Here is a 53,894-nt window from a genome sequence, read left to right as displayed (position 1 = left end):
TTTCAGTTTTGACTTGTTCAATGAGTGTATTCATTACTTACCTCCAAATATGGGATAACCCCAAGGTAAGTGTGGCTCAAATGGTCAGAATAGGATCTCCGCGTAGCGGCTTAGTTCAACAACTTTATCAGAGGACACTTTCCCTTTTTTAGCGCGAAAACGTCCTTATTTTATGAACTTATACTAATAGCAAATAGTGTAAGCTATTGCCAGCTATAAATATTATAGTTTCTGTAGCTTATATAAACATCTAAAAAAGAGGAAAGTGTCCTCTTATTCTTACTAAGTTAATGACGACTCACCTGAATGACCGCTATTCGCTCTGAGCTGCCTTTAACTTAAATCAAATCACCTTAACACCCTTTAATATATTTCATGTGCATTTTATAACCAAGAAGTGCTAGGTTAGTGGTAAATTAATTGAAGGGAATAATTATGAAATTAGAGTCATTAGCACTGCACCACGGTTACGAATCTGAGGCTACGACCAAATCGGCAGCCGTGCCTATTTATCACACTTCTTCTTATACATTTGATAACACGCAGCATGGCGCTGATTTATTCGATTTAAAAGTACCGGGAAATATTTACACCCGCATAATGAACCCAACCAATGCCGTACTTGAACAACGTATTGCTGCAATGGAAGGGGGTATTGGTGGGCTAGCCGTGGCCTCTGGGATGGCCGCTATTACGTATGCTATTCAATGCTTGTGCGAAGTAGGCACTAATATTGTGAGTACCAGCCAAGTATATGGTGGCACGTATAACTTATTTGCACATACCTTACCTAGGCAGGGTATTGAAGCACGCATGATAAAGGCCGATGACTTTACCGCGTTCGAGAATGCAATTGACGACAACACCCGCGCTGTTTTTTGTGAATCTATTGGTAATCCTGCAGGTAATATTGTTGATATTGAACGTTTAGCACGTATTGCACATAGCAAAGGTGTGCCGCTTATTGTTGATAATACCGTGGCTACGCCGTATTTATGCCGCCCATTTGAGCTAGGCGCCGATATAGTGGTTCACTCACTGACAAAGTATATAAACGGGCACGGTACTGCTATTGGCGGCATGATTGTCGACTCAGGAAAATTTGATTGGAAAGCGAATGCTACACGTTTTGCAATGATGAACGAGCCCGATCCGTCGTATCACAATGTGGTTTATACCGAAGCTTTTGCTGAAGCTGCATTTATCGGTCGCTGCAGAGTAGTGCCACTTAGAAATACCGGCGCAGCGCTTGCGCCTAAAAACGCATCTGACATTTTAATCGGCCTTGAAACCTTAGGCTTAAGAATGGATCGTCACTGCGAAAATGCACAGCAGTTAGCTGAATATTTAGAAAATCATCCAAAAGTACTTTGGGTTAATTACGCAGGATTAAAATCAAGCCCGTATAACGAAATGAGTCAAAAAATTACCAGTGGTAAAGCATCGGGTATTTTAAGCTTTGGTATTGAAGGTGGCCTAGAAGCAGGTACTCGTTTTATTGATGCGCTAAACATGATTTTACGCTTAGTTAATATTGGCGATGCCAAGTCGCTTGCGTGTCATCCTGCGTCAACTACACACCGCCAATTAAATGATGAAGAGCTTGCTAATGCGGGCGTAAGCCGCGATTTAATTCGTTTGTCGGTTGGTATTGAAAACATTGCAGACATAATTGCCGATGTAAGCCAAGCGCTCGATAAAGCATAGTTACCTCACTACCTTTCATAAAAAACTTTAAAGCATAAAAAGCGTTAGTTGAAAATAAACTATCGTTTTTTATGTTTTTCTAAAATCTATTAATAAGTATACCTCCTTATTTTATATACCTTTTTTATAAAACCTTCCTAAGGCTTTTATATTTTTACCGTTTGTTTTTTATTCACATGTCAATTTTGTATTGACACTAAGATTACTTACTACTACATTTGTAACAGTACCACTACAAGTGTAGTAATAGGAGCGACAATGAAACTTAGTGATTTTGAAATGGATATTATGCAGCTGCTCTGGCAGGAAGAACCCTGTACCGCGAGTCAACTACATAAGGTGCTTTTAGCTGATAAGCAAAAAGATAAAAAAGTAGCCTATACAACAGTTAAAACTATTGTAGATAGGTTAGAACACAAAGGAGCGATTGAGCGTTGTGGACATGAAGGGCGAGCTATTGTTTTTAGAACAATAGTTACTCAAGACACATTATCGGAGCAAGCTATGCCTAGTTTTATGCAACGATTTTTTAAAGGTAATTCTCGTAGTTTAATTGCCCACTTTATCAAAGAAGAAAAGCTAAATGATGAAGATATAGAATATTTACAAACGCTTTTAAAAAATAAGAAGTTAGATTAAAGGAGAGGGTAATGACGGATTATTTACTAACTTGCACACTTATTAGCTTATGTATTTTGCTTACAGTAAAAGGGCTTAAAAATGCCCCAGCACGATTAAACTTTTACATTTTAATGATTGCCTTGGCATGTTGGTTTGTCCCTTGGCAATATTTTTCCCAGTTATCCTTATTTGAAGGGGCAAATCGTTACACATTTAACGTGGCGCAATTGATTCCCGATGTTAAAGCATTAATACCAAATGCTGAACAAGTAGCAACTAAGGACGAATTACAAAGCGATATGGTTATATGGGACTTATTGCCATCACTTAGTAATGTTTTCATGGTTTTAGTTTTAGCTGGTTTTGGATTGTTTTTATTACGCGTGGGCTTATATGTAAAGCTTATAAAAAATTTATACATTAACTCAAAGCCAAGTCCTGAACTTAACCACATCAACAATCAGTATCCAATTAGACTAACAACCCATACAGAACCTGCTTTTGCTACCGGGTTAATAAAGCCTGTTATTTGGTTAGAGTCGACGATGACACACCGTAAAGAATTAGATTCAGTCATTCAACACGAGGTAACTCATTTACAACAAGGTGATATTTATTGGACGTGGCTTATTTGTTTTATAGAAAGCGTTTTTTGGTGGAATCCTATTTGCTTAAAGTTAACTCGTTTAGCAAAAGAGCAACTCGAACTTAGCTGTGATGAGTTGTGTATGCAAAAGCTAAAAGGTAAATACCAATTGGATTTAGCCAGTTTATTGCTACAAGAGCAAAGTGCTAAAAGCTCGCCTAACTTTTTTACCCCCCCACTTTTGAATATTGCTCATTCTAAGAGTTTTAATATTCAGAGGATCAAAATGTTAAACAAGGAAAAAACAATGAAAAGTAAATATTTGGTTATGGTTGCGGCGGCAATGTCTTTTAGTGCTTTAGCTGCAGCGCAAATTGTAGATGGTAGTTCAGATAACAAGCAGCCAAGTAATAATACGTCTCAGGCTCCTGTTAAAAGTGAAGAATATAAACAACAACTTGCACAGCTTCTAAAAAGTGCTACTGGGGCAAAAAGTGATAACCCTGAACCGTTAAGCCAAGCTGCGCAAGGCATTCAAGATTGGCACTTGAATAGAGACAAACTTACTGGTTTTGAAGAAGCTGAAATCAAACTACAAAGCTTTAGGCTGCTAAATCACGTTTACTCTAAACTTGAGCAATATGAAGACATATTGAGTGCTTACGAAAAATGGTACGAGCCGGGCAGTAACCCACCTTACTTTTTAAAAAACTCACTAGCAACGGCCTATATACAGCTAGGGCGTTATGAGCTTGCTGTTGCAGAGCTTGAAGATTTATCAAAACAGCTTGAAGGTAAGCTGCATGTTGGCTCTGCTGATAACTTAGCACTGGCATACATTTACCTTGATGATTACGATAAAGCGTTAAAAACCCTAGAGCAGGTTGATGCAAAAGACAATGTATACGGAAATATCCTTAAATATTATGTTTATGATAAACAAAATAACCGTAAAAAGATGGATGAGATCAAAAGTAAAATTCCAGAAGCATTTGCAGTTACCCCCGCGTTATTACCACAAAGCGGCATACCTGGTTCGCAATTGTTGAGATTGCTATAAGTTTTTAATTACGATGAGGCTCGGAGTATCTGAGCCTCTGTTTAATGTTATTGGTACAAATACAGATTTATTCATTAAAATAGGTCTAGGTTATTTAAATCTCTTGGGTAATCGCTTAGCGATAACCTAAATAAAAATGGCTAAAAGTAGTGATTTTTCACAATAGTTGGTATGTTACAAGTAACATTTTATTTAATTGTGTGTGATGAAAAAAAACAAACGTTCTTCTCTTCAAGATATTGCCGATGCGGTTGGTGTAACCAAAATGACGGTGAGTCGTTATTTACGTAATCCCGAAAAAGTATCAGAGTCTACTCGCACTAAAATTAGTGCAGCTATTGATACGCTAGGCTACATTGCAAATAAAGCCCCTGATTTACTCTCTAATGCTAAAAGCTACTCTATTGGTGTACTAGTTCCATCGTTAACGAATCACGTGTTTGCTCAAGTTATAAGAGGCATTGAAGATGTAACAGGGCCTGCAGGATATCAAACAATGTTGGCCCATTATGGTTACAACCCTGAAATTGAAGAAAAACGGGTTGAGTATTTATTGTCGTACCACGTTGATGGTTTAATTTTATCAGAAACCTCACACACAGACAGAACGCTAAAAATGATTGAAATGTCAGGCGTACCTGTGATTGAAATAATGGATACTCATCACTCTCCTATGCAGCAAGCGGTTGGTTTTGATAACGTTAAAGCCGCTTTTGATATGACGACAGCACTTTTAAATAAAGGCTATCGAAATATTGTTTATATAGGTGCAAGGCTCGATGTACGAACACGCCTAAAATTTCAAGGTTATTCAGATGCTATGTTAGCTAAAGGCTTTACGCCTAAAAGTGTGATGACTGATCAAGCTTCATCTTACAGTTTAGGCGCTGAACTTTTACAAAAAGCGCGTACTGACTACCCAAATACTGACTGTTTGTTTTGTACTAATGATGATTTAGCAATTGGGGCTATTTTTGAGTGCCAGCGGAACAACATTTTAGTGCCTAGCCAAATGGGGATTGTGGGTTTTCATGGTCATGATATTGGCCAAGCAATGGTGCCTCAATTAACAAGTGTGATCACCCCTCGTTATCAGATAGGTAATGTTGCGGGAAGAGAGTTGTTGAGCCGGATTAATTCCGATTTGGATGCTAGCATGAATTATAAGCAAGTAATTGATACTGGTTATATAGTTCATCTAGGTGAAAGTGTTTAAATACTCTAATTATATGAGCCTAATTACCTGAGCCTAAATAACAAAAGGCTCAGGTAATTTTTATATGTGTGATGATAACTCTACGCACTGTAAATTTACAAAAACAGAGAAATAATCATAGCGACAAGTGCGCCAACAGTACCAATAATGGTTTCCATTACTGTCCACGTTTTAAGAGTTTGCATTTCGCTCAAACCGAGATAGCGACTCGCTAACCAAAATCCTGAGTCGTTTACATGGGAGAGCACAATAGAGCCCCCACCAATAGCGATGGTAACAGCGGCAAGCTGCGCTCCATCAAGTCCTAAAGGCTGGAGCATTGGTATAATTAAACCACACGCTGTAAGCATAGCTACTGTCGCAGAGCCTTGAATGACCCGCACAGCGGCTGATAATACAAAAGCGAGTATTACAATCGGTAAGCCTGAACCAGCTAAGTAATTACCCAGTGCCGTACCGACTCCTGAATCAACTAATACTTGTTTAAATACCCCACCGGCACCAGTGACAAGAATAATAATTCCCGCAGGTTGTAAGGCACTACCACAAATTTCCATGATTCTAGCATTAGGGACACCGCGCCTTGCGCCGAGCAAATAAAATGCCATTAGGCAGGCAACTAAAATTGCAGTAAATGGATGACCTATAAAGGCTAACCAATTATATAAATCAGAGTCTTTTTCAACAAAGCGACTACCAATAGTATTTAAACTAATCATAATTAATGGCAAAGCAATCAAACCTAATGCTAATCCAAAACTAGGCGTCCCTTTACCAACTCTTTGGTTATCGTCGATTTGTTCGTGCTGTGGGAGTTCTACATGAATAGATTTAGAAATAATAGAGCCCCAAATTGGACCTCCTATAATCATTGCCGGTATGGCAGCAATAAGGCCAAATAAAATCATATAACCATAGTCAGCGCCTAATTGAGAGGCAACCAAAATCGGCCCTGGCGCAGGAATAAGAAACGCCTGACAAGACGCTATCCCAGCAAGTAGCCCAATACCAATTTTAACAACGCTGCCACCGCCTTTTCTTACCACTGCAAAAACAATACCGATTAAAAGTACAACGGCCACATCAAAAAAGAGGGGGAGGGCACAAATAAAGCCCGTAAAGGTAAGCGCCCAATTAGCGTTTTTTTCTCTAAAACGGTGTAAAAGTGTGTGGGCAATGCGATCCAGCGCGCCGGTTTCTTCCATTACTTTGCCAAACATGGCGCCTAAAGCGACCACCACCGCTACAAAGCCTAGTGTTCCAGCCATTCCCTTTTGAATTGTAGCGGCAATTATTTCAGGGCTCATTCCTGAGAATAATCCTGCAATCATAGAAACAAGGATTAAAGAGACGACAGCATGTAGTCGCACTTTCATTACTAAGAAAAGCAATAAAAATATGGAGCCTGCCGCGGTTAGTATTAATGATAAATCTGACATTTTTCCCTACTTATATTCAGTGTGAATTATGATGTTTAGTGTGTGTTTAACTTCACTTTCGCATTTGTTACGGGTAACATGTTACCCGTAACTCAATATAATATATACATTGAAAATAATTAATTATTAAATTAAGGCGAGGGTAAATACATGAGTAACACAAATGTAGGTCGTGTTTATATTGTAATGGGGGTTTCAAGCACAGGAAAGTCAAGTGTGGGTGATGCATTAGCAAAGCGCATTGGCGCTAAATTTATCGACGGAGACGACTTACATCCCAAGGCTAATATATTAAAAATGTCATCTGGGCAGCCTTTAAACGATGCTGATCGTGTGCCTTGGCTAGAAAGAATACGTGATGCTGCATTTAGCATTGAAAAGAAAAATGAAATTGCGGTAATAGTCTGCTCTGCATTAAAAAAGAAATACCGAGAACAAATATGTGATGGAAATATAGGCATTACCTTTTTACATCTTTTTGGTGATTTTGAACTGGTTAAAAGCCGTATGCAGGACAGAAAAGGGCATTTTATGCCTGTTGATTTACTCAAAAGCCAATTTGATGCGCTAGAAGTTCCAAAAGAAGATGAGCTCAATGTTATAAATATAGATATTAATAACTCATTCGAGCAAGTAGTCGAAAGCTGTATTAGCGCAACTAAAATGAATAGCCACAACAAGTAAAAAGTTTTTAGTTAACTGTTACTTTTAACATTTAGGGGCTTTATTTGTTATGAGTTAGCATCTGCTCGTGGTGTTTCTAAAATCGCTTTTTTTTCATCTTCAGATAATATTATCCAATCAAAAATTTCTTCGTTGGTACGCCCACACCCGGTGCAGTAACCGCTGCGCCTTTCACATATTCCTAAGCAATCGGTTTTAAATTTAGATGGTTTTTTGTTTTGATTTAATTGGCGCATTATTAAAGTCCTAACGGTGGTGCAATTTCAAAGCGAGTAGTGAACCCATTACCTTCTTGATTGGTAGAGAGTGTAATGACAGGTGTTTTAGTATCAAGTACAAATGTGCTGTAAATTGAACTTACTGTTTCTTTTTGGCTTTCAAACCAACCTGTTTTGGTTAAGCATTGGCGTAATTGCTTAGCCAGTTTTTGATGAGACTTTACGGTTTGCGTTTGTGTATTAACAGGTGTTAGGCATTGGTAGCTTGCTTGCTCTGACTTATTTAAAGTAACCGTACAGGTTGCTCCAATAATATGAGTATTAGTACGCCACTGATTAGTAAACTTGTTATTTACTTTATCTGTTTTGATTGAATTAAAACCAGACTCATAACCATTTATTAGGTTATTTATGGTGCTGCATTCATCGGGTGTTACTGTGGTTTTTACAGACTGATTCGTTGTAGTAGTGGTTGCTGTAGTTGTAGTCTGATTAGTTTTGCTGGTACAGCCCGCTAAAATAAACGCGATAACTAAAATAAATGCGACAATAGAAGGAGTAATATAGTTTTTCATAGTTCACAGTAACCGATTAATTTAGCCTCGCACTATATCACACGTGATTTACTTAACTAAAAGGGAAAATAAAAAGGCCCATATAAATATGAGCCTCTTTGTTAGTCACAACTAATGCTATTTATGGCGACCTTGCAAGCATTTAACTACATCTTCAAGGGCTAAGCCTTGGCGTTGTAGCAATACAGTCAGGTGATAAATTAAATCAGCAGACTCGTTTGTTAGCTCATCGTTATCGTGTTTCATAGCGGCAAGGGCAACTTCTACGCCTTCTTCACCTACTTTTTGACAACTACGGCTTAAGTCTTTTGCAAATAATGACGCTGTGTAGCTTTTTTCAGGATCGTCGTTTTTACGCGCAACAATCACATCTTCTAACTGTGCTAAAAAGCTTAAACTTGGTTTTGCATCATCACCAAAACAGCTTTGTGTACCTAAGTGGCACGTTGGGCCTTCTGGGTTGGCAAGGACTAAAATTGAATCGTAGTCACAATCGGTATGCACTGATACTACGTTTAAGTAGTTTTCTGATGACTCGCCTTTAGTCCATAAACGCGATTTTGAACGCGAGTAAAACGTCACTTTATTACTCTCAAGCGTAACGTTTAGTGCTTCGCTGTTCATAAAGCCTTGCATTAAAATAACACCCGAGCGTGCATCTTGAATAATAGCAGGGATCATTTCACTTTTAGCGAAATCGACTTGATCTTGGTTTTGTTGTGTTACTTGCATAATCTTGCTGCCACTTGGTTATCTGTTAAAAATTGTTTTAGTTCGCCAATGTTAATCACATTTTTATGAAAAACGCTGGCGGCTAATGCACCATCTACTTTGCTTTGTTTAAATACATCAACAAAATCTTGCATAGAGCCCGCACCGCCTGAGGCGATTAAAGGAATGTGACATAGCTCGCGAATTTTACTGAGTTGCTCGTTGTCGTAACCGTTACGAACGCCATCTTGGTTCATACAGTTTAATACGATTTCGCCTGCGCCTAAGTCTTGTACGCGTTTAACCCATTCTTGTGTTTTATAACGCGTACGGCTTGATGCATTAGGATCGCCAGTTAATTGGTAAACTAAATATTCACCAGTCGTTTCATCAAAAAAGCTGTCTATGCCAACAACAACACATTGCTTGCCAAACTCATCGTGTAATTCTTTAATAAGTTCAGGGCGCGCAATAGCAGGGCTGTTAATGCTTATTTTGTCAGCACCGCGCTCTAAAACACGCGCTGCATCAGCTACTGATTTAATACCGCCGGCTACACAAAATGGAATATCGATATTGCGTGCAATACTTTCTACCCAGTTTACATCAAGTAGGCGTTTTTCAACGCTTGCACTGATTTCGTAAAAAACCAGTTCATCGGCGCCAGCTTCGCTGTAGGCTTTAGCCATTGTCAAAATGTCGCCAACAACTTCATGACCTTTAAACTTAACGCCTTTAACTACTTGGCCGTCTTTAACGTCTAAACATGGGATTATGCGTTTTGATAACATGCCAATGCCTCCTCAACGCTAAATGCGCCATCAAGCAATGATTTACCTAAAATAACGCCGCCTACACCTAGCTCTTTAAGCTTTTTAATGTCGTCAAGTGAGCTTACGCCCCCTGAGGCTTGCACTTTAATTGTGCTGTTGTGGCGAGTTAGATCTTCGTAAAGCTCAAACGATGGACCCGTCATGGTGCCATCTTTACTGATGTCCGTGCATAAAAAGTCAATAACACCTAAGCCCACGTAAAAATCTACCAGCTCAAGTAAACCAAATTCAGATTCACTTAACCAACCGTGTGTAGCAGGTGCCCAGCCCGTGGCTGTTTTATTTACATCAAGGGCAATTACAAAGTGCTCTGCGCCAAATTGTTCAATCCAGGCTTTTACTTGTTCGCGTTTTTCTACTGCCATTGAACCAATAACAACTTGGTTTGCACCGGCTTTAAGCCAATCACTTACATCTTGTTCTGAGCGAATACCGCCGCCCACTTGATATGGTACGTTAAGTGCTTTGGTTGCAGCTTGAATATGTTTCCACTGCTTTTTACTTGGATCGCGTGCACCTTCTAAATCAACAAGGTGTAGTTTACCTGCGCCGCTGTCGGCGTATTCTTTTAAACGCGCGCCAAGTTCGAAAGGGTAAAACTGTGCTGTGTCGTATTTACCTTGATACAAGCGCACAATTTGATTTTGTAATACGTCTAATGCTGGAATAATCACAAATAATCTCTTTTTTGTTAGTTAATGGGCAGCTTATAACTGCCAATCAACAAAATTTTGTAATAAACGTGCGCCAACTTTTGCGCTGCGCTCTGGGTGAAATTGCATGCCTGCGTAATTGTCTTTAGCAACAATGGCTGAAAAGGTTTGACCATATTCGCCGCTCACTAGTGTGGCGTCGTTTACGGTGTGCGCAAAGCTGTGAACAAAATACACTTGCTCATCGAGCGTCAGCCCTTTAGTTAATGCATGCTCTTTATTAACGCTTAAGTTATTCCAACCCATATGCGGCGACGTTAAATTGCCTACATCAAGCGCTTTTACTTGCCCTGGTATTTTACCTAGGCACTGTACGTTACCTTCTTCGGTGCTTTCGCACAGTAACTGCATACCTAAACAAATACCCATAAGCGGGCGCTGGTATTCATTTATAGCTTGTTGCCAGCCGTTATCGACTAGGCGTTTCATAGCAACCGACGCATGACCTACACCTGGTAATATAGCGCGCTCAAAACCCGCTAATTGCTCTGGTGAAGTAATTACTGTTGGCGTTTGCCCTAAGCGTTCAAACGCAAAACGTACTGAATTTATATTGGCACAACCGGTATTAATTATGGCAATCATAAACATCCCTTAGAGCTGGCTGTTTGTTGGGTCGTATCTTGTGCTACTGCCATGCGAAGTGCACGTGAAAACGCTTTAAATAAGCCTTCTACTTGGTGATGGCAGTTCCCGTCGCTTACCGATAAAATAAGGCTAATGGCGGCGTTATCACTTAAGCTTTTGAAAAAGTGCTCAACCATTTGTACGTCTAAATCACCGGCTTTTTCGCGGCTAAAGTTAGCGTTTAATACAAATGATGCACGACCTGATAAATCAATTTGTGCTTCAGCTTTACATTCATCCATAGGAAGAGCAAAACCATAGCGTGCAATTTGTGATTTAGTGCCAAGCGCTTGTTTAAGTGCGACACCAAGAGCAATACCAATGTCTTCAACCAGGTGGTGCTCATCTATGTGTAAATCGCCTTTGGCTTTAATGTTTAAACCAATGTTTGCGTGCGTGCGAATTTGGTCAAGCATGTGATCAAAAAAGCCAAGACCGGTGTCTATGCTGCCATTTTTAGTTTGATCTAAGTTTATGGCTACATCAATTTGGGTTTCTTTAGTGTTTCGTGTGACACGACCTTCGCGGTTTGCGGTGGTCAATTTAGTCACTATCGCACTCCAATCGCCGTCGTATAAAATACCTTCACAACATAGATTTTGAGCAAGGCCAATATCAGTTTCGCGGTCGCCAATAACAAAAGAGCGTGCTAAATCTACTTTGCCTGAGCGCATAAGCTCGGTAAGTAATCCTGTTTTAGGTTTACGGCAATCGCAGTTTTGCTCGTTAAAGTGAGGGCAAATTAATACTTCGTCAAAGCTAATGCCTTGGCTTTGCATTATGTCCATCATTTTGTCTTGTGCTATGTCAAAATCAGCAGTAGGGAAGCTATCTGTGCCCAAACCATCTTGGTTAGATACCATAACTAAACGGTAACCTGCAGCTTGTAATTGTAACAACGCAGGAATAACACCAGGTAAAAATGCTAGCTTTTCAAGGCTATCTACCTGTTTGTCGGTAATTGGCTCTTCAATGATAGTGCCGTCGCGGTCGATAAATAAATAGGGGTTACTCATGATACTTCGTTTCCTGCTAAAGATGCTGTGGAAGCTGGCGTTTGTAAGCCATCTAACCAAATTTTTACTTGTTCAAGTTCTTGTTCACTGCCAATTGAAATTCGTAGCCAGTCGTCTTCACCGTATAGCGTAAAAGCGCGCATAACCAAACCTTGCTCAAGTGCAATTTTAAAGTAGTTTTTATCGGCTAATTTTAAAGTAACAAAGTTACCTTCACCAGTGAGAATTTTTAATGCAGCAGGGGATGCGTTTAGCCAATCCACTAACTTAGCTTTTAAGCTATTTAAAATAGTAACTTGGCGGCGCATTGATGTAATTGCATCAGGTGCAATTGCTTGCGCTGCAATACTTGCTACTACGCCCGATACCGGATACGGCGCAATGACTTTACGAATTGGCGCTAGTACGCTCGCTTGTGCAAGCGTAAAGCCCGTTCTGAGCCCCGCTAGCGCAAAGGCTTTAGAAAGCGTACGCAAAACCACTACATTACTAAACTCATTAATAAGCTTAGTCGCGCTTTGCTTTGGGCAAAACTCTATATAGGCTTCGTCAACAATAACCAGTGCCTTACCTGCAAGTGCTGTTGCAATCGCTTTTACTTTATCAAGTGGTGTTAGGCTGCCCGTTGGATTATTTGGGTTACAAATAAATACCAGTTTTGAGCTGCCAACAGCTGCAACTATTTCGTCAGCACTGCCACTTAATAATAATTCTTGGGTAAGCGCGTTAATACCAACGTTGTGTGTATCGGCGGTTACTTTGTACATACCGTAGGTTGGTAAAAATAGCGCAATACTATCTTTGGCTGGCTCACAGTATGTGCGCACTAAAAGCTCAATGCCTTCATCTGCGCCGCGCGTCATTAATACATTTTCGCTTTCAAGCTCTGTATAAGCGGCGTAACGGTCAATAACCAGTTGCGGTTGAGGATCAGGGTAGCGATTTAAATCTTCAATACTCAGTTCAAGGTTTTTAGCATACGGGCTTTCGTTAGCATTTAGCCACGTAGTACCGGTTAGCTTTTCACTTTTTGCAGAGCTGTATGCAGCAAGGGCTGCAATATTCTTAGGTAATAAGCTAGACGCTTGTGCGCTCTCATTGCTCATTTTTAATTGCCTCTAAACGAATTGAAACCGCATTAGCGTGGGCATCAAGGCCTTCTGCATCTGCAAGTGGTAAAATAGCTTTTGAAAGCTGTGTTAAACCACTTTTAGTAATTGTTTGCACTGTGTATGTACGAAAAAAATCAAGCAAGTTTAAGCTAGAATATGTTGCACTGTAACCATATGTTGGTAACACGTGGTTAGTACCTGATGCGTAATCGCCTGCAGATTCTGGCGTGTAGTCACCTACAAATACTGAGCCTGCATTTTTAACCTTATCTAGGTATGGTGTTGCATCGCCTAGTTGTAAAATTAAGTGCTCTGGCCCGTATTGCGCCGATACATCAAATGCTTGCTCAATTGAATCAACTAAAATAAGCGATGAATTAGCGAGCGCTTGCTCGGCTGTTTCTTTGCGACTCAAATTAGCCAACTGGCGTGTAAGTGCCTGCTGAGTTTGTTCTATTATACTTTCGCTGTTACATAATAAAATAACTTGCGAGTCTGCACCGTGCTCTGCTTGTGAGAGTAAATCGGCGGCTATAAATTCTGGGTTTGCACGTTCATCTGCAATAACAAGTACTTCAGACGGACCTGCTGGCATATCAATTGCCATACCTGGAATAGTTTGCGCAACGAGCTGTTTAGCCATTGTTACAAAGCTATTACCTGGGCCAAATATTTTGTTCACTTTAGGAACCGATTCGGTGCCATAAGCCATTGCTGCAATTGCGCCTGCGCCACCACTTTCTATCAAAGTAGTAATGCCACATAACTTAGCTGCATATAAAATAGCAGGGTTAATCGCTTTATCACCTTGTACTGGTGTAGCAAGTACAACGGTTTTTGCGCCGCTTAACTGCGCTAATACACCCTGCATAATAACCGACGATGGCAGTGGAGCACTGCCACCGGGTACATAAATACCGACTGCTTCGATGGCTTGATATTTCAGTTCACATACAACGCCTGGTTGGGTCGATAATTTAATATCTTTTGGCAATTGCGCTTCGTGAAAACGTTTAACGTTTGCATAAGCGGTATCAATTGCGTATTTAAGCTCTGCACTTAGTGCTTGCTCTGATGCGTTAATTTCATCAAGCGGAACACATAAGCGAGGGTTAGATCTATTATCAAACTCTTTAGCCATGCTAAGTAAGGCTTCATCGCCTTGCTCTTTTACGTTAGCTAAAATAGTTTTGCATATAGCTTCAACCTTGGCACTGGCAGAAACTGCAGGGCGCATTAGCGCCGCTGCTTGTACTTGTGAAGATTCCTCATTCCAACGAAGCATGGCACTTACTCCATCATTTTTTCAATTGGCATAACTAAAATAGAGTTAGCGCCTAAGGCTTTTAACTGCTCCATTGTTTCCCAAAATAATGTTTCGCTGCTTACCATGTGAAGTGCTACGTATTCATCGTTACCAGCAAGGGCAAGTAGAGTAGGTTGACCAGAACCTGGTAAAATTTCACAAATTTCATCAAGTTTGTTTTTTGGTGCGTGTAGCATGATGTATTTGCTTTCTTTAGCTTGTCTAACACCACGTAGGCGCGGCATAAGCTTATTGATTAGTGCTAGTTTGTCAGCATCTTGAAGATCTTTATTTTGAATTAAACACGCGTTTGATTCTAAAATTGTTTCGCCTTGAATCAAGCCGTTAGCTTCAAGTGTTGCGCCAGTAGATACTAAATCACAAATTGCATCAGATAAACCCGCACGCGGTGCTACTTCAACAGAACCCGTAAGCATTACTGTACTTGCGTTAATACCTTCGCGCTTTAACCACTGAGTTAAGATTTCTGGGTAGGTAGTCGCAATACGTTTGCCTTCAAACCAGCTCTTATCGCGAGCGCCAAGCTCTTGTGGCCATGCAAGTGCAAGACGACAGTAACCAAAGTCTAGTTTTGAAAGTTTGGTTACTTCACTTGGAACACCTTGTCGTTCACGTTCTGCTTGAACTTCTACAAGTACGTTTTCGCCAACTATGCCTAAGTCACATACACCGTCCATTACTAAACCCGGAATATCGTCATCGCGCACACGTAGTACGTCAATTGGCATATTAGTTGAGTGTGCAATTAAGCGTTGTTCACGAAGGTTAAGTTTAACACCTAACTGTTTAAGCAGATCTTGACAATCTTTAGATAGGCGGCCGCCTTTTTGGATGGCGATACGTAGACGATTACTGTTGTTCATTATTCATTTTCCTTTAATTTAAAAACTAAAAACCCCGAGGGGAACCTCAGGGCGAAAATGAATCAATGTTATTTGAATCGCCAGAGGTTCCTTTTAGGAATAACCTCTCAGCGAAAGACCTGACAGGTTATTCCGGTGAATGGTGGTGATGATGTACTGTTGTCAGGTTTAAGCGCATTTTTTATCCTATGTAACTGCTCGTTGATATAGTAACGTTCAGTTGTTATCTGTTTAAATAAATTTCGCATTCATAAAAACATAAACAGCTATATTATGGCAAGTTTTTTTTAGCTTAATTAAAGCATATGTTATAACTGTCGATAATATTAAGATAATAAGCGCAATTTTCGCCAATAATTGGTTGTTTATTACTCAAACCAAGTGGTTAATGAATAAAATGAAAAAATAAGGAAGTACTTATGGATATTATGATCCCTTATTTAGGAAGAATAACTAGGCTAGAAGTTGAGTCAAAAAGTGCTTTTCATATTGCGGGTGTGCAAAGTGGGGCTGCCGCTGAAAAAGTTGAATTAGAGAATAAAAAAAGGCGTGAGTTACAAAAAAAGAAAAAGCTCAATATGCTTGATGATCAAAATAATAAAAAAAAGTCTAACCTAGATGATGACGAAAACACCCATTTAGATACATGGGCTTGATAATACCAACTTTACTAAATACATAAGCAATTAACTCAAAAAGGCCCTTGCGGGCCTTTTTACTATGTATTTTGCTTATGCCAATTAGCTTAAACTCTTAAGCAGATAGGCATTACTCTTGGTTTTTGCTTTTAAATATATAAAAGCTAAATATAGCGAACACACATACTTGAGCCACAATACCTTGCCATGTTGACTTTATACCAAGCCATGCAATATCAAAGCTCATTGGTAGCGGAGTAATACCTATTATATCGGCCTCTTGTAATGCAATAACGGCTTTGCCCATAAGCACAAACGAGAGTGCAAATAATAGGTAAGTGGTAATGGCAAAAAACTTAGCAACCGGTAATCTAATTGAGTACTTAATTAATACCCACGTAATAATAGCCAGTATTGCTACAGCTATCGCAAAACCCGAAGCAATAGATGAATATTGGGCAGGCGAGCTTTGCGTTAATAAAGACTGATAGAACAATACAGTTTCAAATACTTCACGGTATACGGCTATAAACGAAAGCCCTGCTAAACCCCATAATGTACCCGACTCAAGACGCTTATCTATATTGTCTTTGATGTATTTTTGCCATTGCTGCGCGCTGGTTTTACTGTGCATCCATATGCCAACATAAAGTAAAATTACAGCGGCAAACAATGCACCAGCACCTTCCATAACTTCGCGACTTGCACCACTTATTTCTATTAATGTTTGCGCCGCAGCCCACGTTAAGCCACCAGCAATAAGTGCGGTTACCCAACCAACATGTACATATTTAAGTGCGTCTTGGCGTTTAGTTTTAATAAGTACGGTCATAAGGGCAATAATAACGAGGAGTGCTTCTAGGCCTTCGCGTAGTAATATAACTAAACTCGCTGAGAGGAGTGCACCATCAGTTAGTTTGGTTTCGTTTAGCATGCTATCTGCTTTAGCGAGTTGAGCTAGCGCTGCACTTACTTTTTCGCCAACGATGGCTGTATCTTTCTCGTTTTTAAATGTTTGGCGCAGGTTCATCAGTTGTACTTCGATGTTTTTACGCAGTGTTTCGTCGTAGGCATTTAAGTTGTTTTCAACAAGCTCAAAGCCATCTAGGTAAGCGCTAATTGCTAAATCACTTGCTTGTGAGTAATTGCCTTTAGCATGCGCGGCTTGCGCTGCAAGTAACTGCGTGCGAGTAACCGTTATCGGATTCTTTTTACCGGTAAATAGTCGCTCTGGATTACCACGAAGCCATTTAACGTAATGTGCTTGTGCTTCACTTTGACCTGCCGATAATTGTGCAGGGTTTAAGTTTACAATCTGCGAAGCGGTAATGTTTTGCTCTAGATTTTGTGGTTTTTGAACATCTTTAAATGCCAAGCTACCTACATAAAAAGCTAAAGACCAACGTTGTTGTTCATTAAATTGAGTAAAAGCAACCATTGGCGTGTCGTTAATACCATTACTTACAGCGTCAAATAAACCCATTAATGAGCGGTTAGTTGCACGTTCTTCATCGGTAAAGTTGGTAGGCTCTGGCGATAAGTTTTTTGCAAGCGGGCCGTCGCCTTGACCACTTGGGCCGTGACACATTGAACAGTTAGCAGCAAAAAGCGCTTTAGTTTGCTCGACAGGAAGTAGTGATGTAGGTAACGATAGTTGCGGCATAAAGGTCAGTAGCGACTCACGAAGCGCTGAGCTTGCTGCACGTACATCGGCAACACTCGCTTTATTGGCAATCGCTGTATGCAGGGCTTTAGCTTGTGCCTTTACTGTATCAAACTCATTTGTTTGGCTTGATAGCTGTCCAGCTTGCTCAATAATAACGTGCGAAAATTCAGTCATTTCTTGATATTCGTCAGGATCAAGTATTTCACCATTCCCAACAGCTGCCACGTAATCAACACCTACATACTCTGCAAGCTGTGCAATTTGTTTTATTTTTGTTTGCTCATTAGGCGAGGCTGAAACACTAAAGCTTGCCATGACCATTATAAAAAGCATAAAAAAACATTGAAATTGTCGTTTGCTCAGAGACACAAAATTTAAAAACATGTGAGAATTATTTATGGACATCGAAAAGCCCTGTAGAGGAAAAGTCAAAATTATAATTGTTTTCATTTGCATTTCAAGCGGATTAATTTAAACAAAGCAGATAAATAAAAAGGATAACAATTTATAGAACTTTAAAGTGTTTTTGTAACACATGAGTAACAGTAACCAAGTGATTTTTATAATAACTTGGTTACTGAATGTGTTGCAGACAAAGCATTTATTACTTGGCTTGCTCAGCTGACTTAATGCTACTTTGAATAAGCGGCGAAATAGTTAAGCCTTGTACAATAATAGAAAATATAACCACTACGTAAGTAACAATAACGATTAGGTTATGTAGGTCTGAACCGCCTACAAAAACTTGCTCGCGTGGGATTGCTGCCGCCATTGCCAGAGCAAGGCCACCACGTAGTCCACCCCAGGTCAAAATTTTAACACTGTGTTTATCGTAAGTTCTAAAGCGTTTAAAAATTACAAATGGTGCGCCTACACTTATAAAGCGTGCTAGTAATACAACAGGTACCATTAATAAGCCTAAACCAATTTCTCCAAGCGTGATTGGCATAGTGACTATTAGCATACCTATTATTAAAAACAGTAGAGCATTTAGAAAGCTGTCGGTTGCATGCCAAAAATCTTTTACGTAGCGGGTATCTTCAGGCCCTGTGCGCTCGGTTGCTTTAGTGCGGGTAATATTACCCATTAATATGCCACTGGTTACCATGGCAAGTGCGCCAGATATTTCCCAAATATTTGCAGCAGCAAAACCTGCTGTTGGGATAGTTAAAGTAATTAATAAGCGAATGTTTACATCGCGGCTATTAATAATTAAAAAATGGCCAACTAATGCAATCACTAAACCAAATGCAATACCCCCTATTGCATCTACAAAAAATAGCTCTGCTATGTCACCAAATTGTGCATCTGTGCCATAAAAAGCAACAGAAAATATAGTGGTAAATATTACTAAACCAATACCATCGTTAAATAGCGACTCACCTTCAACTTGAACCGATATACCTTCTGGTGCTCGCATTTGTTTAATAATAGCAAGTACAGCAATAGGGTCGGTTGGGCTAATAAGCGCGCCAAACAGTAAACAATAAATAAAAGGGACATCAAAACCAAAAACTGAAAATAAATAAAAGCTTAAATAACCCACAATAAATGTGGAAGCAATAGTTGAAAACAATACCAGGGCAGTAATTTCCCACCGCTGCTTACGCAGGGCAAGTAGGTTTATTTCGAGCGCACCCGCATAAAGTAAAAACCCCAACATGCCTTTAAGTAGTAACTCGTTAAAGTCAATACTGGAAACAATTTGGGTCATGGCTAACGCATTTTGATCGCCTAATAATTTTACTGCAATAATCAGTAATAAAGAAATAACCACAGATCCGGTAGTAATGGCAATAGTAGTTTGCATTTTGAGGATGTACTGGTTTGCAAAGGCTATAAAAATTGCAATTGCAGAGAGAAAACAAATGAGGTACCAAGCATTCATTGATTAACCTTAACTATTTTTTAAACGACACACAAAAAGGAGGATTATAAACCCGCGTATGTTACTCCTGTAATATTTGAGAGTCACAGTATTTATGCCTAAATATAGCTTTTAATACGGATTGTTTTTAGTAAGAGTTAATAGGAAATTAGGCTTTGTAAATATTGTCATTATTAAATTAAATGTACGTTATAAATACAGTGTTTGTTGTAAACTTTAGTGGTTAATCACATTATTGAAACGTGTGTTGTATCATAAAATAAAAGTCGATTTTGTAATTACTTGCCCTAAATGCTTTGCTTACGTAAAATCCCGCTATTATTTATTTTAAAGTGATTGGTATTATCAAACAGCTGTTTAGTGCAACCGGACCTTTGGCGTCATCGTTAGATGGATATACGCCTCGCCAACCACAAATTGATATGGCAGTAGCTGTTGCAGATGCATTAAAAAACAGTTCGCAATTAGTTGTTGAAGCAGGCACGGGTACTGGTAAAACATTTGCATATTTAGCCCCTGCACTTAAATCAAAAGGCCGAACGATAATATCGACTGGTTCTAAAGCCTTACAAGAACAGTTATACCACCGCGATTTACCTCAATTAGTGAAAGCGCTTGGTGCTTCTAAAAAAACCGCCTTATTAAAAGGGCGTGCCAATTACTTATGTACCTACCGACTTAATCAGCATGTTGCGCATGTGCCTACTGATGACTCCGACGTAATGCATCAACTAGCTATGGTGGCTAAGTTTGCCAGTGAAACGCAGTCAGGCGATTTAGCCGATTGTATTGGTATAGAAGATGACGCGAAAGTACTGCCTTATGTCAATTCAACCGCCGATAATTGCTTAGGTAAAGAGTGTCCAGATTTTCAAAGCTGTTATATACGCAAAGCACGTTTAACTGCGGCCGATGCCGACGTAGTTGTTATTAATCACCATTTATTTTTTGCCGACATGGCCGTAAAAGAAAGTGGCTTTGCTGAGCTTATGCCAAAAGCCGATGCGTATATATTTGATGAAGCCCACCAGTTAAGCGAAATTGCCAGTGATTATTTTGGTGAGAGTATTAGTACTAAAAAGCTGGTGGATTTAATTAATGATTTACGTGCTATTTATAGAGCCGAAATTCCCGATATGCTGCAGCTAGGCAAAAGCTTAAATAAGCTTGAAACAAGCGTTGCTGATTTACGATTACAGTTTGGTGTTGATGGCAGTAGAGGCGATTGGCGAGAAAAGCTAAGTGATAAACAAATATGCGCGGCACTTCATCGTGTCATTAGTGATTTAGATTTTGTTTATCAAGTACTTAAACTTTGCCTAGATAGAAGCGACAAAATTGAGCACCCGTTTGAGCGTGCATTGGCATTTAAAGGGCAGTTAGAACGGGTTTTTGATACAGCTCAAACCGGTTTTAGTTACTGGTATGAAACAACGCGCCGTTATTTAACGATTAATATAACGCCATTAAATGTATCAGCTAAATTTGCTCAAATGATGCAAGACACGGGGGCAGGCTTTGTATTTACATCAGCAACACTTTCGGTCGACAACAAACTAGAGCACTTTAATGCAAGCCTTGGTTTAAAACCAAAGCAAAGCATGATGGTAGATAGCCCGTTTGATTACCCTAATCAGGCGCTGCTGTGTTTACCGCGTTACTTACCTGAATCGCACGCTGATAATATGCCGCATGCGATTGTAAAATTAACACTTGAGCTTATAAAGTCAGCGCAAGGGCGTTGTTTTGTGTTATTTACGAGCTATCGAATGATGCACTTAGTTGCCGAAGGGCTCACCACACAAATAGACTACCCAGTTTATATGCAGGGGCAAATGTCTAAGCGTATTATTTTAGAGAAATTTACTCGCCATGGTAATGCCGTATTACTGGGCACGGCTTCATTTTGGGAAGGCGTTGATGTACGCGGCAGCACATTAAGCTGTGTTATTATAGACAAATTGCCATTTGCAGCCCCTGACGATCCATTGCTTCAAGCTAAAATGCAAGATTGCCAAATGCAGGGAAAAGACCCTTTTTCACACATACAATTACCGCAGGCTGTTATTGCGCTAAAACAAGGTGTAGGGCGTTTAATTCGAGATAGTAAAGACAAAGGCGTACTTGTAATATGCGATAATCGCTTAGTTACACGCCAATATGGCCAAGTATTTTTAAAAAGCTTACCGCCGATGCGCCGCACGCGAAGCTTAGAAGATGCCAATACATTTTTAAAACAAATTAATTAGAGTAATAAAATGATCAAAAGTAATATTCTTGCCCTTGATGCTTCAACTGAAGCACTTTCAATTGTTTTACATTTTCAGGGCCAAACATTTCATCATTTTGAAGAATGTCCGCAGCAACATAGCCAAAAAATACTTCCACTTGTGGATGAGCTATTAACTAAAGCAAACTGTAAATTAAAAGACTTAGATGTCATTGGTTTTGGGCAAGGCCCGGGCAGTTTTACTGGTGTGCGTATTAGTGTAGCAATAGCACAAGGTTTAGCGTATTCAACTAATTTGCCGCTTGTAGGTGTGTCTACTTTGGCTATTATGGCGCAACAAGCGTTTGAACAAAACGGTAGTGTGAGTGTTTATCCAAGCATAGATGCGCGTATGGGGGAGATATACTTTGCACATTACCAAGCGCAAAATAATCTAATGCTTTTAGTTAACCAAGAGTGCGTTATAAAACCTGATTTACTAAACAATGACTATATAGCGACTACTGAGCCATCTATAGCCGTGGGCACAGGCTTTAAAACCTATCCTGATGCGCTTAATGACTTTGAAAACGTGACAATTAATACTGATATTACATTGCCTGATGCGCGTTATATGTTAGCGCATGTTGAAGCCGCGTTTTTAGCGGGTGACGTTGTAAAAGCGAGTGACGCTCAACCTAAATATGTGCGCGATACGGTAACGTGGAAAAAGCTACCAGGACGTGAGTAATCATATTATTTGCAAATTGGTTGTTTTTAAATCATAATTTTATGTAATATTAAGGTTGGAGACGCGTAATGACGCTGCCTATTGGTTCAGGTTTTTTTACCGGAGATATTCCGGGTAGGGTTAGCCCTACTAAAGTTGTTACTAATAAACCACAGAGTTTATTAGACCAGCCGGCTGCTCAAAAAACGAATACCGATTATGTAAAAAGCAGTGTCGAGGGTGTCGAACTGGCTAATCAACTGTTTAAAAGCAGTGCTAAAAGCAATGAATACAGCCAAACAATTTACGACCAACCGACAGCTCAAGTAAGTAAAGCGATTTCTACTTATACTGAATTTGCCAATTTAGAACGCAGAGCCGAAGTACAAAATTTAATAGGCGTTGATATATACGCTTAAAGCTCATTCAAACGTTTTAGATAAATACAGCGATAAAATTCAATAAAAAGCCCGAACATGTGTTCGGGCTTTTTGTGTTCAAAACGAGGTGAAATTATACCAATTCGCTTAATTAAGTGATCTATTTTGAGGGAAGAAAATCGTGTCGATAACAAGGCAAAAATTTCGTTATTTAGTTGTTCTATATCAGAAATTTTTAACGTAGTTAACGTCAGATTTAACCCCTCAAATTGATTAAGTATTATTGCGGATTGGTATTACTGTTCAATAAAGCCAATTAGCTTATCGGCAATATCAGTATTATTTTGTGAGCCAATAAATTGCTCACTGCCTTTGCCATAGGCAAATACTTGAACGTCTACAGCGGTGTGTCCGCCGGTTGTCCAGCCAGTAAAGCTCGCATCACTAATAATACTTTTAACAGCTAAATTAAGCGCTTTTTCGCCCATTTTTTTAGCTTGCTCAAGTTTGATTTGGTTTTCGGTTGTAAATTCAATATTGGTGTTAGCAGTCCATACTGGTTTTAAGTCTTTAGACTCCATAAGTTTGTCTGTTAACTTACTAGCAGTTGCCTTAACACCCTTAATTACGTCTGTTTCCCATTTAAATTGGCCGTGCGAACCAATAGTTAAACCGCCCGTTGAGTGATCGGCTGTAACTACAAGTATCGTGTCTTTATTTTTATCAACGTACGCTTTTGCTTTTTCGATTGATTTAGCAAAGTCGTCCATTTCTGCCATCGCACAGGCTATATCGTTAGAGTGACCACACCAATCAATTTGGCTGCCCTCAATCATCACAAAAAAGCCTTCTTCGTTCTGGTTATCTAGTAAACCAAGCGCTTTAGATGTTAACTGAGTAAGGCGAGTTGGGTTTATATCAAGTGCAAATGGCAGGCCTTTGCTTGCATACAAACCTATGGCAGGTATTTGTGTAATTTGGCCCAGATTATTAATATCGTCACCGTATTGGTAACCTGCCGCTTTAAATTCTTCAACTAAATTACGGTCATCTCGAATAAAATATTTAGTACCGCCACCTAGCATTAAATCAACGGGTAATTTACCAGCAATCTTATTATCAATATAATCATTGGCAATATCATCGTAGTTGTAACGAGATTCATTGTGAGCTGTAAAGCTAGCAGGTGTTGCATGGTTTATTTGTGACGTTACAACAAGCGCTGTTGTCATACCACGCTCTTTTGCTATTTCAAGCATAGTTTTAACTGGTTTTTTGTCTGTATCTACACCAACCGCGCCATTATAACTTTTATGACCGCTACTAAGCGCTGTAGCACCCGCTGCACTGTCTGTTACATAAGTATGGTCGTCAGGGTAGGTATGAGCCATGCCTTTTAAAATAGTGTCAAAAACCGTGCCTTCTACTTCTTTTGTTGCAGGGTCATCTTTAAAATAGCGATAAGCCGTGGTGTAAGCCGGACCCATGCCGTCACCAATCATATAAATTACATTTTTAGGTGCTGATTCTGCGTAGGCACCAGAAGCGGTGCATAAAAGTGCCAATAAGCTGATCTGTTTTTTCATGGTTGTACCTTATGAGTGTACCTTATTTAATAGCCGCTGATATTGTATACAGATAGGATGATAAATAAATGAATATCTGAGATATTTATAATTTATACTTTGATTTTATATACATAGAATTGTAGTTAACGCTGTTAGTTCTATTTATTTAAATTATACTAGTTATAAGCTATCTATATATGGTGCTCTCACCTTTTATTTGTTTAAAAGGTACTCAAAATTAATATGTTAAAAAAACTTTGCTTATTACTCCATTTTTAAGTTATTGAAAATATTGAGTTTGGTTTTCTACTCAGTGCTATATTTGATACCAGGAAGATAATTAAATCGTGAATTTGGCACCATTTTCTAAGTTAGTGGTCTGACAACTTGTATGCTATAAATAATGATGCTCTAAATTAATAAAGGACTTACCGTGCAGCCATTTAATATTGAAACCAATAATTTAAATATTCATGGCTTAAAAGTAGGTTTAGGGAACGAAATAGTAATAGCGTTGCATGGGTGGTTAGACAACTGCCATAGCTTTATGCCAATGTTAAACAACGTTAACCCAAAACACACTTGGTACTGCATTGACTTTGTTGGGCACGGTTTATCGTCTTGGCGAAGTGATGATGCACACTATTATTTTGTTGATTATATTGACGATGTGTACCAACTTATAAATGCGCTTGGTGTTAAAAAAGTACATTTAGTAGGTCATTCAATGGGAGCTATGGTTGCAGGTCTTTTTGCTAGCTGCTTTAGCGATTATGTAAAGTCTGTTACCTTTATTGAGGGAATTGGTTGTGTTACAACCCCTAGTGAAGGCGTGTGTGAACAGTTAAAAAGTGCGGTACTAAATAGAGCGCGTTTAAAAAATAAAAAGTCGAGAATTTATAAATCGAAAGAACTTATTTATGAAGCACGCGCTCAAACAACCGATTTAAATAGCGAGCTTATTACGCTATTAATGCAGCGAAATATAAAACAGGTTTTAGATGGTTTTGCGCTAACAACAGATCCAAAGCTCAAAAATCACTCAGGTTTTAGGTTTGATGAGGCGCAATGTATTGGTGCAATAAAAGATTTAATTGCACCATGTCAATTAATTTTAGGTAACGAAGGTTATTCGTTTGTAAAACAAAATTTGGCAAAGTATATTAGTTATTACAATAGCTTGAAGGTCATTAATGTAGATGGTGGGCATCATTGCCACATGCAAAGCAGTGAACACTGTTTTGAGCATATTCAAGACTTTATGCTGCAAAATGGTGCATGTTAATTGTAAGTTTGTGTTAAATGTGGGATTATTCCTGCATTAGAGTATTTGCTCAATTGTTAAAGCGCCTTACTTAGATTAAGGTTAATAAAAATATAATTATAAACAGGGGCTAAGAGTGGAAAAAATCTGGCTTAAGCGCTACCCAGAGGGTATGCCTGAAACAATCGATCCTGAGCATTACAACTCGTTACTCGAAGTGTTCGAAAAAAGTTTTAGTGACTACACCGATTTACCTGCATTTACGAATATGGGTAAAACGATGTCTTACGATGAAATAGACACAGCAACAAAAAAAGTTGCTTCCTATATTCAAAATGATTTGGGTCTTAAAAAAGGCGACAAAGTTGCCGTAATGATGCCTAATTTACTACAAACACCAGTCACAATTTTAGGTGTTTTGCGTGCAGGTTGTGTGGTTGTAAATGTTAACCCACTTTACACAGTACGTGAATTAGAGCATCAGCTAAAAGACTCTGACACTACGGCTATTTTCATCCTAGCAAACTTTGCTGACACACTTGAAAAGTCACTTGCTCATATTGATGTTAAACATATCGTGGTTACGCAAGTAGGCGATATGGTTGGCGGGCTTAAAAAGCATGTCGTTAACTTTGTTGTGAAGCACATTAAAAAAATGGTGCCAAAGTTCAACTTGCCTAACACAATTAAATTTTCAGACGTTTTAGCTGCAGATGAAGCTAAATATACGCGCCCTGAAATGAGCTTGTCTGATCTTGCATTTTTACAGTACACCGGCGGCACAACAGGTGTATCTAAAGGGGCAATGCTGAGCCATGGCAACATGGTTGGTAACCTTGAACAAGTTTCAGGTTGTTTAGACAAAGTGTTAAACCGTGGTGAAGAAGTGGTTGTGACTGCTTTACCGCTTTATCATATATTTGCCTTAACAGCTAACTGCCTAACATTTATGAAGTACGGTGGTTTAAATATATTAATTACAAACCCACGAGATATGCCTGGGTTTGTTAAAGAGTTGGGTCAACATAATTTCACAGCTATTACCGGTGTTAATACATTATTTAACGGTTTATTAAACACACCAGGTTTTGCTGAACTTGATTTTAGTCATTTAAAAATGTCTTTAGGCGGCGGTATGGCCGTTCAACGTCCTGTTGCTGAAAAATGGCAAAAAGTGACTGGCTCAAAATTAATGGAAGGTTATGGCCTTACAGAATGTTCTCCTTTAGTTACTATTAGTCCTTTTGATTTGAAAGCATATAATGGCTCTATTGGTTTACCAGCGCCTAACACTGATATTAAATTGGTTTTAGATAACGGCGAAGAAGCCGCTAAAGGTGAACCTGGCGAGCTTTGTGTTAAAGGCCCGCAAGTCATGGTTGGTTATTACAAACGACCAGATGCAACCGCTGAATGTTTAAAAGACGGCTGGTTTGCTACAGGTGATATTGCGACTTATGATGACGAAGGTTTCTTCTTTATTGTAGATCGTAAAAAAGACATGATCATCGTATCTGGCTTTAATGTTTTCCCTAATGAGATTGAAGAAGTAGTGGCTATGCACGAAGGTGTGCTTGAAGTAGCTGCTATCGGTATTCCTCACGATGTAAGTGGTGAACAAGTTAAAGTTTTTGTTGTGAAAAAAGACCCTTCTTTAACTGAAAAAGATATAATAAGTCACTGTCGTGATAATTTAACTAATTACAAGGTCCCCAAGCTGGTAGAGTTTAGGGATGAGTTACCTAAAACTAACGTAGGTAAGATACTCCGAAGAGCCTTGAAAGATTAGCAACCTATAAAAAAGCCGACATATGTCGGCTTTTTTATTGTAGGAGATTAAGTGCAATACCAATTGATCGAAACCCAAAATCAACTGAACACTTTTGTTGAACAAATAAAAAATAAACCTATTTTAGCTATTGATACTGAGTTTATGCGTCGTCGTACTTTGTATCCAGAAGTTGCACTTATCCAAGTTTTTGATGGTGAGCATTTAGCGCTTATTGACCCATTAGCGGAACTTTCACTATTTGATTTTTGGGAAATACTTAAAGATCCTGCAGTTTTAAAAGTACTGCATTCTCCTTCAGAAGATATTGAAGTTTTTCAAAAGTACGCAGGCTTTGTCCCAGCCCCATTATTTGATACACAATTTGCGTTGCAGCTACTCGGTGAAGGTAACTGTATGGGTTTTGCTCTTATGGTAAAAGAGCTGCAAGGTATTGAAATAGATAAAAGCGAGTCACGCACTAACTGGCTGCAACGCCCGTTAACTAAAAAACAATTAGACTACGCGGCTGCTGATACTTTTTACTTATTACCGTGTTTTGAGCTGATTATTGATCGCATTAATGCCGCTGGCTTCTTTGACATTGTAATAAACGAAAGTGAATTGATTGCCAAAAAACGTGCATTTCAAACACCTGACGAACTTTTATATAAAGATATTAAAAATGCATGGCAACTTAAACCGCACGAACTGGCGGTGTTAAAAGAGCTTGCTGTATGGCGAAGAAATAAAGCTATCAAGAAAAATTTGGCGCTTAATTTTGTGTTAAAAGAACATAACATGACTGAAATTGCCAAACGTGGTCCTTCAAGTTTAAACGCTCTACGTCAAATTCCAGGTGTTGAAGCTATTGAAGTTAATCGCTCTGGTGTCGATATAATAAAGTGTATTGAAGCTGCCAAAGAAGTTCCAGATGCTCAGCACCCTGATGTACTTAAGCGCTTAATTGATTTTCCTACTTATAAAAAAGTAGCAAAAGATATAAAACAAAAAATCACTAAAGTAGCTAAAGAGCACAATATACCAGAAGACGTTATGGCCTCTAAAAAGCAAGTCAATCAACTGATTAGTTGGAATTGGAAGCTAACTAATGAGCAAAAACAGAGTCATATAAAGCCTGACTTACTGAGCTCTTGGCGATATACCTACGTTAAAGACGCTTTAAAAGAATGGGATACTTAAGACTAAATATTTTCTTTAACTGTGTAATACTTATACCAATCCGCAATAATACTTAATCATTTTGCGGCGCTAAACGTGTCGTTACCTGTGTTAAAAAAATCTCATTTAGAACAACTAAATAGCGATTTTTTTGCCTAGCTATCAACACGTTTTTCCATCCTCAAAATTGATCACTTAATTAAGCGAATTGGTATTATCTATAATTTTTGTGTTACATAGTTAAAAGTTTTAATTGCACGAAGGGGATTAAAACGTACATATTTAGAAAGTTATTGCGAAAATAAAGAGGGCGCTTATAAAGCGCCCTTTCTTCAATTACTTCTTTTCTTCATCAGGTAGCGTAACGTTTAGCTCAAGTACGGCTAAATCGTCTTCGTTCTGATCAAACTGAACCTGAACTGCATCGGTACTTACGTTCACGTATTTACGGATCACATCTAAAATGTCTTGTTTTAATTGTGGTAAGTAATCCGGCGTTCCTCGTTGAGAACGCTCGTGCGCGACAATGATCTGCAATCGCTCTTTTGCTAGTGACGCACTGTTTTTCTTTTCTGAGCGGAAGTAGTCAAGTAAAGACACGTTAACCTCCAAAAATCCGTTTAAATAAGCCTTTTTTCTCAACGTCTAAGAAGCGAAAATCGACGGTTTCACCTAGTAAGCGGTTAATTGCATCAGAATAAGCTTGGCCTGCATCAGATTCTGTATCCAATATAACAGGTTGGCCTGAGTTTGAAGCACTTAATACCGCTTGCGATTCAGGAATAACACCTAATAGTGGGATTGACAGAATATCTTGCACATCTTCTACCGATAGCATTTCACCTTTTTCAACACGACTAGGATTATAGCGTGTTAATAGTAAGTGTTCTTTAATGTTTTCTAGGCCTTCTTCAGCACGTTTTGATTTGCTGTGTAAAATACCTAAAATACGATCTGAATCTCGAACTGACGACACTTCTGGATTTGTTGTCACGATTGCTTCGTCAGCAAAGTACATTGCCATCATAGCGCCAGCTTCAATGCCTGCTGGTGAATCACACACAATGTAATCAAAGTCTTCTTTTAATTCGTTTAATACGCGTTCAACACCTTCACGAGTTAATGCGTCTTTATCACGAGTTTGTGAAGCGGGTAGTAAAAATAATTTATCTACACGTTTATCTTTAATAAGCGCTTGGTTAAGGTTTGCCTCACCATTAATTACGTTTACAAAGTCATAAACAACACGGCGTTCACAACCCATAATTAAATCTAAGTTACGTAAACCAATATCAAAGTCGATAATAACTGTTTTATAGCCTTTTAACGCTAAGCCTGTGCCAATTGCAGCACTTGATGTTGTTTTACCAACACCGCCTTTACCTGAGGTAACGACAATTACTTTTGCCATGAGATTTATCCTTTAACCAAAGCTGAAATTTCTAATGATTCGTCTTTTTGTTGTATTTGCACTGCATTTCCCCAATGTTCACCTTGTAGTGAATCACTGATCCAGTAGTTACCATCTATTGAAACCAGCTCGGCCTCAAGTTTTTGGCAAAAAATGTGTGCTTCTTTAAAACCTTTTGCGCCTGCAATAGCGCGACCGCGTAGCGTGCCATAAATATGCACATTTCCATCGGCAATAACTTCAGCACCATGACTAACCGCGCCAAGTACTATCAAATCTCTATCTTTTGCATACACTTGTTGTCCAGAGCGAACTGTACCGCTAATAATTTGCGCTGGTAAATGCACTGTTTTTTCTACAATCGACGTATTAGCCTCTTGTTTAACAGGTTCGCTCTTGACGTCTTGTGAATAATTCAAAACAGATAAGCCAGCAGCTTTAGCTTGTGTATGTTGCTCATCTGAGCCATTACATACACCAACAGCGTTAAAGCTCATACGCTCGATTAATGACTTTAAGTGTACAAAATCAAGTGAACTGTTTTTAATTTCAATTAAATTAACAACAATAGGAGCACCCTCAAAAAACTTAGGGGCCTGGGCTATTTTTATATATAGTTGTTCTGCTAAAAGGTTTATATCAGTACTATAAAGATGTAAAACTGATAACGTAAAAAGATTCCCTTTTAACTCAAAAATTTGGTCCGACATACACGCTCAATTGAATTGTCTGATTAGAAATTAATTTTAGATAAACGTAGGCTGAATAGGGCCTTTATTGAAATTTCTAATCTAATTTTTCTAACTTATTATTACTCTCATGTTATAGTGTGCGGCATTGTTAAGCAAGAATTTATAGGGTCATAATGCTCACTGCAGTATATAAAAGTAAGAAAAAAGCGGATACGTTCTTATTTGTTGAAAAAAGAGATGATTTTGACAAAGTTCCGGAACCTTTAATGGCTATGTTTGGTCAACCTCTTTATGTGATGATCATCAACTTAGCAAAACGTGAGCATTTAGGTGGGTCTGATTTAGAAGCAGTAAAAGGTGCACTAAGTGATCAGGGTTATTATTTACAACTTCCTCCACCGGAACAAAATTTGCTAAGTCAGTTACGAAAAGAAAATGGAGTTGATAGTGATTAAAAAACTTATCGTTATATTATGTGGTGTATGTTTAAGCTCATCTGTGATGGCAAAAACACAGGCCGAATTTCAAGATTATTTAGCAAATTTAAAGCAAGAAGCCATCTCAAAAGGTTACGAAGCCAAACTTATTGATGATGCTTTTGCAACAGCAACATATAAAGAAAAAGTGGTTTCGGCTGATAAAAACCAGCCAGAAGTAAAAGAAACCCTCGAAACGTATTTACCAAAACGTGTACCACAGTGGAAAATAGACCGCGCACGCAAGCTTTATGCAGAAAACAAAGATGTACTTGAAAAAGTAGCGAAAGAGTTTGGCGTACAAGCACGCTTTATAGTGGCCTTGTGGGGACTTGAAAGTAATTTTGGCGCCATTCAAGGTGGCCATAATGTTATCGCATCGTTAGTAACGCTTGCTTTTGATGGACGCCGAGAAGCGCTTTATAAGCGCCAACTTTGGGCTGCACTCGACATTTTAAAATCGGGCCATATCACGCTTGATAAATTTAAAGGCTCATGGGCAGGCGCAATGGGGCAAACGCAATTTATGCCAACTTCATTTAATGCTTACGCGGTTGATTACAATAATGATGGCCGTAAAGATATTTGGACCACAAAGGAAGATGCTTTTGCTTCAATTGCTAACTATTTAAAGCAAGAAGGCTGGAACGACTCTCTTACGTGGGGTCGCCAAGTACAGTTACCTGAAAACTTTGATAGTAAATACGTTTTAGTGCGTGGTACAAAAACGCGCAAGCAGTGGCTAGAATATTGGAATGATTCTGAGCGCTCATTAGCTGATTGGCAAGCACTGGGTGTTCGTAAAGCTGATGGCTCTGATTTACCTAATGTAGACGTACGTGCTGCGCTGGTTATGCCTGATGATATAAATGGCCGTATGTACTTAGCGTACGATAACTACAAAGTGTTTATGCATTGGAATCGCTCGTATTACTTTGCTACTAGCGTAGGTTACTTGTCGGATAGAATTGGTTATCCAAAAATCTAATTATTAAAATATACATATAAATAAAGCCGCAATTGCGGCTTTATTCTTTTTTGAATATCTTATCTTTTAAGTCAATAACTTTACCAATTCCAGAACCTAGCTTCATCAGCTTATTAAGTTGCTCTGGCGTTAAACGTTGCAGCTCTGATGACCATTTAGTTACGGTTTCAAGTAGGTTGTGAATTTCCCCCATTTGTTTTTGTGCATAAAGCTCATCGTCGTTACTGGCTTCGTCTAATAAGTTATCGCGTAGTAATGTTAAGGTGGGCTCAATTTCGCGCTTTTTACGTTCTTCAAATACGCGATTTGCCATATCCCAAATATCGCCAGCAGGGGCGTAGTACTCTTTTCGATCGCCAGGAATATGCTGCACTTTAATTAATTGCCACGATTGCAACTCTTTAATACCCATGCTTACATTACCGCGAGAAATACTAAGCGCATCTGCAATCTCATTGGCTGTCATTGGATTTTTAGTAATAATCAGCAAACCACACATTTGCCCAATCGTACGATTGAATCCCCAGCGGCTGCCCATCTCACCACAATGCATTACAAAGGCAAAATTCTTTTCGGATAAACTCATAGCTTAGTAACTTTCAGTAATTTCAGAAAGTAAATGCTAGCACGCTCATTTTGGATAGCAAGTTCTTAGCCATTTTATAAATTGATTTTAACGACTAAAGTATGATTTAGATTAATATTTATACATCTATATTGGGATATGTTGTACACAACAATACGTAAATAAATCCTTATTTTTAATTTTTTTCACATACGATGGAATGACTATGAAAGCTGCAATTAATAATGAATACAAAGGTAAATTACAAATAACAGATCTGCCAATTCCTGAGGTTGGAATAAACGACGTTTTAGTAAAAATAGCCGCTTGTGGCGTTTGCCACACCGATTTACATGCCTGTCATGGTGATTGGCCGGTAAAGCCAAAAATGCCATTAGTTCCAGGGCATGAAGGAGTTGGTGTTATTGATAAAGTTGGAAGCAACATTAAGCACTTAGAAGTTGGCGATAGAGTGGGTATTCCTTGGCTCTATAGTGCATGTGGGCACTGTGAGTTTTGCCTAGATGGCAAGGAAACACTGTGTTTATCGCAGCATAATACTGGCTATTCTATTGATGGTAGCTATGCAGAATATTGTTTGGCTCACGGTGATTACGTTGTAAAAATACCTGAGGGATTAGGCTTTTCTGAAGCTGCTCCATTATTTTGTGCAGGCGTTACAACCTATAAAGCATTAAAAGTATCTGGTGCTAAACCTGGGCAGTGGGTTGCTATTGTTGGTGTAGGCGGGCTTGGTCATTTAGCAGTACAGTACGCTAAAGCAATGGGTTTTAATGTAATAGCTGTTGATACAGGTAAAGAAAAACTCGCGCTTGCTAAAGAGCTTGGCGCAGATATAACACTCGACTTTAAAGAAGTTGTTCCTAGCGAAGCTATTTTTGAACAAGTAGGTGGCGCGCATGGCGTTGTGTGTACTGCGGTATCTAAAGCTGGGTTTGAACAAGCTTATAAAAGTGTACGCCGTGGCGGTAAATGTGTATTAGTGGGATTACCTCCAGAGGATATGCCGCTTCCTATTTTTGATACTGTGCTTAATGGCGTGTCAGTAGTGGGCTCTATTGTTGGTACACGTAAAGATTTGCAAGAATGCTTGGAATTTGCAGCGCAAGGTAAAGTAAAAGCGATTATTGAAGAAAAACGCTTAGAGGACATTAACGAGATTTTTGATGATATGCTCAAAGGTGAAATTAACGGTCGCATAGTGGTTACTATTTAATTTAGATTAAGTATTTATAAAACACAAAAAAGCACGGCTTCTAAATTAGAAAACCGTGCTTTTTAAGTATTTAATTAACCTGAGCTCTGGTTGAGATAGATTTATTATCCAGAGTTCAGGTTAACTAGTTAAAGTGTATAACTAAAACTTAGTTTTGCATTACGCTCTTCCCCTGGCATACCACCTAAAAACATTGCTTTTGAGTAATATTTTTTGTTAAACAAATTATTTAAGTTTAACTGCATATGCCATTTATCAGTTGTATACGATACCGCTGTATCGTAAGTCGTGTAACTTGGTACGTAACCATCAGGAATCGAGAACGAACTTGAATTAGTACTTCTGTTATCTACAAATGTAATACCACCACTTATATTTACAGCTTCAGGTAAGTTAAACATATCTGCGTAATAAGTTACCCACGTGCTTGCTGTTACGTAAGGCACACCTTTTTGGCGTGTGTCGTAACTGCTGCTATTCGGATTACTTTTGTCACGTGCATCTTGATAAATACCGTTTACGTTTACTTTCCATTTATCATTTAAGTAAGCGTTTAAATCAAGTTCAATACCTGTTGTTTCTTCTTTACCATCATAATAGCTTTCAGGTACATTTGAGCCTGATGTTAAAGCGTCATAAAGCGGATTTGCGTATTCTAAATTAGTACGAGAGCTTTCAAATATAACAATAGAAGCCAGTAGTTGATCATCAAACGCTTTAAATCTAAAACCTAAATCGTTACTCATTGATTCAGAATCTTCTCTGTCTGCTTCATTACCCGCAACTGAGCCTAATACACTATACGCTGTTCGACCTTTTGAATGATTTACAAATACAGATAAATCTTCAGATGGCTGGTACGTTGCCCCCAGGTTATACGTTAAGCCAGAATCTGATGTACTCGCTTCAGGTGTTGGCTCTGCGCGGCTTGAGCTATAGCGCTCATCTACACCAAAGTGCTCGTAAGTTTGCTCAATTCGGTTATATGCTACACCAATACGCGTTGTAAGCTCTTCAGTAAGATAACCAACATGTTGAATGCCTAAGCCCCATGCTTGTACTTTTTTATTGTAGTCGCTGGTTTTAAGTGGATCGAAGTCATCAAAGCTGCCAGATGGCCAATTTGGTTCTCTTATATCGTAAATATACGGCAATGAACCTTGGTACGTTACATCACCATCATTGTTTGTGAGTACGTAATCTTGATCCCATATTGAGAATTGTTTAAAACGAATATCTCTATCTTCGTAGTTTGCGTTAACAAGTAATTCGTTATCTACGTCGCCTAACATAAAGTCATAACGTAAATCTAAAAAGTACTGCCATGATTTTTCATCTGCTTCTACTTGGCGGTATTCTTGGCGGCGTGCTGCATACGGGTAAAGTACACCGTCTTCAACTAACGGCGCACGTGGGTCATTATTTATAATTCCATCACGAGTAGAGTAAACGTAGTTATAAGCACCTGTTTGGCGCGCAAAACTTGATGTGTAGTTACGGTACTGTAGCTGCTGGTTTAAAAACAAATCGTCAGTAATGTAATAGTTATGCGTTAATTTAAAACGCAGTTCTTCACCTTCGTTAGCATCAGCCATTGGTGAAATAATACCATTTGTGCCAAAGCTATAAGGTGTTAATCCATCAGATGAAGATAGCGAATTAGCAAGTTGGTCGCGTTGTGCATCACTTAACTGTACGCCGCTTCCTGTCGGATCGTTTACTAAATCGGCACCGGTTACTTCACCCGCGCTTAAACCATTTGCAGTTTCTGCATTGTAAATACGAATAGGGTGGCCAATAGAATCAACCGCTATTTCATCTTTTATATATGCTGCAGAAAGCATGATGTTTTGTCTGTCGTTTAGCACGTATTTAAGCGAAGTATAAATTTCGTCGCGATCTTCTTTTAAATCGCGAAAGCCGTCACTTGACGCTGTTTTAGCCATTACACGATAGGCCAAGTCATCTGTTATAGCGTTAGTGCTATCAAACGATAATGAATAGCTATCCCACTGGCCAAGCTCAGCCGATACTTTGTGTTTCTCTTCAAACTCTGGCTTTTTCTCTATTAGGTTAATTACGCCACCCGCACTACCAATGCCATATAAACCTGTTGCTGGGCCTTTTAAAACCTCAACAGATTCAACATTTGTAAGTGAACGAGTTGGGTTAAATGTATTACCCAGGCCTGCACCACCATACATACCATCGTAGGTGTAGTTTGCATCTAAACCACGAATTACTAAGTTATCACCAATACCGTAGTTATTACCTGCTTGTGTTAAACCACTTACGTTTCTAACTAAATCTTGTAGGCTATCTACACCTTGAGATTCAATAAGTTCACGGTCAATAATCACAACCGGTGCAGGTGTTTCCATTAAAGACATGTCTGATTTAGTAGCAAGACCTGAGCTCATCACCACGCGGTTTTGTTTTTCGTATACGCTGATGCGTTCAATATCAGCATCAACTTGTGTATTTTGGGCAAATGCCATATTTGCATTTAAACAAGCAAGAGTAATAAGAGAGTACTTAAACGTTTTCATAGAGTGATAACTATTCGCGTTATTGAATTTGCGCGAATGATAATGGTTATTGTTTTTAAAGTGAATAGAAAGTTCATTTTATTTGATTAAATAAAACTGTTCGGATAATTAATAAACAAAGTTAAGCCTATAAAAGGTACGTTGTACCTTTTATAGGATGTTTGAGATGGGTGAGGGGTTTATTAAGGCTAAGTAAGCTCAGCCTTAATAGCGTGTATTTACAATTGGTTTTTATAAACAACACCTGCTTTCATTACGAAGGGTACTGACTCTAAGGTTTTAATGTTTTTAAGAGGGTTTGCTTTTACAGCAATTATATCAGCAGCAAATCCGGTTTTAATTTGTCCTAACTGAGTATCCATTTTTAATAACTTAGCGCTATTAATAGTGGATGCTTGAATGGCTTGTAGTTCTGTCATGCCAAATTCAACCATGCGGCTAAACTGTTTTGCATTATCTCCGTGCGGGTAAATTGCTGCATCCGTTCCAAAGACCATTTTCACACCCGCTTTTACAGCACGGCTAAAGCTATCACGTTGCCTTTTTGATACTTGGCGTTCTTTATTTAGATTTTCTTCGTCAACACCATTTTGCTCGCCATAAGTCAAAGTGTATTCGGTGTTATAAATATCCATAGAAAGCCAAGTTCCATGCTCTTTGGCAAGGGCTATGGCTTCGTCATCTAAAAAGCTGGCGTGCTCTACGCTATCAACACCTGCTTTAATGGCTGTTTTAATCCCGCTTGTACCGTGTGCATGAGCTGCAACAGGTAAATCTCGCATATGGGCTTCATCAACGATGGCTTTCATTTCTTCAAAAGAATACTGCTGTGCACCTACTTTAGTCCCTTTTGAAAATACTCCACCTGTGGCGCAAAACTTAATAGCGTTTGCCCCGTATTTAATGTTTTCGCGTACTTTTATACGCGCAGCCCATGGACCGTCTGCGACACCACTTGAAGTATATTTAAGCTCAGGAGGTAATCGGTTGTTATCACAGTGCCCGCCAGTAATTCCGAGTGATGGGCCTGCAGCCCAAATACGAGGGCCAACTATGTCACCCGCATTTATGCCGTCACGCACCGCTATAACGCTGTAACCTTCTGCGCCAACATTACGAACTGTTGTAAATCCGGCTTCTAAGGTTCTTTTAGCAAAATGAGCCGCTTTAATTGCCATTCTAGGAACTGACTGGCCTAAACGTTCACTGCGTGGAACCGTAGGGTCGCTTGTTAAATGCACATGCATATCCATTAAACCTGGCATAAGGGTTAAATCAAGTAGTTGAATATGTTTATCATCTTTAGTCAGCGTTGGTTTTTTATTTTGTTCAATGTTTGTAATTACGCCATCATCAATAGTAATCAAGGGCAATTTAATGAGCGTGCCATCTTCAACATTAACCATGGCTTTAGCCGATAGGTATGTAACGGCATGGGCATTAAAAGTAGTTAAACAAAGTAAGGCTATAGAGGTGCTGAGTAGTTGTTTTTTCATTTTATTTTTCTTTTAAATCATATTTGAATTAATAGAAATGTAACAAGCTCAGATAAAAGTGCAAATTTAATACGATGAACGCAATCTATCGTAATTACTTTATTAAGTAAGGCTTAATGCGCATAATCAAAAAACGATATTAAAAAGGATTATCATGAAATCAATTAAATTAGCATTAGTTGCCAGTGGCGTTATGTTTGCTTTAAGTGGCTGTATGAATACTGAGCTTAGTACACACACTAATACCAGTGCGCAGCTAAACACCGTTAACGCATCGGCAGGTATTGTTTCAGAGCTTTCGGCAGAGCAACAGCTCGATGTACTTGTTGCACAGTATTACGATGAATCGCTTACATATAGCCCCATCAGCGCAACGTATAATGGTCGTAACGAGTTTAACGATCAATTTACACCTGAGATTTCAAAAGAAAATAGAGCTAAAAAAGCGGCTTTTTATAAAAAATATCAACAGCGTTTAAACTTTATAGATAAAGCACAGTTAACAGGGCAGTCGCTTTTAAGTTTTGAAATATTAGAGCGCGACCTTTCACTTAAATTAGAAGGCATGCAGTTTCCTGATTATTTACTACCAATTAACCAAATGGCGGGTGCGCATAACACCTTTGCAGGTTTTGGTTCAGGTCAAAGTGCTCAGCCGTTTAATAGCGTTGAAGATTACACGGCTTTTATGTCGCGCAGCGAAGGTTTTGTAAAGTGGCTAGCTAGTGTAGAGCGCTCAATGGCACAAGGCATTAAACTAGGTATTACGTTACCAAAACCACTTGCCGAAAAACTGCAGCCACAATTTGCAGCTCATGTAGTTAAAAATGCCGAAGATTCACTGTTTTGGGGACCAATTAAAAAATTACCAGACTCGTTTAGCGCACAGCAAAAGCAAAAAATTACAGCGCAGTATCGTCAATTGATTATGAAGCACTTAGTACCGGCTTATAAAAGCATGAGTGACTTTTTAGCTAATCAGTATATTCCTAATAGTCGAGAAAGCGTAGGTTACAGTGACTTACCAAACGGTAAAGCGTGGTACGAATACCAAATTAAGAAAAACACAACGCTTAGCTTATCTGCAGACGAAATTCATAACATTGGTTTAAGTGAAGTGTCGCGCATTTTAAGCGAAATGAAAAAAGTAAAAGAAACCGTAGGCTTTAAAGGTGAGCTATCTGAATTTTTTGATCATTTACGTGATTCAGATGAATTTTACTACGACACGCCCGAGGAGTTAATTGCGGCATATGAAAACGTTAAGAAAAAAATTGATGCGCGTTTGCCTCTACTTTTTAACATAGCCCCCAAAGCACCTTACGTTGTAAAAGCAGTTGAAGCCTACAGAGCGCAGTCGGCAGCAGGTGCATCCTATGCATCTCCGGCGCCTGATGGCTCTCGCCCTGGTATTTTTTATATCAATGCTTATAACTTAAAAGCGCAGCCTAAATTTTTACTCGAAACTTTATCGATTCACGAAGCAGCCCCGGGTCATCACTTTCAAATAGCACTTCAGCAAGAAATAGAGGGCTTACCTGATTTTCGTAAATTTGGTGGTTATACCGTGTTCGCAGAAGGTTGGGCGCTATACGCAGAAAGCTTAGGCAAAGAGCTAGGCTTATTTACCGACCCTTATATGTGGTATGGACGTTTATCGGATGAGCAATTACGCGCAATGCGTTTAGTGCTTGATACTGGTTTTCATGCAAAAGGGTGGACGCGTCAACAAGGTATAGACTACATGCTTGCAAATTCGTCTATGGCTAAAAGTGACGTAATTGCTGAAGTAGAGCGCTATATAGCATGGCCAGGCCAAGCGCTTTCTTACAAGTTAGGGCAATTTAAAATTCAAGAATTACGTGATTTTTCTAAAAAAGAACTCGGCAATAAATTTGATATTAAAGCGTTCCACACGCAAATATTAATTGATGGCGCATTGCCAATGCCAATCCTTGAGGAAAAAATTAAGCGTTGGGTTAAATCTCAAAGCTAATTTGTAGCGCAAAGCCTGTACTTTGAAAGGGTATTGGCTTTGCGCCATTTACAGCAATACGGTAGAATGCGCGCTCTTTAGGGGGCACGAGTAAACTATGTTTGATCAACAATTAGCAAATACACAATTTTGGCTTAAAAAAAGCTTAAGCGACATGAGTCAAAACGAATGGGAAGCCATTTGTGATGGATGCGGAAAATGTTGTTTAAATACGTTTATTGATAGCGAAGATGAAGACGAATTTACCGCCACCGATCAGTTACGCGAAGGTGAGCAATTAATATTTACTAATATTGTATGTCAGTATCTTGATAACAACACCTGTGGTTGTAGCGAATACGAAAACCGCCAAACGCTTGTTCCTTCTTGTGTAAAACTCACAAAAGAAAACCTTAAAGACATCTTTTTTATGCCACAAAGCTGCAGTTACCGTCGTTTACATGAAGGTCGTGGTTTGGCTTCTTGGCACCCATTATTAAACAGTGGCGATAAAACAAAGATGCATGAGCTAGGTATTTCTGTAAAAGACAAAACAGTAAAAGATTGCGATGTAAAGCTAGACGACTTTGATTTGTACATTGCAGAGTGGCCAACAAAGGACGCTGAGTAATGAGCAAACAACAAGCGGTAATTGGTTTAATCAATCCTAAAAGCCCGACTAATGTTGGCGGTGTATTACGTGCAGCAGGTTGTTACGATGCCAAACAGGTGTTTTTTACCGGTAATCGTTACTTAAACGCTAAAAAGTTTCATACCGATACTAAGAACGCACTTGAGCGTATCCCTTTAACTGAAACTAATAGTTTAGAAGCGGTAAAACCAGAGGGCGCAACCGTTGTTGTCATTGAGCTTATTGAAGGTGCAACACCTTTACCTGAGTTTAAGCATCCTGAAAATGCGTTTTATGTTTTTGGCCCCGAAGATGGCTCTGTACCAAAAGACGTTTTAAAGTGGTGTGATGAAGTGGTATATATTCCAACTATTGGCTGCATGAACTTAGCGGCTACTTGTAATGTGGTTTTGTATGATCGCTTAGCTAAATTAGGCGGCGTTGAGAGCAGCGATACAACAATTATAAGCTCACGTGATACAAATAATAAAATGAAATGGCAAAAAGCATCTGATTAATCGAGGTTTATTTGTGCAAAAATGTTAGTTTTGGCTAAACTTAAAAACATTATAAATCATAAATAGATACTAAAATGCGCTGGTTTTATTTTATATTATTACTGACAAGTAGTAATTGTTTTGCTGAAACATCAGTTGAGTATTATCAAAATGGTACTCAACATGTTTTAACTGGACATTATCACAAATCAGGAGTGCTCTATGAAGCGAAAAACCCCAAACAAACACTCCATTTAGCCACACTCGATTGGCCTCCTTATATTGGTAATAATTTATGTAATAAAGGCTGGGTTTATCAATTTTCAATTGCTCTATTAAATAGTAAGGGCTACAGCGTATATATTGAATTTTTGCCTTGGGCAAGAGCTGTACGAAATGTAGAACTAGGCAAAGCTGATATATTAATGCCTGAATACTTTATAGAAGATACAGCCCCCTCCGATTATGTTAATGGTAAAACACGTCGAGAATTACTCGGTTTATCTAATTCGTTTAAAGGTGGCGAAATTGCATTTTTAAAAAGGAAAGGCGATACAGACCGTTTCACTGGAAACTTAAAATCGCTTAAAGGGCAAAAGATTGGTGTTGTTCGTGGGTATCAAAATACGCCTGAGTTTGATGCCATGATGGACAATGCTGAGTTTGAAGTTATTACCTCTGTTGATGATTTACAGCTTGTTCAGCTTCTGGTTGCTAAACGTGTTGATTTGATTATAGGCGACCCTCAAGTTCTTAAATTCTCTGTAACTTATTCTTCTTTAACTAAACCTGAAAAACAATCTTTGCTTTCTTCCATTGAACAAGAAAGCATTCCTCTGCAATACAACCCTTTATATTTTGCTATTAGTAAGCTTACACCTAAATGGCTTTTAGTCTTAGAGGACATAAATGAAGGGCTTTATCAGTTTCATAATAGTGGCGAGATAGACCGTATTATCAATACGACAAATACTCAATGTAAGCCATAAAATTGGAACGTTCCTTTGTTGCGCTGACTAATTTATATATAAACATGTAGAATCGTTTTCAACTTGTTAATGGAGTGAAAACGACGTGAGTGAAATAAATACAAATCAATCATTCGCGGTCAACGAACAGCCAAATAAAAATTATCTGTTTCCACTGACTGCAATGACGACCCTATTTTTTTTATGGGGTTTTATTACTGTTTTAAACGATGTACTAATACCACGATTAAAAGGCGTATTTGATTTAAGCTTTTTTGAAGCGATGCTAGTACAGTTTTGCTTTTTTGGTGCTTATTTTATTGTTTCTATCCCTGCGGGGATTTTAGTTAAGCAGTTTGGTTATAAAAAAGGGATTTTAACTGGTTTAATTGTAGCTTCAATTGGGTGCATGTTGTTTTATCCTGCTGTTGTAGTACATGAATATTGGCTATTTTTGAGCGCTTTATTTGTACTTGCCGCTGGTGTAACGGTGCTTCAGGTTTCTGCCAATCCTTATGTTGCTGCTCTTGGGAGCGAAAAAACAGCTTCTTCTCGTTTAAATTTGGCACAAGCACTTAATGCGCTTGGTACTACCGTTGGGCCTTATGTAGGTGGTTTATTATTTTTTGGTACAGCAGGTAGTCTAGCTGCTTCTGCAGCAACTGCTGAGTCTGTAAAAGTGCCTTATTTAATGCTCGCTGGTGCCTTATTACTTATCGCTATTATATTTGCCTTTATAAAGCTTCCAGAAATTGAAGCCCATAAAGAGGAAAATAATGCTGCAGTAGAATCTCGTTCATTAACTCAAGCACCGCACTTAACTATGGGTGTACTTGCTATATTTTGTTATGTAGGTGGGGAGGTTGCCATTGGCAGCTTTTTAGTTAACTACTTTGGTGAGGCGCACATAGCAGGACTTGAAGAGCATACTGCGGCTGCACTTATTAGTTATTACTGGGGCGGGGCAATGGTAGGGCGTTTTATTGGCTCTGTATTATTACAAAAAATAGCGCCTTCTAAGGCGATCGCATTTAATGCATTTAGTATTATTGCGCTATTGCTGATCACCATTTTTACTCAAGGTGACGTCGCTTTATATTCAGTATTGGCAATTGGTTTATTTAACTCAATTATGTTCCCGACTATATTTTCAGTTGCAATCGAGCGACTAGGATCATTGACCAGTAAGGGTTCTGGTTGGTTGTGCTTAGCTATTGTAGGTGGTGCACTTGTACCATTACTGCAAGGGTTTATAGCTGACACAGTAAATATACAGCAAAGCTTTTTTGTTCCAATGCTATGTTATGTATTTATTGCATGGTATGGATTAAATGTTGTTCGCTTAGCAAATAAGTGGAAATAACAGACTATACAAGAGTGACTGAATACGTATTCAGTCACTTATAAAGCCATATTTAATAGGAACGTTCCATAAGTAATTAATACGAGTCACAATTTATTTCAATATTAGTCAGTTATCCCCTACAGCCTTTTTTTTTTAATCCTTTATCCTTATTTTTATACAATAACCTAGTCACAAGCCTTATTTATTAGGACATTTAGCTAAATTTTTGCTAAAACTGTATGGATAATAAAGATAAATAATAAAAAGGATGTATATGCTTAACTCGTTGAAATTTACTTCCAAAGTGACTATTGCAGCCTCTTTAATTTTGGTTTTGGTGCTAGGGTTATTTACTTTTAATAACTACATTGCGATGCGCAAGCAAACCGAGCAGCAGTTAAGCCTAGTATTACAACAAAATTCCGAATCTGTTTCACAAAATATAGCGAGTTGGTTAAATGCAAAGTTGGCGATTGTTATATCAATTGCTAAAACCCATAAAGCTAATGATTCTAAAGCACTCACCCTTTCACAATTAAATACTGCAGAGCTTGCCGGAAGCTTTAAAAATACGTATATAGGTAAATCCAGCGGCACGTTTATATTAAACGATCAATCAGTTGTTTTACCTGCTGATTTTGATGCGACCTCTCGCCCTTGGTACAAATTAGTCGAAAACAAATCAAATACCGCTTTTACAACTCCCTATATTGATGTAACAACTAACGAGCTTACAATTTCAGCGGTAGTACCCATGCTACAAAATGGCCAGTTTAGCGGCGTTGCAGGTGCCGATATTGATATGCAAACAGTGACTAAAATTATTAACGATATTGATTTTTTAGGTCTTGGTTATGGTTTTTTACTCGATAACAAAGGTCAAGTGTTAAGCCATCCTAATGCTAAGTTAAACTTAAAAAATACATCAGACATTTTTGGTACTAATACGCCCTTGCAAAGTGAGTTTACCCAATACGAGATAAACGGAGAGTCTAAGCTTATCTCGTTTACAAAAATTAGTGGTATTGAAAACGTAGATTGGTACCTAGGTGTTGTCATAGATAAAGATAAAGCGTATGTCAGCGTTTCTAACTTTGGCCAAACTGCGGCTGTATTTATGGTGATAGGGATTATTACTATCATTATTATGATGCAGCTTTTATTACGCTATTTAATGCAGCCTATGAACCGCTTAAACGATGCCATTAAAGATATAGCACAAGGCGAAGGCGATTTAACAAGGCGCTTAACCGTTGAAAATGATGATGAGTTTGGCGACTTAAGTCATTCATTTAATATTTTTATCGAAAAAATTCAGCATTCAATAGAGCAAGTAAAAGAGTCCACTGAGCAATTAGATACAGCTATTGAGAGCTTGGTATCACAAACACATTCATCACTATCTATGTATGATGATCAAAGTAAACGAACCGATAGCGTTGCAGCGGCTATTAATCAGTTTTCAGCTACATCAATGGATATTTCAAGTAATGCAGAGAGTGCTTCGCAGCTTGCTAAAAATGCAGATGAGCACTCAACACAAAACCAAGAAGCATTAAGCCACAGTGTTGCAACCATCCACCAGCTTTCAGCTAATATGGAGAAAGCTCAGCAAACTATAAACAGTTTAAATACACACACAGCCAGTATTGGGCAAGTGCTTGAAGTTATTAAAGGTGTAAGCGAGCAAACTAATCTATTGGCACTCAATGCAGCAATAGAAGCCGCTAGAGCAGGAGAGGCAGGACGCGGTTTTGCCGTTGTAGCAGATGAAGTACGCCAATTAGCACACCGCACTCAACAATCAACGCAAGAAATTGAAGACACAGTGAGCCAGTTACAAAAAGGCTCAAACCTTGCTGTAGAGCTTATGAAAACAAGCCTTCAAGACAGTGAAAAAAGCGTACAACAAGCAGATGCCGTCGGCAATTTAATGAGTCATGTTATTCAAGCTATTAAGCAAATTAACGATGCAAATCATTCTGTGGCCAGTGCAACAGATGAGCAAAACCAAGTTGTTAAGTTATTAGATACTGATATTCAAACAATTAGTGCGCTTTCTATACAAGGCAAGGCTAACTTAAATGACACGCTTAACGAATGTACCAAACTAAAACAGCAGTTTAGTGCCTTAGAAAATATGGTTCAAAAGTTTAAAGTATAAAATTAATGACTAAAAAAAATGTGAATAAACCAAATTGGCTCAGTCTAATAAATATCGACAGTGTTTATAGCTCAGACATGCAACGCAAAGCGTTTTCTTTATTTACCATGATTGGGATATCAATTGTGGTGATTGCTGTATTAGTGTTTTTGAATTATAAGGTTTACTCACCGATACTCACTGCTTCATTAATTATCGTTAACATTACAAATATAAGCTGTTCTATCTACTTTATAAGAACGGGTAATCTTCAAGTAGTGGCATTAATAAGTATGAGCATTGTGTGCATGATGTTTGTTGCACTTGTTTATACCGGTGGTAAAGACAACACCGCGCTATATTGGCTAATGTTTTATCCTGTAGTGACGTTTGCATCTTTAGGGGTCAGATTAGGTGCTTGGTTAGGTTTTACTTTACTGTTTTCTTGTATTGTTATTTTATACGGCCCTGATTTTGGTCAAGTTAGCTATGGCAATGTAGAAAAAACACGATTTATAGCGTCCTTTTCTATGGTGTTTTTATTCTCATTTATTGGTGAGTATTTTAGGCATAAAAGCCACATGGCTATTGCCGATATTACGCTCGAGCAAAAACAAGATGCTTATACCGACCCCCTTACTGGTATAGCAAACAGACGTTTCATTACCTCTCATTTTTTAAAGCTTGCCCAAACACGCCCAGAGCAGTACTTACCTTTTTCAATTTTGTTAATTGATTTAGATAACTTCAAATCTTTAAACGATACGCATGGTCACGATTTTGGTGATACGGTATTGATCGAATTTACCAAGCTCCTTGAATCTCAGTTTTTGGCAACTGCGTTAAAGGCTCGTTATGGCGGTGAGGAGTTTGTTGTTATTTTACCGCAGGTTACTATTTCTACAGCCACTGTAATAGCAAACAAATTTCGAGAGGCTGTTGCAGGGCACGTTATATTTACTGATGACAAGCAGCGTATTTCAATCACCTGTAGCATTGGTATTTCCCAAGTAAATAAAGTAACTGATTATGATGATTCGTTAAAACAAGCTGATGAAGCTCTTTATAGTGCAAAGGCTGCTGGTCGTAATAGTGTCGTCTCGAACTAGTTGAAGGATTAATATGTCTCAAAGTAAATTAATATATGTTCATGACCCAATGTGTAGTTGGTGTTGGGGTTACTCACCAACCTGGCTTAAGCTAAAATCAGAGCTTGCTGGTAAAGTAGCAATTGAATATAAAGTAGGTGGATTAGCACCTGATAGCCAAGACCCAATGCCACAAAATATGAAAGACATGCTTGAGGGGACTTGGCATAAAATTTCAGCGCAGTTAGGTACGCAATTTAATTATAACTTTTGGCGTAATTGCCAGCCAAGACGCTCAACGTATCCCGCATGTAGAGCTGCACTTATTGCACGTAAATCGAATAAAGAAACACAAATGGTTGCTGCAATTCAACATGCTTATTACTTAAATGCGCAAAACCCGTCAGATGAAAGTACGCTAATTACTTTAGCGGAACAAATTGGTTTAGATAAAGCCCAGTTTACTGCGCAGCTAACATCAAGCGAGCTTAATAATGAATTTAATGATGAGCTGTCTTTTGTTCGCACATTACCTATCCAAGGATTTCCCTCTTTAGTGCTTATTAAAGATAATAAAGCTTACCCAATTGAAATAAATTACACTGATTGGCACTATTCTCTTAATCAAATTAATTCAATTTTAAAATAACCCAGCCTGTTTATAGGGCATTTGGTTAACAAATGCTCTTATCATCTTAAAAACCCCCTCGTAAGTCTTAATTATTACCACTGTCATAAAAGCGACTTTTTTGCGCAACATCCTTGTCATGTTTCATCTATAAACTCCTGCTCATTGAAATTATTAAGTCATAAATTATTTATATAACAAAGTTTATGACCTAAAAAACAAACTAGCAAATCCGCTAACTAACGAGTAAAGGTGTATGCGATGAAAGGCGTTAAACCATTAATCTTAGCTGGTATTGTGGCCGCAAGTGCAGCAGTACACGCAAACGATTTAGATAAGGTTATTGATAAAAGCAGTGAAATTAATAAATCAGCTGCGCAATCACAAACAAAAATAGACAAGATTGCAGATTCAATGCAAGGGCGTTTACAGCAGTTTAAAACCCTCAATAAAGAAATTGACGGTTTGGCTGTTTACAACGCTCAGCTAACTAAGCAGTTAAATAATCAAATAGAAGAGATGGAATCTTTAAACCTATCGATGGATCAGGTTTCTATTATTGAACGTCAAATTACACCTTTAATGATGCGTATGATTACAGGCCTTGAGCAGTTTGTATCACTCGATGTGCCATTTTTACAAGACGAGCGAGCAAAACGTTTAGCCTCATTAAAAACCATGATGGATCGCGCTGATATCACTTCAAGTGAAAAATTTCGTCGTGTGTTAGAAGCTTATCAAGTGGAAGTTGATTACGGGCGCACAATTGAAGCGTACACCGCTTTATTAGAAGTCAGTGGTAAAGAGCGTGAAGTAGACTTTTTACGCATTGGTCGTTTAGAGCTTATTTATTTAACGCGAGATGGTAAGCAAGCAGGCAGCTGGGATACAAACACTAAAACGTTTGCGGCACTTCCTGACTCTACTATAAGCCAAATTAATAAAGGTCTTCGCATAGCGCGTAAGCAACTTGCCCCAGATATGTTAACTCTGCCAGTACACGCAGCAGAATAAGAGGTTAAAAATGAAATTGTTTACTCAAATGACAAAAACGGCTCTTTTTGCTGCAAGCCTTACACTAAGCCTAGGTTTTACAGGTAATAGTATCGCGGCAGAGTCAATGGATCTTGATTCGTTACTTAAATCAATTGAAGACGGAAAATCGGTTCAAAGCGCACAAAACAAGCAACGAGAGCAAGAATTTACCTCGCGTCAAAACGAACAAGTGCAAATGCTAAAAGATACACAAGCAAAACGCAGTCAAATGCTTGGTGAGTCAGAGCGATTAGAAACACAGTTTGAAGAAAACGAAGTTAAGCTTGCTAATTTAACCGACACTTTATCAAAGCGTATGGGATCACTTAAAGAACTATATGGTGTTCTTCAGCAAGTTGCTGGTGATTCAAGCAATAAATTTGCAACATCGGTTGTATCGGCAGAAATTCCGGACCGAAGTGCTTTTATGGACGATCTCGCTCAAAAAATGGGTTCAACATCAAAGCTTGCTTCAATCGACGATATTGAAAAAGTGTGGTACGAGTTGCAACGCGAAATGACCGAGCAAGGCAAAGTAAGTCGCTTTAATGCTACGGTTATAGTCGAAGGTGGTAATAAAGCACAGCAAGAAGTTGTTCGCGTAGGTGCTTTTAACCTTATATCGGGCGGTAAATATTTAGAATACAACCCAGGTACGAATACACTAAGCGAACTAACTCGCCAACCAGTATCGCGCTACACATCAACAGCGGGCGATTTACAAGAAGCTAAGACAGGTGTTGTGCAGTTTGCACTTGACCCAACAGGTGGTTCAATTTTAGGTTTACTCGTTCAAGCCCCAGATACTGCAGAGCAAGTACATCAAGGTGGCGCTGTTGGTTACGTAATCTTAGGTGTAGGTTTACTTGCATTATTAATTGCAATTGAGCGTTTTGTATCGCTATTACTTGTTGGTGGGAAAATTCGCCGCCAGCTAAAAGACAGCGTAGCGAGAGATGACAATCCACTAGGTCGTGTTATGAAAGTTAAAGATGACTACCCAAATGTTGCCTACGACACGTTAGAGCTTAAATTAAGCGAAGCTATTTTACGCGAAATGCCAAAAATAACGCGTAACTTAACACTTATCAAAATTATATCGGTAGTTGCACCGCTATTAGGTTTACTTGGTACGGTAACCGGTATGATCAATACCTTCCAAGCAATTACACTATTTGGTACTGGCGACCCTAAACTAATGGCTGGTGGTATTTCTCAAGCACTAGTAACAACCGTATTAGGCTTAGTTGTTGCAATACCAACCGTATTTATTTACACGCTACTTAATACTCGCTCAAAAGGTTTACTGCTTATATTACAAGAGCAAAGCGCCGGTATTATTGCAGAGCGAAGTGAGAAAGGAGAATAAGCCATGGTGCTATTGATTGACTCAATCAATGCTATCCGTGATTTTCTCGACACTGGTGGCCAAGTTCTCTTGGTCATTGGGGTGTTAATCTTCGCGATGTGGTTATTGATACTCGAGCGATTTATTTATTTTTTTAATGGTTTTCGTGGTTATAAAAAAGACGCTAAAAGCACATGGAGTTCTCGCTGTGAGCGTAACAGCTGGAATGCAGAGCAAATTCGTCAAGCGATGATCTCGCGTGCAAGTATGCGCCTAAATACTAATTTACCGCTTATTAACGTAATGGTTGCGTTATGCCCGTTACTTGGCTTATTGGGCACAGTAACAGGAATGATTGAAGTATTTGATGTGATGGCAATTACAGGCACAGGCAGTGCGCGCTCAATGGCATCGGGTGTATCTAAAGCAACTATTCCAACAATGGCGGGTATGGTAGGTGCGTTATCGGGTGTATTTGCATCAACGTATTTACAACGCAAAGCCAAGCGAGAAGTAGAGCTACTACAAGACAGCATGGTTTTAGACCATTAAGCAAAATTTTGATAAGCGGCCCATTTAAAGCCGTTCATCCTAGGAGAATAAAAAATGAGAGCCCCTTTAGGTAATTTAATGCAAGAAGACGAAGCTGAAGAAATAAACATGACACCTATGTTAGATGTTGTATTTATCATGCTTATTTTCTTTATTGTTACAGCGTCGTTTGTAAAAGAATCGGGTATTGACGTAAACCGACCTGAAGCAGCAACAGCTGTTAAAAAAGAACGTGCAAACATATTAGTGGCGATTTCTGACACGGGTGAAATTTGGATTAACAAACGTCAAATTGACATACGTGCAGTGCAAGCCAATATTGAGCGTTTAAAAGCTGAAAACCCGCAAGGTAGTGTTGTTATTCAAGCTGATAAAAAATCAACAACCGATACTTTAATAAAAGTAATGGATGCAGCACGCGCAGCAGGTGTGTTTGATGTGTCGATTGCGGCTCAAGAAGCATAAGGGCAGGCAATGCGTTATTTAGTAGCATTAGTTATAGCCGGTGTAGTGACCTTTATGTTGTTTTTAGGCATGCAGGCACTTATTACTGGTGGCGAAGGTGTAATGAGTGAACCCGCCAAGGGTAACGTACTTGATTTTGTCAGGCTTAAAAAAGAAGAAAGCGTGCAAAAAAAAGAACGCAAACCACAAAAACCACCAACGCCTAAAGAGCCACCTCCGCCAATGGAATCGCCGCAAATGCAAAATAGCGACGCGACTGCGAACGCTAATAACTTCGACTTTGGCGCCAATGTGGATGCAGATGTAAATTTAGCCGGTGGTTTAGCGCTTGAAACAAGTGATGGTGAGTATTTACCTATTGTTAAAGTGGCGCCTGTTTATCCTCGTCGCGCATTATCACGTGGCATTGAAGGCTACGTTATTGTTGAATTTACAGTAACTAAGCAAGGTACGGTGCGAGACCCACAAGTGATTAAAGCAGAGCCTGAGTCTCTCTTTGATAGAGCGGCGATGGATGCAGCCCTTAAATTTAAATATAAACCGCGCGTAGTAAATGGTGAAGCCGTTGAAGTTGCGGGTGTTCAGAACAAAATATCTTTCCAAATTAGCGGTTAATTTAGTAATTAACCACGAGTAAACGGACAGAAATGCGAGGCGATTATGAAATTACTACCTATAGCTAAATTTTTAAAATTAACACTATTTTGTACTGCTGCGATCAGTACAAGTATTGTTGCACCAAGTGCCCTAAGCCTAATACCAGGGTTAAATGTAGCTACGGCATATGCAGAGCAAGAGCAAAAAACAAAACGTGTCCCAGCGCTACGTGAAAAGGTTTATAGTCAACTGGCTCGTGCCCAAAAACTTGCTGACGATGGCGATGTTAAAGGCGGACTTGAAGCGCTCGATAGCATTAAAGAACGAGCCTCGAGTATGAATTCGTACGAAGTTGCAATGATGCATAATTTTTATGGATTTATTTATTACAACGAAAACGATTTACCAAAAGCGATAGCTTCGTTTGAAAAGGTCGTAGCAGAGGAGGCCATTCCTGAATCGCTTCGTTTAAGTACTACCTTTAGTTTGGCGCAACTAGCTATGGCTAATAGTGATTACACTAAAGTTATCGCATTTTTAGATGACTGGGACAGTATTAACACTAAGCCTAAAACAGAAGGCTATTACTTGCTAAGGGCTCAAACATACTATCAGTTAAAGGATTATAAAAAAGGGCTTGAGTATATCTCCCAAGTTATCTCCTTAAGTGATAGCGAAGGTAAAACCCCTAAGGAAAACTGGTTAGTACTACAGCGTGCCATGTACTACTCACTTAATCAAACTGACAAAGTTGTTGAAGTACTTGAGCGCATGGTAAAGCTCTATAACAAACCTGAGTACTGGGTACAATTATCGGGTATGTATGGCGAAACTGGGCAAGAAAAAAAGCAGCTAGCAATTATTGAGGCGGCTTACCAGCAAGGTTTTTTAACATCTAAATCTGATCTACGCCAATTAGCGCAAGTGTATTTATATAACGGTTTGGCTTACAAAGCAGGCGTTGTAATGAGTAAAGCGATTAAAGAAGGTGTCGCAGAGCAAAACGCTAAAAACTATGCCTTTATAGCTGAGGCGATGATCCAAGCAAAAGAAGACGAAAAATCAATAGAATACTTTGTAAAAGCAGCTGATTTATCATCCAGTGGTAAGTATGACCAACGCTTAGCTGAAGTGTATGTTAACACTGAGCAATACGAGGAAGCGGCCGACGCAGCGCGTAAAGCACTTGATAAAGGCTCACTTGATTTTGAATCAAATGCATTTGTTGCCTTGGGTATGGCTCAGTACAACTTACAAAATTTTGATGCCTCTATTTTAGCGTTTGAACAGGCAGAAAAACACAAAAAATCACAGCGTTTAGCACAACAATGGATTAAATATGTAAAGCGCGAGAAAGTGCATGCAGAAACATTAAGAACGGCACTGCTTTAAGCTTTAGTAATAACGTTTAAATATAATTTCATAATCGCAAATTCAAACCACACTATTTTTAGTGTGGTTTTTTTATGTTTTTAATAAATTAACTACTTGAATTTTATGTAAATAACTTTGTCATCTTATGTTTATTAAAGTGTAACTGTAATGTCATATAGCTACCGTAAGGTAGGCGCTGCTGATAACTCAAGTGACCTTAAAGCATTACTTAATGTTTTAAGGTGACTTGAGTTTATTTAAAGCACTTAACAAAATAATTAAATACTTTAACGGAGTGAACAATGAAATTATCTGACTTATTTAAAGTTAGTTTGATTGCAACTGCAATATCATTAGCGGGTTGTGGTGGTGACTTAGTTGTATCTGAAGGCGACACAACAATAAATGAAGGCGACACAGTTACTAATGTTGTTGAAGGTGGCAGTGATACAGTAGATGAAACATCATCGCGTGATGATTCTCAAAATGGAACTACGGGTTTTCCTGCTGATATCGACAATGCACTTGTTCAAGGCTTAGCAACGGATGTCTCAAGTGAATTTCCAGCAATAACAGATAAACCAGTGTATCGCTTAAGTGCTGATACAACATTGATTGCTGATGTTTCATTAACTAATGATGCACATTGGATTGTGAGTGGTCGTACTGCTGTGGGTAATGACCGCGCAGATAGTACAACGCTTTATGTTCAGCAAGGTACAACGATTATTGGTGAGTCAGGTGATGACTTTTTAGTTGTGCGTCGAGGTTCACAAATTGAATCAGTAGGCACTGCAAGCCAGCCTATTACGATGACATCAATTCAAGATGTTACGGGTAGCGAGACAGCAATTGGCCAATGGGGTGGTTTGGTATTACTTGGTAATGCACCTGCAAATTCATGTGGAGACCAACAAGGTGAAGCAACAGCAGACGAACTTGCTAACTGTGGTGTGTCAGCTGAAGGTGATGCAGGTCAATTCGGTGGAAATATTAGTGATGATAATTCAGGTACTCTAAAATATGTACTTGTTAAGCAAGCAGGTAAAACGCTTGGTAATGGTGATGAGTTAAATGGTATTACATTTGCCGGTGTTGGCTCTGCAACTACGGTTGATTATATCCAGGTTCATGAAAACCTGGATGACGGTATCGAGTTTTTTGGTGGTACGGTTAATGTAAGTAATGTAGTGCTGACTAACATTGGTGATGATTCACTAGATTGGTCTTTTG

50 protein-coding genes (1 of these 50 running past the window's edge) are annotated in these 53,894 nt (G+C 38.8%); 30 read left to right on the top strand and 20 right to left on the bottom strand.

Annotated features, from left to right (window positions below; translation table 11 throughout):
* Positions 1–435: 435 nt before the first annotated feature.
* The 4 genes from I6F47_RS15035 (at position 436) to gntR (ending at position 5,190) form a co-directional block, all read left to right on the top strand.
* Positions 436–1,707, top strand: coding sequence for an O-acetylhomoserine aminocarboxypropyltransferase/cysteine synthase family protein (locus I6F47_RS15035; RefSeq protein ID WP_197184128.1), 1,272 nt, complete (start codon positions 436–438; stop codon positions 1,705–1,707).
* Between the two features lie 258 nt (positions 1,708–1,965).
* Positions 1,966–2,346: a BlaI/MecI/CopY family transcriptional regulator gene (locus I6F47_RS15030; protein ID WP_002960288.1), complete on the top strand. Its 381-nt coding sequence runs from the start codon at positions 1,966–1,968 to the stop codon at positions 2,344–2,346.
* An 11-nt stretch (positions 2,347–2,357) separates the two neighbouring features.
* Positions 2,358–3,974, top strand: a complete 1,617-nt coding sequence (locus tag I6F47_RS15025; protein WP_197184127.1) for a M56 family metallopeptidase — start codon at positions 2,358–2,360, stop codon at positions 3,972–3,974.
* A 205-nt stretch (positions 3,975–4,179) separates the two neighbouring features.
* The gene (gene gntR / locus I6F47_RS15020; RefSeq protein WP_197184126.1) at positions 4,180–5,190 is read left to right on the top strand and encodes a gluconate operon transcriptional repressor GntR; all 1,011 of its coding nucleotides are present in this window, start codon (positions 4,180–4,182) and stop codon (positions 5,188–5,190) included.
* A gap of 95 nt (positions 5,191–5,285) precedes the next feature.
* On the opposite strand, the gene gntU is transcribed toward gntR, so the two are convergent.
* A complete protein-coding gene (gntU, locus tag I6F47_RS15015) occupies positions 5,286–6,629 on the bottom strand; it encodes a gluconate transporter (protein WP_197184125.1) in 1,344 nt (447 codons plus the stop codon).
* A gap of 150 nt (positions 6,630–6,779) precedes the next feature.
* On the opposite strand from gntU, the gene I6F47_RS15010 reads away from it, so the two are divergent.
* Positions 6,780–7,313: a gluconokinase gene (locus I6F47_RS15010; protein ID WP_197184124.1), complete on the top strand. Its 534-nt coding sequence runs from the start codon at positions 6,780–6,782 to the stop codon at positions 7,311–7,313.
* Between the two features lie 47 nt (positions 7,314–7,360).
* On the opposite strand, the gene I6F47_RS15005 is transcribed toward I6F47_RS15010, so the two are convergent.
* From I6F47_RS15005 to hisG, 10 genes are all read right to left on the bottom strand, one after another.
* The gene (locus I6F47_RS15005) at positions 7,361–7,549 is read right to left on the bottom strand and encodes a DUF1289 domain-containing protein (protein WP_002960277.1); all 189 of its coding nucleotides are present in this window, start codon (positions 7,547–7,549) and stop codon (positions 7,361–7,363) included.
* Between the two features lie 2 nt (positions 7,550–7,551).
* A complete protein-coding gene (locus I6F47_RS15000) occupies positions 7,552–8,106 on the bottom strand; it encodes a hypothetical protein (RefSeq protein WP_197184123.1) in 555 nt (184 codons plus the stop codon).
* A 117-nt stretch (positions 8,107–8,223) separates the two neighbouring features.
* On the bottom strand, positions 8,224–8,838 hold the full coding sequence (gene hisIE, locus I6F47_RS14995; RefSeq protein ID WP_197184122.1) for a bifunctional phosphoribosyl-AMP cyclohydrolase/phosphoribosyl-ATP diphosphatase HisIE: 615 nt from the start codon (positions 8,836–8,838) through the stop codon (positions 8,224–8,226).
* Complete coding sequence (gene hisF / locus I6F47_RS14990; protein WP_169043991.1) at positions 8,829–9,608, bottom strand: imidazole glycerol phosphate synthase subunit HisF; 780 nt, start codon at positions 9,606–9,608, stop codon at positions 8,829–8,831. The genes hisIE and hisF overlap by 10 nt, the downstream gene beginning before the upstream one ends.
* Positions 9,590–10,324: a 1-(5-phosphoribosyl)-5-[(5-phosphoribosylamino)methylideneamino] imidazole-4-carboxamide isomerase gene (locus tag I6F47_RS14985; protein WP_010552951.1), complete on the bottom strand. Its 735-nt coding sequence runs from the start codon at positions 10,322–10,324 to the stop codon at positions 9,590–9,592. Before I6F47_RS14985 ends, hisF begins: the two co-directional genes overlap by 19 nt.
* Positions 10,325–10,357: 33 nt before the next feature.
* Positions 10,358–10,948: an imidazole glycerol phosphate synthase subunit HisH gene (gene hisH, locus I6F47_RS14980; protein WP_002960265.1), complete on the bottom strand. Its 591-nt coding sequence runs from the start codon at positions 10,946–10,948 to the stop codon at positions 10,358–10,360.
* The gene (gene hisB, locus I6F47_RS14975) at positions 10,945–12,006 is read right to left on the bottom strand and encodes a bifunctional histidinol-phosphatase/imidazoleglycerol-phosphate dehydratase HisB (protein WP_007580650.1); all 1,062 of its coding nucleotides are present in this window, start codon (positions 12,004–12,006) and stop codon (positions 10,945–10,947) included. Before hisB ends, hisH begins: the two co-directional genes overlap by 4 nt.
* Positions 12,003–13,112, bottom strand: a complete 1,110-nt coding sequence (hisC, locus tag I6F47_RS14970; protein ID WP_101216942.1) for a histidinol-phosphate transaminase — start codon at positions 13,110–13,112, stop codon at positions 12,003–12,005. The genes hisB and hisC overlap by 4 nt, the downstream gene beginning before the upstream one ends.
* Positions 13,102–14,403: a histidinol dehydrogenase gene (gene hisD, locus I6F47_RS14965; protein ID WP_007580646.1), complete on the bottom strand. Its 1,302-nt coding sequence runs from the start codon at positions 14,401–14,403 to the stop codon at positions 13,102–13,104. The genes hisC and hisD overlap by 11 nt, the downstream gene beginning before the upstream one ends.
* Before the next feature lie 5 nt (positions 14,404–14,408).
* Positions 14,409–15,308 (bottom strand): ATP phosphoribosyltransferase, encoded by a 900-nt coding sequence (gene hisG, locus I6F47_RS14960; RefSeq protein WP_007580644.1) that lies wholly within the window; start codon positions 15,306–15,308, stop codon positions 14,409–14,411.
* Between the two features lie 419 nt (positions 15,309–15,727).
* Here hisG and I6F47_RS14955 point away from each other — a divergent pair, with 419 nt between their 5' ends.
* The gene (locus I6F47_RS14955) at positions 15,728–15,964 is read left to right on the top strand and encodes a hypothetical protein (protein WP_197100475.1); all 237 of its coding nucleotides are present in this window, start codon (positions 15,728–15,730) and stop codon (positions 15,962–15,964) included.
* Positions 15,965–16,076: 112 nt separating this feature from the next.
* On the opposite strand, the gene I6F47_RS14950 is transcribed toward I6F47_RS14955, so the two are convergent.
* Both I6F47_RS14950 and I6F47_RS14945 read right to left on the bottom strand, forming a co-directional pair.
* Positions 16,077–17,933, bottom strand: coding sequence for a cytochrome c/FTR1 family iron permease (locus I6F47_RS14950; RefSeq protein WP_197184129.1), 1,857 nt, complete (start codon positions 17,931–17,933; stop codon positions 16,077–16,079).
* A gap of 283 nt (positions 17,934–18,216) precedes the next feature.
* Complete coding sequence (locus I6F47_RS14945; protein WP_007580638.1) at positions 18,217–19,500, bottom strand: cation:proton antiporter; 1,284 nt, start codon at positions 19,498–19,500, stop codon at positions 18,217–18,219.
* Between the two features lie 332 nt (positions 19,501–19,832).
* Between I6F47_RS14945 and I6F47_RS14940 the strand changes: the two genes are divergently transcribed.
* From I6F47_RS14940 to I6F47_RS14930, 3 genes are all read left to right on the top strand, one after another.
* Positions 19,833–21,749: an ATP-dependent DNA helicase gene (locus tag I6F47_RS14940; RefSeq protein ID WP_101163490.1), complete on the top strand. Its 1,917-nt coding sequence runs from the start codon at positions 19,833–19,835 to the stop codon at positions 21,747–21,749.
* Between the two features lie 9 nt (positions 21,750–21,758).
* A complete protein-coding gene (gene tsaB / locus I6F47_RS14935; protein WP_197184121.1) occupies positions 21,759–22,460 on the top strand; it encodes a tRNA (adenosine(37)-N6)-threonylcarbamoyltransferase complex dimerization subunit type 1 TsaB in 702 nt (233 codons plus the stop codon).
* A gap of 68 nt (positions 22,461–22,528) precedes the next feature.
* Positions 22,529–22,858 (top strand): hypothetical protein, encoded by a 330-nt coding sequence (locus I6F47_RS14930; protein WP_007580633.1) that lies wholly within the window; start codon positions 22,529–22,531, stop codon positions 22,856–22,858.
* A 257-nt stretch (positions 22,859–23,115) separates the two neighbouring features.
* Here I6F47_RS14930 and I6F47_RS14925 read toward each other — a convergent pair whose 3' ends face one another.
* Positions 23,116–24,405, bottom strand: a complete 1,290-nt coding sequence (locus I6F47_RS14925; RefSeq protein WP_197111923.1) for an alkaline phosphatase — start codon at positions 24,403–24,405, stop codon at positions 23,116–23,118.
* 415 nt (positions 24,406–24,820) lie between these two features.
* On the opposite strand from I6F47_RS14925, the gene I6F47_RS14920 reads away from it, so the two are divergent.
* The 3 genes from I6F47_RS14920 to rnd all read left to right on the top strand — a co-directional run bounded on the left by I6F47_RS14920 (position 24,821) and on the right by rnd (position 28,622).
* Positions 24,821–25,672 carry an alpha/beta hydrolase gene (locus tag I6F47_RS14920; RefSeq protein ID WP_197111921.1) on the top strand — a complete coding sequence of 284 codons (852 nt, stop codon included), beginning with the start codon at positions 24,821–24,823 and terminating at the stop codon, positions 25,670–25,672.
* A 115-nt stretch (positions 25,673–25,787) separates the two neighbouring features.
* Positions 25,788–27,440 (top strand): long-chain-fatty-acid--CoA ligase FadD, encoded by a 1,653-nt coding sequence (gene fadD / locus I6F47_RS14915; protein ID WP_197184120.1) that lies wholly within the window; start codon positions 25,788–25,790, stop codon positions 27,438–27,440.
* A gap of 51 nt (positions 27,441–27,491) precedes the next feature.
* On the top strand, positions 27,492–28,622 hold the full coding sequence (rnd, locus tag I6F47_RS14910; RefSeq protein ID WP_007583273.1) for a ribonuclease D: 1,131 nt from the start codon (positions 27,492–27,494) through the stop codon (positions 28,620–28,622).
* A 315-nt stretch (positions 28,623–28,937) separates the two neighbouring features.
* Here rnd and minE read toward each other — a convergent pair whose 3' ends face one another.
* From minE to minC, 3 genes are read right to left on the bottom strand one after another with little or no spacing between them, the layout of a single operon-like run.
* Positions 28,938–29,201, bottom strand: a complete 264-nt coding sequence (gene minE / locus I6F47_RS14905) for a cell division topological specificity factor MinE (protein WP_004334706.1) — start codon at positions 29,199–29,201, stop codon at positions 28,938–28,940.
* A gap of 1 nt (position 29,202) precedes the next feature.
* Positions 29,203–30,012: a septum site-determining protein MinD gene (gene minD, locus I6F47_RS14900; protein ID WP_007583272.1), complete on the bottom strand. Its 810-nt coding sequence runs from the start codon at positions 30,010–30,012 to the stop codon at positions 29,203–29,205.
* Between the two features lie 5 nt (positions 30,013–30,017).
* On the bottom strand, positions 30,018–30,722 hold the full coding sequence (minC, locus tag I6F47_RS14895; protein ID WP_007583271.1) for a septum site-determining protein MinC: 705 nt from the start codon (positions 30,720–30,722) through the stop codon (positions 30,018–30,020).
* Between the two features lie 155 nt (positions 30,723–30,877).
* Between minC and I6F47_RS14890 the strand changes: the two genes are divergently transcribed.
* Complete coding sequence (locus tag I6F47_RS14890; RefSeq protein WP_007583270.1) at positions 30,878–31,159, top strand: YcgL domain-containing protein; 282 nt, start codon at positions 30,878–30,880, stop codon at positions 31,157–31,159.
* The gene (locus tag I6F47_RS14885; RefSeq protein ID WP_024594339.1) at positions 31,152–32,168 is read left to right on the top strand and encodes a lytic murein transglycosylase; all 1,017 of its coding nucleotides are present in this window, start codon (positions 31,152–31,154) and stop codon (positions 32,166–32,168) included. Before I6F47_RS14890 ends, I6F47_RS14885 begins: the two co-directional genes overlap by 8 nt.
* A gap of 40 nt (positions 32,169–32,208) precedes the next feature.
* Here the strand turns inward: I6F47_RS14885 and I6F47_RS14880 are convergent, their stop codons facing one another.
* A complete protein-coding gene (locus I6F47_RS14880) occupies positions 32,209–32,754 on the bottom strand; it encodes a GbsR/MarR family transcriptional regulator (protein ID WP_010552940.1) in 546 nt (181 codons plus the stop codon).
* A 205-nt stretch (positions 32,755–32,959) separates the two neighbouring features.
* Between I6F47_RS14880 and adhP the strand changes: the two genes are divergently transcribed.
* Positions 32,960–33,970 carry an alcohol dehydrogenase AdhP gene (adhP, locus tag I6F47_RS14875; RefSeq protein WP_007583268.1) on the top strand — a complete coding sequence of 337 codons (1,011 nt, stop codon included), beginning with the start codon at positions 32,960–32,962 and terminating at the stop codon, positions 33,968–33,970.
* 128 nt (positions 33,971–34,098) lie between these two features.
* Here the strand turns inward: adhP and I6F47_RS14870 are convergent, their stop codons facing one another.
* Positions 34,099–36,519 carry a TonB-dependent receptor gene (locus I6F47_RS14870; RefSeq protein ID WP_197184119.1) on the bottom strand — a complete coding sequence of 807 codons (2,421 nt, stop codon included), beginning with the start codon at positions 36,517–36,519 and terminating at the stop codon, positions 34,099–34,101.
* 218 nt (positions 36,520–36,737) lie between these two features.
* A complete protein-coding gene (locus I6F47_RS14865; protein WP_165736053.1) occupies positions 36,738–38,015 on the bottom strand; it encodes a Xaa-Pro dipeptidase in 1,278 nt (425 codons plus the stop codon).
* A gap of 154 nt (positions 38,016–38,169) precedes the next feature.
* Here I6F47_RS14865 and I6F47_RS14860 point away from each other — a divergent pair, with 154 nt between their 5' ends.
* The 15 genes from I6F47_RS14860 to I6F47_RS14790 form a co-directional block, all read left to right on the top strand.
* Positions 38,170–40,011: a DUF885 domain-containing protein gene (locus tag I6F47_RS14860; RefSeq protein ID WP_197184118.1), complete on the top strand. Its 1,842-nt coding sequence runs from the start codon at positions 38,170–38,172 to the stop codon at positions 40,009–40,011.
* A gap of 97 nt (positions 40,012–40,108) precedes the next feature.
* Positions 40,109–40,621 (top strand): YcgN family cysteine cluster protein, encoded by a 513-nt coding sequence (locus I6F47_RS14855; RefSeq protein ID WP_024591051.1) that lies wholly within the window; start codon positions 40,109–40,111, stop codon positions 40,619–40,621.
* Positions 40,621–41,139, top strand: a complete 519-nt coding sequence (locus I6F47_RS14850; RefSeq protein ID WP_197100458.1) for an RNA methyltransferase — start codon at positions 40,621–40,623, stop codon at positions 41,137–41,139. Before I6F47_RS14855 ends, I6F47_RS14850 begins: the two co-directional genes overlap by 1 nt.
* 74 nt (positions 41,140–41,213) lie before the next feature.
* On the top strand, positions 41,214–42,107 hold the full coding sequence (locus tag I6F47_RS14845; protein ID WP_165722024.1) for a substrate-binding periplasmic protein: 894 nt from the start codon (positions 41,214–41,216) through the stop codon (positions 42,105–42,107).
* Positions 42,108–42,192: 85 nt separating this feature from the next.
* The gene (locus I6F47_RS14840; protein WP_007583255.1) at positions 42,193–43,449 is read left to right on the top strand and encodes a sugar MFS transporter; all 1,257 of its coding nucleotides are present in this window, start codon (positions 42,193–42,195) and stop codon (positions 43,447–43,449) included.
* Positions 43,450–43,705: 256 nt separating this feature from the next.
* Positions 43,706–45,595, top strand: coding sequence for a methyl-accepting chemotaxis protein (locus I6F47_RS14835; RefSeq protein ID WP_165736056.1), 1,890 nt, complete (start codon positions 43,706–43,708; stop codon positions 45,593–45,595).
* Between the two features lie 5 nt (positions 45,596–45,600).
* On the top strand, positions 45,601–46,683 hold the full coding sequence (locus I6F47_RS14830) for a GGDEF domain-containing protein (RefSeq protein WP_165736057.1): 1,083 nt from the start codon (positions 45,601–45,603) through the stop codon (positions 46,681–46,683).
* Between the two features lie 13 nt (positions 46,684–46,696).
* Complete coding sequence (locus tag I6F47_RS14825) at positions 46,697–47,311, top strand: DsbA family protein (protein ID WP_197184117.1); 615 nt, start codon at positions 46,697–46,699, stop codon at positions 47,309–47,311.
* A gap of 240 nt (positions 47,312–47,551) precedes the next feature.
* Entirely contained in the window at positions 47,552–48,304 is a 753-nt protein-coding gene (locus tag I6F47_RS14820) for a DUF3450 domain-containing protein (protein WP_197111905.1), read from the top strand.
* A gap of 10 nt (positions 48,305–48,314) precedes the next feature.
* The gene (locus I6F47_RS14815) at positions 48,315–49,694 is read left to right on the top strand and encodes a MotA/TolQ/ExbB proton channel family protein (protein ID WP_197184116.1); all 1,380 of its coding nucleotides are present in this window, start codon (positions 48,315–48,317) and stop codon (positions 49,692–49,694) included.
* Positions 49,695–49,697: 3 nt separating this feature from the next.
* On the top strand, positions 49,698–50,225 hold the full coding sequence (locus I6F47_RS14810) for a MotA/TolQ/ExbB proton channel family protein (RefSeq protein ID WP_024591043.1): 528 nt from the start codon (positions 49,698–49,700) through the stop codon (positions 50,223–50,225).
* Between the two features lie 54 nt (positions 50,226–50,279).
* Positions 50,280–50,690: an ExbD/TolR family protein gene (locus I6F47_RS14805; protein WP_024591042.1), complete on the top strand. Its 411-nt coding sequence runs from the start codon at positions 50,280–50,282 to the stop codon at positions 50,688–50,690.
* Positions 50,691–50,699: 9 nt separating this feature from the next.
* On the top strand, positions 50,700–51,305 hold the full coding sequence (locus I6F47_RS14800) for an energy transducer TonB (protein ID WP_024591041.1): 606 nt from the start codon (positions 50,700–50,702) through the stop codon (positions 51,303–51,305).
* 45 nt (positions 51,306–51,350) lie between these two features.
* A complete protein-coding gene (locus I6F47_RS14795) occupies positions 51,351–52,679 on the top strand; it encodes a tetratricopeptide repeat protein (RefSeq protein ID WP_165736061.1) in 1,329 nt (442 codons plus the stop codon).
* Between the two features lie 284 nt (positions 52,680–52,963).
* Positions 52,964–53,894: the 5' end (the start) of a hypothetical protein gene (locus tag I6F47_RS14790; RefSeq protein ID WP_197184115.1), read on the top strand. It continues 3,158 nt past the right edge of the window; 931 of the gene's 4,089 nt are visible here — the first part of the coding sequence; its start codon is at positions 52,964–52,966; its stop codon lies off the right edge, out of view.

The organism is Pseudoalteromonas sp. NZS37 (assembly GCF_015864265.1).
Classification (GTDB): Bacteria; Pseudomonadota; Gammaproteobacteria; order Enterobacterales; family Alteromonadaceae; genus Pseudoalteromonas; species Pseudoalteromonas arctica.
This window is presented reverse-complemented; position numbering and strand designations above follow the sequence as displayed.

What these genes read in the sequence shown, in the direction of transcription:
- hisF (WP_169043991.1), bottom strand. Translation starts at nt 9,608, where the DNA reads ATGTTATCAAAACGCATAATCCCATGTTTAGACGTTAAAGACGGCCAA.
- I6F47_RS14880 (WP_010552940.1), bottom strand. Translation starts at nt 32,754, where the DNA reads ATGAGTTTATCCGAAAAGAATTTTGCCTTTGTAATGCATTGTGGTGAG.
- I6F47_RS14850 (WP_197100458.1), top strand. Translation starts at nt 40,621, where the DNA reads ATGAGCAAACAACAAGCGGTAATTGGTTTAATCAATCCTAAAAGCCCG.
- I6F47_RS14835 (WP_165736056.1), top strand. Translation starts at nt 43,706, where the DNA reads ATGCTTAACTCGTTGAAATTTACTTCCAAAGTGACTATTGCAGCCTCT.
- I6F47_RS14955 (WP_197100475.1), top strand. Translation starts at nt 15,728, where the DNA reads ATGGATATTATGATCCCTTATTTAGGAAGAATAACTAGGCTAGAAGTT.
- I6F47_RS14870 (WP_197184119.1), bottom strand. Translation starts at nt 36,519, where the DNA reads ATGAAAACGTTTAAGTACTCTCTTATTACTCTTGCTTGTTTAAATGCA.
- gntU (WP_197184125.1), bottom strand. Translation starts at nt 6,629, where the DNA reads ATGTCAGATTTATCATTAATACTAACCGCGGCAGGCTCCATATTTTTA.
- I6F47_RS15030 (WP_002960288.1), top strand. Translation starts at nt 1,966, where the DNA reads ATGAAACTTAGTGATTTTGAAATGGATATTATGCAGCTGCTCTGGCAG.
- I6F47_RS14815 (WP_197184116.1), top strand. Translation starts at nt 48,315, where the DNA reads ATGAAATTGTTTACTCAAATGACAAAAACGGCTCTTTTTGCTGCAAGC.
- tsaB (WP_197184121.1), top strand. Translation starts at nt 21,759, where the DNA reads ATGATCAAAAGTAATATTCTTGCCCTTGATGCTTCAACTGAAGCACTT.
- I6F47_RS14945 (WP_007580638.1), bottom strand. Translation starts at nt 19,500, where the DNA reads ATGAATGCTTGGTACCTCATTTGTTTTCTCTCTGCAATTGCAATTTTT.
- I6F47_RS15005 (WP_002960277.1), bottom strand. Translation starts at nt 7,549, where the DNA reads ATGCGCCAATTAAATCAAAACAAAAAACCATCTAAATTTAAAACCGAT.
- I6F47_RS15025 (WP_197184127.1), top strand. Translation starts at nt 2,358, where the DNA reads ATGACGGATTATTTACTAACTTGCACACTTATTAGCTTATGTATTTTG.
- hisIE (WP_197184122.1), bottom strand. Translation starts at nt 8,838, where the DNA reads ATGCAAGTAACACAACAAAACCAAGATCAAGTCGATTTCGCTAAAAGT.
- I6F47_RS15010 (WP_197184124.1), top strand. Translation starts at nt 6,780, where the DNA reads ATGAGTAACACAAATGTAGGTCGTGTTTATATTGTAATGGGGGTTTCA.
- I6F47_RS14950 (WP_197184129.1), bottom strand. Translation starts at nt 17,933, where the DNA reads ATGGTCATGGCAAGCTTTAGTGTTTCAGCCTCGCCTAATGAGCAAACA.
- I6F47_RS14860 (WP_197184118.1), top strand. Translation starts at nt 38,170, where the DNA reads ATGAAATCAATTAAATTAGCATTAGTTGCCAGTGGCGTTATGTTTGCT.
- minD (WP_007583272.1), bottom strand. Translation starts at nt 30,012, where the DNA reads ATGGCAAAAGTAATTGTCGTTACCTCAGGTAAAGGCGGTGTTGGTAAA.
- I6F47_RS14925 (WP_197111923.1), bottom strand. Translation starts at nt 24,405, where the DNA reads ATGAAAAAACAGATCAGCTTATTGGCACTTTTATGCACCGCTTCTGGT.
- hisG (WP_007580644.1), bottom strand. Translation starts at nt 15,308, where the DNA reads ATGAACAACAGTAATCGTCTACGTATCGCCATCCAAAAAGGCGGCCGC.
- I6F47_RS14890 (WP_007583270.1), top strand. Translation starts at nt 30,878, where the DNA reads ATGCTCACTGCAGTATATAAAAGTAAGAAAAAAGCGGATACGTTCTTA.
- hisC (WP_101216942.1), bottom strand. Translation starts at nt 13,112, where the DNA reads ATGAGCAATGAGAGCGCACAAGCGTCTAGCTTATTACCTAAGAATATT.
- adhP (WP_007583268.1), top strand. Translation starts at nt 32,960, where the DNA reads ATGAAAGCTGCAATTAATAATGAATACAAAGGTAAATTACAAATAACA.
- I6F47_RS14855 (WP_024591051.1), top strand. Translation starts at nt 40,109, where the DNA reads ATGTTTGATCAACAATTAGCAAATACACAATTTTGGCTTAAAAAAAGC.
- I6F47_RS15035 (WP_197184128.1), top strand. Translation starts at nt 436, where the DNA reads ATGAAATTAGAGTCATTAGCACTGCACCACGGTTACGAATCTGAGGCT.
- I6F47_RS14800 (WP_024591041.1), top strand. Translation starts at nt 50,700, where the DNA reads ATGCGTTATTTAGTAGCATTAGTTATAGCCGGTGTAGTGACCTTTATG.
- I6F47_RS14805 (WP_024591042.1), top strand. Translation starts at nt 50,280, where the DNA reads ATGAGAGCCCCTTTAGGTAATTTAATGCAAGAAGACGAAGCTGAAGAA.
- I6F47_RS14830 (WP_165736057.1), top strand. Translation starts at nt 45,601, where the DNA reads ATGACTAAAAAAAATGTGAATAAACCAAATTGGCTCAGTCTAATAAAT.
- I6F47_RS14810 (WP_024591043.1), top strand. Translation starts at nt 49,698, where the DNA reads ATGGTGCTATTGATTGACTCAATCAATGCTATCCGTGATTTTCTCGAC.
- I6F47_RS14845 (WP_165722024.1), top strand. Translation starts at nt 41,214, where the DNA reads ATGCGCTGGTTTTATTTTATATTATTACTGACAAGTAGTAATTGTTTT.
- minC (WP_007583271.1), bottom strand. Translation starts at nt 30,722, where the DNA reads ATGTCGGACCAAATTTTTGAGTTAAAAGGGAATCTTTTTACGTTATCA.
- hisD (WP_007580646.1), bottom strand. Translation starts at nt 14,403, where the DNA reads ATGCTTCGTTGGAATGAGGAATCTTCACAAGTACAAGCAGCGGCGCTA.
- I6F47_RS14930 (WP_007580633.1), top strand. Translation starts at nt 22,529, where the DNA reads ATGACGCTGCCTATTGGTTCAGGTTTTTTTACCGGAGATATTCCGGGT.
- I6F47_RS14820 (WP_197111905.1), top strand. Translation starts at nt 47,552, where the DNA reads ATGAAAGGCGTTAAACCATTAATCTTAGCTGGTATTGTGGCCGCAAGT.
- I6F47_RS15000 (WP_197184123.1), bottom strand. Translation starts at nt 8,106, where the DNA reads ATGAAAAACTATATTACTCCTTCTATTGTCGCATTTATTTTAGTTATC.
- I6F47_RS14795 (WP_165736061.1), top strand. Translation starts at nt 51,351, where the DNA reads ATGAAATTACTACCTATAGCTAAATTTTTAAAATTAACACTATTTTGT.
- hisB (WP_007580650.1), bottom strand. Translation starts at nt 12,006, where the DNA reads ATGAGTAACCCCTATTTATTTATCGACCGCGACGGCACTATCATTGAA.
- I6F47_RS14865 (WP_165736053.1), bottom strand. Translation starts at nt 38,015, where the DNA reads ATGAAAAAACAACTACTCAGCACCTCTATAGCCTTACTTTGTTTAACT.
- gntR (WP_197184126.1), top strand. Translation starts at nt 4,180, where the DNA reads ATGAAAAAAAACAAACGTTCTTCTCTTCAAGATATTGCCGATGCGGTT.
- hisH (WP_002960265.1), bottom strand. Translation starts at nt 10,948, where the DNA reads ATGATTGCCATAATTAATACCGGTTGTGCCAATATAAATTCAGTACGT.
- I6F47_RS14825 (WP_197184117.1), top strand. Translation starts at nt 46,697, where the DNA reads ATGTCTCAAAGTAAATTAATATATGTTCATGACCCAATGTGTAGTTGG.